Annotated in this window: 49 protein-coding genes (2 of these 49 cut by a window edge); 26 read left to right on the top strand and 23 right to left on the bottom strand. The window is 36.6% G+C overall.

Translation table 11 applies throughout. The annotated features are described in order from the left end of the window. Both WFH39_RS12510 and WFH39_RS12505 read left to right on the top strand, forming a co-directional pair. On the top strand, positions 1 to 468 hold the 3' portion of the coding sequence (locus WFH39_RS12510; RefSeq protein ID WP_336690156.1) for a hypothetical protein. The gene continues 33 nt to the left of window position 1, outside the view; 468 of the gene's 501 nt are visible here — the last part of the coding sequence; its start codon lies off the left edge, out of view; the stop codon is at positions 466 to 468. Positions 469 to 1,120: 652 nt separating this feature from the next. Further along, on the top strand, positions 1,121 to 1,573 hold the full coding sequence (locus WFH39_RS12505; protein ID WP_214588801.1) for a hypothetical protein: 453 nt from the start codon (positions 1,121 to 1,123) through the stop codon (positions 1,571 to 1,573). Positions 1,574 to 2,162: 589 nt separating this feature from the next. Here the strand turns inward: WFH39_RS12505 and WFH39_RS12500 are convergent. The 5 genes from WFH39_RS12500 to WFH39_RS12480 form a co-directional block, all read right to left on the bottom strand. Next, positions 2,163 to 2,630: an OsmC family protein gene (locus tag WFH39_RS12500; RefSeq protein ID WP_336690155.1), complete on the bottom strand. Its 468-nt coding sequence runs from the start codon at positions 2,628 to 2,630 to the stop codon at positions 2,163 to 2,165. Continuing rightward, entirely contained in the window at positions 2,627 to 3,511 is an 885-nt protein-coding gene (locus WFH39_RS12495; RefSeq protein ID WP_336690154.1) for a tetratricopeptide repeat protein, read from the bottom strand. The genes WFH39_RS12500 and WFH39_RS12495 overlap by 4 nt, the downstream gene beginning before the upstream one ends. A gap of 102 nt (positions 3,512 to 3,613) precedes the next feature. Next, positions 3,614 to 5,173: a ribonuclease E/G gene (locus WFH39_RS12490; protein WP_336690153.1), complete on the bottom strand. Its 1,560-nt coding sequence runs from the start codon at positions 5,171 to 5,173 to the stop codon at positions 3,614 to 3,616. A gap of 365 nt (positions 5,174 to 5,538) precedes the next feature. After that, positions 5,539 to 5,829, bottom strand: a complete 291-nt coding sequence (locus WFH39_RS12485) for an HU family DNA-binding protein (protein WP_027388329.1) — start codon at positions 5,827 to 5,829, stop codon at positions 5,539 to 5,541. Between the two features lie 140 nt (positions 5,830 to 5,969). Then, a complete protein-coding gene (locus WFH39_RS12480) occupies positions 5,970 to 6,641 on the bottom strand; it encodes a LuxR C-terminal-related transcriptional regulator (protein WP_214588805.1) in 672 nt (223 codons plus the stop codon). A gap of 179 nt (positions 6,642 to 6,820) precedes the next feature. On the opposite strand from WFH39_RS12480, the gene tssO reads away from it, so the two are divergent. The 21 genes from tssO (at position 6,821) to WFH39_RS12375 (ending at position 33,225) form a co-directional block, all read left to right on the top strand. Then, positions 6,821 to 7,357, top strand: coding sequence for a type VI secretion system TssO (gene tssO, locus WFH39_RS12475; RefSeq protein ID WP_336690152.1), 537 nt, complete (start codon positions 6,821 to 6,823; stop codon positions 7,355 to 7,357). An 11-nt stretch (positions 7,358 to 7,368) separates the two neighbouring features. Beyond that, positions 7,369 to 7,896: a type VI secretion system transmembrane protein TssO gene (locus WFH39_RS12470; protein WP_235131534.1), complete on the top strand. Its 528-nt coding sequence runs from the start codon at positions 7,369 to 7,371 to the stop codon at positions 7,894 to 7,896. 59 nt (positions 7,897 to 7,955) lie between these two features. Beyond that, positions 7,956 to 8,864 (top strand): PKD domain-containing protein, encoded by a 909-nt coding sequence (locus tag WFH39_RS12465; RefSeq protein ID WP_076392027.1) that lies wholly within the window; start codon positions 7,956 to 7,958, stop codon positions 8,862 to 8,864. A 55-nt stretch (positions 8,865 to 8,919) separates the two neighbouring features. After that, the gene (gene tssR, locus WFH39_RS12460) at positions 8,920 to 11,319 is read left to right on the top strand and encodes a type VI secretion system protein TssR domain-containing protein (protein WP_336690151.1); all 2,400 of its coding nucleotides are present in this window, start codon (positions 8,920 to 8,922) and stop codon (positions 11,317 to 11,319) included. A 92-nt stretch (positions 11,320 to 11,411) separates the two neighbouring features. Beyond that, positions 11,412 to 11,915 (top strand): DUF4280 domain-containing protein, encoded by a 504-nt coding sequence (locus WFH39_RS12455; protein WP_336690150.1) that lies wholly within the window; start codon positions 11,412 to 11,414, stop codon positions 11,913 to 11,915. A 20-nt stretch (positions 11,916 to 11,935) separates the two neighbouring features. After that, positions 11,936 to 14,230: a hypothetical protein gene (locus WFH39_RS12450; RefSeq protein ID WP_336690149.1), complete on the top strand. Its 2,295-nt coding sequence runs from the start codon at positions 11,936 to 11,938 to the stop codon at positions 14,228 to 14,230. Continuing rightward, positions 14,227 to 14,889 (top strand): hypothetical protein, encoded by a 663-nt coding sequence (locus WFH39_RS12445; RefSeq protein WP_336690148.1) that lies wholly within the window; start codon positions 14,227 to 14,229, stop codon positions 14,887 to 14,889. The genes WFH39_RS12450 and WFH39_RS12445 overlap by 4 nt, the downstream gene beginning before the upstream one ends. A 7-nt stretch (positions 14,890 to 14,896) precedes the next feature. Further along, positions 14,897 to 15,292 carry a hypothetical protein gene (locus WFH39_RS12440; protein WP_336690147.1) on the top strand — a complete coding sequence of 132 codons (396 nt, stop codon included), beginning with the start codon at positions 14,897 to 14,899 and terminating at the stop codon, positions 15,290 to 15,292. A gap of 313 nt (positions 15,293 to 15,605) precedes the next feature. Then, positions 15,606 to 16,133, top strand: a complete 528-nt coding sequence (locus WFH39_RS12435; protein WP_336690146.1) for a hypothetical protein — start codon at positions 15,606 to 15,608, stop codon at positions 16,131 to 16,133. 251 nt (positions 16,134 to 16,384) lie between these two features. Beyond that, positions 16,385 to 17,344: a hypothetical protein gene (locus tag WFH39_RS12430; protein ID WP_336690145.1), complete on the top strand. Its 960-nt coding sequence runs from the start codon at positions 16,385 to 16,387 to the stop codon at positions 17,342 to 17,344. A gap of 189 nt (positions 17,345 to 17,533) precedes the next feature. After that, the gene (tssD, locus tag WFH39_RS12425) at positions 17,534 to 17,938 is read left to right on the top strand and encodes a type VI secretion system tube protein TssD (protein WP_076392041.1); all 405 of its coding nucleotides are present in this window, start codon (positions 17,534 to 17,536) and stop codon (positions 17,936 to 17,938) included. Positions 17,939 to 18,193: 255 nt separating this feature from the next. Beyond that, on the top strand, positions 18,194 to 20,689 hold the full coding sequence (locus WFH39_RS12420) for an ATP-dependent Clp protease ATP-binding subunit (RefSeq protein WP_336690144.1): 2,496 nt from the start codon (positions 18,194 to 18,196) through the stop codon (positions 20,687 to 20,689). 48 nt (positions 20,690 to 20,737) lie between these two features. Continuing rightward, positions 20,738 to 21,610 (top strand): lytic transglycosylase domain-containing protein, encoded by an 873-nt coding sequence (locus WFH39_RS12415; RefSeq protein WP_336690143.1) that lies wholly within the window; start codon positions 20,738 to 20,740, stop codon positions 21,608 to 21,610. 42 nt (positions 21,611 to 21,652) lie between these two features. Beyond that, positions 21,653 to 23,590: a type VI secretion system Vgr family protein gene (locus WFH39_RS12410; RefSeq protein ID WP_336690142.1), complete on the top strand. Its 1,938-nt coding sequence runs from the start codon at positions 21,653 to 21,655 to the stop codon at positions 23,588 to 23,590. 3 nt (positions 23,591 to 23,593) lie between these two features. Then, positions 23,594 to 25,273, top strand: a complete 1,680-nt coding sequence (locus WFH39_RS12405; protein WP_336690141.1) for a T6SS phospholipase effector Tle1-like catalytic domain-containing protein — start codon at positions 23,594 to 23,596, stop codon at positions 25,271 to 25,273. A 58-nt stretch (positions 25,274 to 25,331) separates the two neighbouring features. Continuing rightward, complete coding sequence (locus WFH39_RS12400) at positions 25,332 to 26,324, top strand: DUF2931 family protein (protein WP_336690140.1); 993 nt, start codon at positions 25,332 to 25,334, stop codon at positions 26,322 to 26,324. Between the two features lie 368 nt (positions 26,325 to 26,692). After that, the gene (gene tssD, locus WFH39_RS12395) at positions 26,693 to 27,100 is read left to right on the top strand and encodes a type VI secretion system tube protein TssD (RefSeq protein WP_084196398.1); all 408 of its coding nucleotides are present in this window, start codon (positions 26,693 to 26,695) and stop codon (positions 27,098 to 27,100) included. 272 nt (positions 27,101 to 27,372) lie between these two features. After that, positions 27,373 to 27,723, top strand: coding sequence for an immunity 51 family protein (locus WFH39_RS12390; protein WP_336690139.1), 351 nt, complete (start codon positions 27,373 to 27,375; stop codon positions 27,721 to 27,723). Between the two features lie 642 nt (positions 27,724 to 28,365). Continuing rightward, entirely contained in the window at positions 28,366 to 31,203 is a 2,838-nt protein-coding gene (gene polA / locus WFH39_RS12385; protein ID WP_336690138.1) for a DNA polymerase I, read from the top strand. A gap of 162 nt (positions 31,204 to 31,365) precedes the next feature. Then, positions 31,366 to 32,343, top strand: coding sequence for a hypothetical protein (locus WFH39_RS12380; protein WP_336690137.1), 978 nt, complete (start codon positions 31,366 to 31,368; stop codon positions 32,341 to 32,343). Positions 32,344 to 32,529: 186 nt separating this feature from the next. Continuing rightward, on the top strand, positions 32,530 to 33,225 hold the full coding sequence (locus WFH39_RS12375; RefSeq protein ID WP_336690136.1) for a hypothetical protein: 696 nt from the start codon (positions 32,530 to 32,532) through the stop codon (positions 33,223 to 33,225). 6 nt (positions 33,226 to 33,231) lie between these two features. Here the strand turns inward: WFH39_RS12375 and WFH39_RS12370 are convergent, their stop codons facing one another. From WFH39_RS12370 to WFH39_RS12295, 16 genes are all read right to left on the bottom strand, one after another. Further along, positions 33,232 to 34,476, bottom strand: coding sequence for a hypothetical protein (locus WFH39_RS12370; protein ID WP_336690135.1), 1,245 nt, complete (start codon positions 34,474 to 34,476; stop codon positions 33,232 to 33,234). A 219-nt stretch (positions 34,477 to 34,695) separates the two neighbouring features. Continuing rightward, the gene (locus WFH39_RS12365; protein WP_336690134.1) at positions 34,696 to 35,346 is read right to left on the bottom strand and encodes an FEKKY domain-containing protein; all 651 of its coding nucleotides are present in this window, start codon (positions 35,344 to 35,346) and stop codon (positions 34,696 to 34,698) included. 9 nt (positions 35,347 to 35,355) lie between these two features. Further along, the gene (locus WFH39_RS12360) at positions 35,356 to 36,012 is read right to left on the bottom strand and encodes a hypothetical protein (protein WP_336690133.1); all 657 of its coding nucleotides are present in this window, start codon (positions 36,010 to 36,012) and stop codon (positions 35,356 to 35,358) included. A gap of 5 nt (positions 36,013 to 36,017) precedes the next feature. After that, positions 36,018 to 36,752, bottom strand: coding sequence for a protein phosphatase 2C domain-containing protein (locus WFH39_RS12355; RefSeq protein ID WP_336690132.1), 735 nt, complete (start codon positions 36,750 to 36,752; stop codon positions 36,018 to 36,020). 36 nt (positions 36,753 to 36,788) lie between these two features. Continuing rightward, positions 36,789 to 37,184 (bottom strand): immunity 22 family protein, encoded by a 396-nt coding sequence (locus WFH39_RS12350; RefSeq protein WP_336690131.1) that lies wholly within the window; start codon positions 37,182 to 37,184, stop codon positions 36,789 to 36,791. A 58-nt stretch (positions 37,185 to 37,242) separates the two neighbouring features. Continuing rightward, positions 37,243 to 37,434, bottom strand: coding sequence for a hypothetical protein (locus WFH39_RS12345; RefSeq protein ID WP_336690130.1), 192 nt, complete (start codon positions 37,432 to 37,434; stop codon positions 37,243 to 37,245). A 432-nt stretch (positions 37,435 to 37,866) separates the two neighbouring features. Further along, a complete protein-coding gene (locus WFH39_RS12340; protein WP_336690129.1) occupies positions 37,867 to 38,535 on the bottom strand; it encodes a hypothetical protein in 669 nt (222 codons plus the stop codon). Position 38,536: 1 nt separating this feature from the next. After that, positions 38,537 to 39,010, bottom strand: coding sequence for a hypothetical protein (locus WFH39_RS12335; protein WP_336690128.1), 474 nt, complete (start codon positions 39,008 to 39,010; stop codon positions 38,537 to 38,539). A 15-nt stretch (positions 39,011 to 39,025) separates the two neighbouring features. Beyond that, on the bottom strand, positions 39,026 to 39,664 hold the full coding sequence (locus WFH39_RS12330; RefSeq protein ID WP_336690127.1) for a zeta toxin family protein: 639 nt from the start codon (positions 39,662 to 39,664) through the stop codon (positions 39,026 to 39,028). Between the two features lie 264 nt (positions 39,665 to 39,928). Further along, complete coding sequence (locus WFH39_RS12325; protein ID WP_336690126.1) at positions 39,929 to 41,644, bottom strand: HAMP domain-containing sensor histidine kinase; 1,716 nt, start codon at positions 41,642 to 41,644, stop codon at positions 39,929 to 39,931. 6 nt (positions 41,645 to 41,650) lie between these two features. Beyond that, positions 41,651 to 42,763 carry a sensor protein KdpD gene (locus tag WFH39_RS12320; protein ID WP_336690125.1) on the bottom strand — a complete coding sequence of 371 codons (1,113 nt, stop codon included), beginning with the start codon at positions 42,761 to 42,763 and terminating at the stop codon, positions 41,651 to 41,653. 115 nt (positions 42,764 to 42,878) lie between these two features. Then, the gene (locus tag WFH39_RS12315) at positions 42,879 to 43,964 is read right to left on the bottom strand and encodes a porin (protein WP_336690124.1); all 1,086 of its coding nucleotides are present in this window, start codon (positions 43,962 to 43,964) and stop codon (positions 42,879 to 42,881) included. A 12-nt stretch (positions 43,965 to 43,976) separates the two neighbouring features. After that, a complete protein-coding gene (gene kdpC / locus WFH39_RS12310) occupies positions 43,977 to 44,525 on the bottom strand; it encodes a K(+)-transporting ATPase subunit C (RefSeq protein ID WP_336690123.1) in 549 nt (182 codons plus the stop codon). Positions 44,526 to 44,617: 92 nt separating this feature from the next. Beyond that, entirely contained in the window at positions 44,618 to 46,657 is a 2,040-nt protein-coding gene (gene kdpB / locus WFH39_RS12305; protein ID WP_336690122.1) for a potassium-transporting ATPase subunit KdpB, read from the bottom strand. 304 nt (positions 46,658 to 46,961) lie between these two features. Beyond that, positions 46,962 to 48,656, bottom strand: coding sequence for a potassium-transporting ATPase subunit KdpA (gene kdpA / locus WFH39_RS12300; RefSeq protein WP_336690121.1), 1,695 nt, complete (start codon positions 48,654 to 48,656; stop codon positions 46,962 to 46,964). Between the two features lie 685 nt (positions 48,657 to 49,341). Then, positions 49,342 to 50,667, bottom strand: coding sequence for a sigma-54-dependent transcriptional regulator (locus WFH39_RS12295; protein WP_290266102.1), 1,326 nt, complete (start codon positions 50,665 to 50,667; stop codon positions 49,342 to 49,344). Between the two features lie 136 nt (positions 50,668 to 50,803). On the opposite strand from WFH39_RS12295, the gene WFH39_RS12290 reads away from it, so the two are divergent. Next, entirely contained in the window at positions 50,804 to 53,680 is a 2,877-nt protein-coding gene (locus WFH39_RS12290) for a M16 family metallopeptidase (protein WP_442891712.1), read from the top strand. Between the two features lie 36 nt (positions 53,681 to 53,716). On the opposite strand, the gene WFH39_RS12285 is transcribed toward WFH39_RS12290, so the two are convergent. After that, positions 53,717 to 55,855: a S46 family peptidase gene (locus WFH39_RS12285; protein WP_336690119.1), complete on the bottom strand. Its 2,139-nt coding sequence runs from the start codon at positions 55,853 to 55,855 to the stop codon at positions 53,717 to 53,719. A gap of 306 nt (positions 55,856 to 56,161) precedes the next feature. On the opposite strand from WFH39_RS12285, the gene WFH39_RS12280 reads away from it, so the two are divergent. Continuing rightward, a complete protein-coding gene (locus WFH39_RS12280; protein WP_336690118.1) occupies positions 56,162 to 56,644 on the top strand; it encodes a copper resistance protein NlpE in 483 nt (160 codons plus the stop codon). A gap of 56 nt (positions 56,645 to 56,700) precedes the next feature. Here WFH39_RS12280 and WFH39_RS12275 read toward each other — a convergent pair whose 3' ends face one another. Next, entirely contained in the window at positions 56,701 to 57,348 is a 648-nt protein-coding gene (locus WFH39_RS12275) for an MgtC/SapB family protein (protein WP_336690117.1), read from the bottom strand. 85 nt (positions 57,349 to 57,433) lie between these two features. Between WFH39_RS12275 and WFH39_RS12270 the strand changes: the two genes are divergently transcribed. Beyond that, positions 57,434 to 57,671, top strand: the 5' end (the start) of a protein-coding gene (locus tag WFH39_RS12270) for a hypothetical protein (RefSeq protein WP_336690116.1). 464 nt of this gene lie beyond the right edge of the window; only the first 238 of its 702 coding nucleotides appear in the window; it begins with the start codon at positions 57,434 to 57,436; the stop codon falls past the right edge of the window.

The following is a 57,671-nucleotide window of genomic DNA, read 5'->3' as shown; positions in this document are numbered from 1 at the left end:
TTATTAATACCTTCTCTCATATTGATATTGTATTATCTAACAAGTATCATAATTTTCAAAGGAGATTTTATTGTTGGACACTATTATTCATTTGATTCGAAAGAGAAATGTAAAAACAACGGCATATTTATTTCAGATGAGCTTGATTTAAAAATAGAAGGAGATTCTTTAAAAGAGATTCCAAATTTAAACAGCAAGTTTTATTCAAATAAATCAACATATCAGAAATTTTATGGCTTTTTAATCTCTACCAATAATGAAGATAAAAATTACAGAAGAATTGCTTGGGAAGAACCTCTTGAATTGTCAAAAAACAGAAATTGGATAGTTACTAATAATGGAGAATATATGGGAGAAGCTTTTTATGTGGGGCATTCCGATGCAAAGATCGGGGATACTCTTACATTGATAGTTAAAAATCCTAAAACAGATTTTATAATAGGATCTATAAAAATTAAAATAAAGTGATTGGTCATGTTCCAAGTCTAGTGGCGATTAATCCCCCCCCGCTAGCGCGAGCGTCTCGCTCGTGCCAATAAATAAAACAAAACGCTAACTTTCGGGTTAGCGTTTTTTGTAAACAGAGAATCCGCCTCACTTGTGGTTGTGAGACGGATTCATTTGTTCTAATAGTGTTACTACATTTTATTCTAAGAGAATACTCCGAGGCTCTGCCTCGGGGTCAGAGAGGAAAAGTTTGAAAAACGGATGGTTTTTCATAAAACTAAAAATAAACTCTCTACCTTTGAATACCTCGAGGCTCTGCCTCGGGGATTATTTATTAAAGATATCTTTAAACTTTTAACAATGGTTTTATTTTTTATGTTAATAAATTTTGCGGAAAGAATTAATATATTTACCAGTACAAGGTCAACTGCTTTAAAATATGATGCAGCCACACCAGATCAAATTGTTGAAATATATTTAATAAATAGAATTTGACAGATTGTGGAATGAAGGTGTTTTTCGTCTAATTAATAATATATCAAATTGCAATATAGATGATTATAAGGATGAGCCTATTTACATCTGAAGAAAAATTGCAGAAAGCTGCCTCAAAAGTTGGAGTTTCATTTCCGGATCTTGGCTTTGGAAGAGGATATATAAAAAATCATCAAAAATGGATAATTATATTTGTTATGTAAAATATGATAAAGAAGATGCTGAGGTTATTGAAATGCTCAGTAATGTTTTTAATTATAAAAAAGAACAAATAGGAAATTTATTTGATCAGAAAGACTTTGAAATAACCTTTGAAAATAGAATTTTAGATGAAATTTCAGAGTTTTGTACTGAATTAAATGTTTATATTCCTAACAATGAAATAACTGCAATATATCCAAATAACTTTTTATTTGGATATCAAGTATCAAAATATTTAAATCAGCAGGTTTTAGTAAGCGTTAGTTTTGAAAATAATGATCCTTATCAATACATATTAATAGAAAATGATTTATTTTTTATTGTTGATGAAGTGATTGATGACAATTCAGATGATAAATATGGTATTACTGTACAAAAGAATACTAAAATTAAAATTTCTTATAATGACGCAATAAATTTTAGTTCTTAGAGTGCAATCATTATGCTTGTGATCCGTATGTACAAAAAGCTCAATAATAAAGAATCCGGCTCTTCTGAGGCGGATTCTTGTTTTGGTAATGAAATAGAGCTGTTGTTACTTTGCGATTGCATACTATTTTACAGCTTACTGCCGAATTTCATTTAGATAAAGAATTTTTTTTCTGTGTGTTTCTACCGTGCTTTATTACTTATAAAAAATTTCAGAGAGGTCTTTACTTCTAAATCCGTTGCTGATTGATTGTGAATTATCATTTTCCGGATCTCAAGTATCAGTTGTCGCAAAATCTTAATTTGTTCTGAAGAAGTAAAAATACTTCGGATTACAACATAGGTTGTGGAAGATTATTAATTGTTATTTTATTATGGCTTTTTTGTTGAAATTAATTAAACTTGATTTTTTATTAAATATAGTTAAAAATATATTGATATTCCAAATAAATATTCAAAATAATTTAATTTTTTATGATAATTTGATAAATAACTCTCTGTAATTGGAATTTTCAGTTCTATCTTTAGAGTTATTGCGAATAAATGTCCGTATTTATAGGGATTTTCGAACGCTGATTTAGATTAAGAAATTATTTAACTAACACTTTGGGGATATGTTTTACCGGAAAATTTACAGAATTGGCAATGAAGCAGAATTTGTTTGCTTTTTGATGAAGTTCTTTGGCTTTTTCTATCATCGATTCGTCTGAAACCGTGATTTCAGGATGGAGAATGACTTCCGTGAAATGTCCGCTCCCGTTTTCCAGTTCCGTCATGATGCCTGTAGCAAAATCTGTATACTCCGTCACAATAATCACTTCTTCTGAACAAAAATGAAGATACCAGAGCATATGGCATGATGAAATTGAGGAAAGAAACATCTCTTCCGGATTATATTTTGTTTTGTCTCCGCGAAAGGACGGATCGGATGAAGCTTGGATTATCGCCTTATTCTCTGCAGAGATTTCATGGCTTCTTTCGTATTCTCTGTAAGAACTGGTTCCTTTTCCTTTGTTTCCCGTCCAGCAAACTGTGATTTTATAATGGTGATTTTTCATTTTGATAATAGTGTGTAAAACTTTGAAAAATGTAAAATTTTATTCAGTCTTTTCTTTGTATCTCTTTTGGATAAATTTTTAAAATTTAGATCGTATAAAATGACATCTCTATCCATAAACTTTACGTAATAAATGGTGTTTTCTATAGTATTTATCACGCCTTGTTTGGAGTAAAGTGTTTTAAAGGATTCTTTAAAGAGTTTTTTAAGTTCCTTTTTTGTATATTTTTTGGAAAGAGTTTCATACAGCATTGTAACGGTAGGGGAGTTTTCGTGAACCATCGGAATAGCGGCTATCGGAATCAGAACGTCACATATTTTTTCGTCCTCATGAAGATTGGAATAGCATTCAGAATATAGGTGTGCAATATATGCTATTTCTGAAAATAGTCCGTTTCCGCAGGATATTCTTACCGGATTACTTTGGGCTAAATTAAGATATTCTATAGCTTCCCTGTAATTTTTTTGAATCATCTCAAGATAAGCCAGTTTTTTGTAGAGTTCATATAAAAATTGATTGTCTTCAGAATATGGTATTCTTACAAAGGGATCTTTTAAGTTTTTGTTTTGTTTAAAATAATTTAAAAGTTGCAGATAAGATTTTTTTGCCTGATCGTAATTTTTCAGTGTATACTGAGCAGAAGCTTTACCTCCCAAAATACTGAATGTGTAGTCTGATACCGGAAATTTTAATAGAAACGTATCATATTGCTCAAATAAATGTTTAAATTTTACATTAGCTGAATCCTGCTTCCCATTCTCTATATTTTCTATAAAGTCATCTTCAGCTTGCATTATTTTTTCATATGCCACAGAATCTTCCTTCTGCCCAAAGGCAAAAAATGCACACAGTAATAAGAGTAAGGAGAAAATACTTTTCATTTTCAGGTATCAGTTTGTATAATAAGAGCTGTGAAATACAGATTGCTTGTAAAAATAAAAAATCTCCATAAAATAATATGGAGATTTTAAGTTTTTCCTGTATTAATTAGAATATCCTATCAATTCTTCTTTATTGGAATTGTAAATTCTGTATTCTAAATATTTAAAAGAATCCCTTGGAATAACGGTTACCCACTTTTTGTATTTCATAAACCATTTCATCTGGATGCTTTTAATCCCTTTCGTAAGGTAAGCTTCCACAAACGGATGTACGTGAAGGTAAAGTTTTCCTTTTTCCTTCTGCATAATGGTTCTCAGGGTTTCTCCCATTCTTTCCACAATAACGATCGGAGCTGCAATTTCTCCGTCTTTATTCGGGTTTTCTTCTTTGGTGTCGATCTGTTTTTCCGGACGGTTTCTTTGTCTGGTAATCTGTATCAGTCCGAATTTACTCGGCGGAAGAATCTTATGGCGGGCTTTATCGCGTTTCATTTCTTCTTTCAGATGTTCATACAGATCTCTTCTGTGGTCTGCGTTGGGCATGTCGATAAAATCGATCACAATAATTCCACCCATATCACGGAGACGCAGTTGTCTTGCAATCTCGGTTGCTGCCATTTTGTTCACCTTTAAGGCGTGTTCTTTGTTTACGGCAGTTCCGGTTGTGATATTATTTCCGGAGTTTACGTCCACTACGTGAAGTGCTTCTGTGTGTTCTATTACCAGATAAGCACCTTTTGAGCTTGGGATATTGACGTGTTTTCCAAAGCTTTGTTTGAGCTGTTTTTCAACATTATAATATTCCAGAAGAGGAATATGAGAATTGTAAAAATGGACAATATTTTTCCTTTCGGGAGCGATTACTTCCAAGTAGTTTTTCATTTCTTCCACCATCTGTTCATCGTCGCAGGTAATGCTCACGAAATCCTGGTTGAAGTTGTCTCTTAAAATAGCTGAAGCTTTATCGTCTTCGCTTAAAACTCGTGACGGAACTTTATTTTTCTGTATATTTTTGAAAGTTGTTTCCCATTTCTGAATCAGCTGATTCATGTCATTGTGCAGGTCTGCAACTTTTTTACCTTCGGCTACGGTTCTTATAATAACCCCGAAACCTTCAGGCTTGATGCTTTCGATTAACGTTCTCAGTCTCTCTTTTTCTTCGGAACTTTTTACTTTCTTGGAAATTGAAACCTTGTTATCGAAAGGGATGAGTACCAGAAATCTCCCTGTTAAAGAAACCTGAGTGGAAATTCTCGGTCCCTTGGTAGAGATCGGTTCTTTGGTAATCTGCAGCAGTACAAGATCGTCTTTCGCGATTACCTTGTCTACCGTTCCGTTTTTGTCTATTTCGGATTGTATCTCGAAATTTTTTAAGCTTGAAGTATTTTGTTTCTTGGAAATCGTATCCCGTAAAAATTTTCTGTACGTGAGATATTGCGGTCCCAGATCCTGATAATGCAAAAAGGCATCCTTTTCGTATCCTATGTTTACGAAAGCTGCATTCAGGTTAGGAGCCAGCTTTTTTACTTTCCCAACAAACAAATCTCCAACTATAAAATCGCTTTTGTCCTCTTGCTCATGAAGTTCACATAGTCTTCCGTCTTCCAGCAGTGCAATCTTTGTAAGATCATCCTCATGCGAAACTATTAGTTCTTTCTTCATTTTGTTGTAAGATAAAATTGTTAAGATTGTAGGAAAAGAGTGTTTTTTTCATCAGATGAATTTTAACCTTAAGTTACGCATAACAATTGAATGAATGCTAATTTTTCTGATAAAATATAAAACGTTCTTTTCCTTAAACATCTTATAGTTGCAAAACAAAATATAGTCGGTGAGGCTTTAAAATTTAAAATCACCAACTATATCTTTATATTGTAAATCTCGAGAAAAAGAGATTATTTCTTCTTATGTCTGTTCGCTCTTCTTCTTTTCTTTCTCTTATGAGTTGCAACCTTGTGTCTTTTTCTTTTCTTTCCGCTTGGCATAATTATAATTTTTTAGTAACTAGTTAATATTCAGTTAATTTCTTATTTTACTGTAACTTTCGTTTTTACTTTCTCCACAAAAGATTTTGATGGCTTGAAAGCAGGAATGTTATGAGCAGGGATTTCAATGGCAGTGTTCTTAGAGATGTTTCTTCCTGTTTTTGCTGCTCTTGTTTTAATGATAAAAGATCCAAAACCTCTTAGATAAACATTATCTCCATTATACATAGAAGTCCTGATTTCTTGCATAAATGCCTCTACAACTTTCTGTGTTTCATTCTTTTCGGTTCCCAACTTGTTTGAGATGGTGTTTACCAATTCTGCCTTTGTCATTTCCTTATTTTAATTTTAAATTTTAGGTGTGCAAATTTAGTTAAAAAAATTGAATATTAGCAAATTAGTGGTAAAATATTTTTTGATAAGAGGTTGAAAACTTAGTATTTATTCTGTAAAGATGTTCTTTTAAGTCACGATTACATACTGGAATTGTAGTAGCCGTTCTCTACACAGAAGCGGATCAGGTGAAGTTTTGTCTTTAATCCGAGCTTTTCCGTAAGACGGTTAATGTACGTATCGATTGTTCTCGTACTGAGGTTCAGTTTTTCTCCTATCTCCTTGTTACTGAAGCCTTCATAGCAGAATTTCATCAGTTGAATTTCTGTAGGAGAAAGTTCTTCCTGACTTTTTTTCTGCCGGTTCATATAATCCATTACCGCTAAAGGCTGCTGCTCCCAATGTTTCGTGTAGGCTTCATAATCGAAACTGTCTGAGGTAATTTTACCTTTGATAATTTCTTTAATGATGGTACTTTTTTTCTCACAGTAAAAAGTGTTGGGAATTTTAGAAAGAATTTCCGCCATATCTTCCTGATAGGTTCCGGAATACGTAATAACAGGGGTTTCAGAATCGCTTTTCCGGATGTATTTAATGGCTTCCAGCCCGCTGAGAACAGGCATAAAAAGCTCTACAATAAATACGTCTTCCTGTCTTCTGTAATTCCGGCTGATAAGTTCATGCCCGTTGTTGCAGTCGTTCAACAGCATGTAGAACGGATTTTCCGTCAGCGTTTTGATCATGATTTTCTTAAAATAAAAATCACTGTCGGCAATAGAAAATCGCACAGTATTGGTTAATATTTTGCTCACTTTATTATCGATTTGGTGGATGATAATTGAAATTCAGATCACTAAATTAGGAAAATATGCTGAAAGTGAAAATTAATCTTAATTTAATTCAGAAAATAGAATTATTTAAAGTGAAAACTTAAATTTTGTGCATAAATTATTTTTTTATAATTTCACATAACCAAACCAAATCACAAAATATGTCTTCGAACAGGGAGAGAAAATTAAACCATGCCGACGTTAGGGCGGGCATCTGGAAATTTGTTCTGTCATTCATTGTCCTATCAGGTGTATCCTTCATCTGTGTCTTTTTCTTTTTTAAAAGCTATGAGATCCAAAGGGAAGGGATCAAAAAACAGGCGGACGACTACCGCGAACTGCTTACAAGAAGCGATCTTCTCAGAATCCATGTGGACAGTATCCTGTACCGGATGGATCAGCTCGATATCAGCAAGGTGGATAACGATATTTTCCTCCGCAACTACATTATGGATAACGTAAGGGATGCCAAAAACATCATGGGGAAAGACAGCGCGGATAATTTTAAGCATTATTCCATTCTCATGAAACAGATCGAGCCGATGCTTGCACTGAAAAATCAGATTGTAAATGTTTCCTACAAAGAGCAGAATGCATTAAGAGACCTCAGCGAATGCCGCGGTAAAGTGGGCATTGTAAACCATGAACTAAGGGTAGATCCTACAAGAAAATTCTCGGGAAGCAAACGAAGAAGATAAAAACTAAAATTATGCAGGGACAAATTACACTATCTAAAAAAGAAAAGCATTATCAGTTTTTATATTTAATTGTAATGCTTTTTGCAGCGCTTATTTTTCTTGGAATCATCTTTTTAAAAGGTTTTGAATCTCCGTTTTCAGACGAAGACATGATCTCGGTACAGAATCTTGAAGAAAAAGCAAAGTTCGACCAAAAGCAGAAGTTTTCCTATAAAACCTTAGACAGCACATTTTCGATGATCAACCGTTTAACGGACGAATCGCCGCAGCCTTTTGTGGAAAGCAATATCATGTACGGAATTAACGATGTCGCCAATTATTTCCAGAACGGGGATAATATTTCAGACATAAGAAAAGATGCGTATCCGCAGATTGCGAAATTCTACAAAATGTATTTCAACGACAAAAAAGTAATTTCCAGCAAAACGGAAAATATCAAAAGCTTCGAAAAACAATTTGAAGAATGCTCCATAGGTTTCAAAGAGAAGAAAAGCCAGCTTTTTCAGCGGGAAACAGCTTTAAAAGCGCGGACTCAGTAAATTTTCATATCCTTTCATAAGACACACCAAATAAAACACACATCACACAATCATTAACTATGAATTATTTTCAAAAAAACAAAAAGAACATTATCATCGGTGTTATTGCGACGCTGCTTATCGCGGCACTGGTTGCATTGTGGCTGCAGAAGAAGGTGATCCACTCCGCAGATGATATTGTAGGGGTAGTTTATCCCTCTTCCCTGAAAGTAGGAGACACCCTTTTGTTTGAAGACAAAACCCAGTTTGCAAAAACCAAAAAATGGATCTTCGGAGACGGAACTTCAAGCGATAAAAACAGCGGCTTCCACTTTTACAACAGGCCGGGATATTATCAGGTAACGCTGATTATTGATAACAAATACTCCAAATCTTTTCCCGTAATGGTTTCCGCAAGATCAATTCCGAAGCCTGTAGATTCTGCAAAAACAAGAACCTTAATCGATGCGCAGACTCAGGCAATGCAGTTTGAAAACGTACAGTTCCGAGCGATTTCCGATGCCAAACAGTTTACATGGAAGTTCGGTGAAACCGGAAACATCGATTCTAAAGATAAAATGGCAATCTATTCCTACAAAAAACCGGGAGATTATGTCGTAACACTTTACACCGACGAAAGCGCAGAGCCGATTCTTCATCAGATTAAAATTCTTCCCGCCTATGATGCGCTCGAAGAAGAGGTAAGTGTAGAAGATGCTTATGCTAAAATTGATAATGATTTTAAATATCATCTTCAGCAGATTGCCAACGGAAACAGCTTCAATATGCATTACAATTATTTACTGAGAACCTATCTGTGCAACAATGAAAATACCGTGGTAAAAGTTAGTGACAGCAAAGTCAATAATTTTTATATGTACTGTGCAGGACTTCAGTTTGATAAAAACATGGTGATCCAGACCGTGAAAGTGAACTTCGATGATGCACAGAACTGCGTAACCAAAGTTGATATTAACCAAAGTAAATAATTTTCCGTTCAGAAATTTTCTTGAACCACACACACCAATCATTAAATAAATCAGGATGAAAAATAAACTTCCTTTAGCAGCATATTATATCGGAGTTTCAGTAGTACTCGTAAGCTGTCAGGTAAAACTGCCGTCGAAAAGAACTCCGGAACCCACCCATTACGGACAGGTTGATAATTCTCCGGTCGTGAACGGTTTTCCTAAAAAATCAGTTCCGTGGATTGCCATATCCGACAGATCCAGAAATACCGCATATCTCGATAAAAGCGATGAAAAATCCTATAAGGAAGTTAAATTTTTAGAGCCTTTAATGGTGTTAAAAAACCGCGACGGAATGGTAAAAGTCGCAGAATACATTCCGGATGCACTCATGAAAAAAGTATCTTCCAAACAGATCAAAACCTACGGCTGGATTCCGGAATCTGATCTGCTTTTATGGAGCAATTCTTTAAAAAGCGAAAAAACAGGATTTCCGGTAAGAGTAGCCATCGTACCGAGCAACAGTGAGGTCATCAAAAACTCAGAAAGATATTACAAGAACGATTCCATCATGGTTTTTAATTCGCCGAGTCTTATTGAACAGGCAGATGTGAAAATCCCGAACGGACAGATCGTATACGTCTACAAACAGGCAGAAAACAACAAACGATTTCTGGTGGGTAAAAAACCAAACATCGATATGGACAGCATCAGTACAAGTCTGTACGGATGGGTAAGTTCTAACGTAGTTTCCGCATGGGGAGAACGTTCTGCCGTTAAAATGAAAAATACCACAGGAATTACAGAAACCACGCTGGGAATTCATGAAGGCTCTCCGGGAGGAAACGAAACCGAAAACAGAACCGCAGTTTTATTAACGGATGTGAATAAAAGAACACCGCTTGAAAATATTTTTCCGGTAACCTTACCCTTAAATGAATCACCCACTCCGGATTCCAAAACAAAGTATTTTACCAATATTTTAGATTACAGTAAAAATTATGTTTTCAATGTATTAGGAGAGCCGATTTATTTCGACCGTTACCGCGAAATTACGGAGAAAAACAAAAAAATAAATATCGTATTTGCCTTGGACATCAGTGCTCCGAATGCACCTTATGCTCCGATTGTGAAATCTTTATTACAGGATTTGCAGTTGAGATTTGAGAAGCCATCTTACTTTAATCAGGTAAAATACGGAGTCGTTTTGTACAAAAATAATTCCTGTGGAGACAATGTGGCGGTTTCAAATTTAAGCACAGATTACAGCAAAATCACCACCTTTATCGATCAGAAGAGCAATGAGATGAACTGTGTAAGCAACAGCGGTTATCAGCCTGTAAATGAAGGTTTGATGGCAGCCGGAAATCTCTTATCCAACGTTCCGGATGAAACCAATATCGTAATCACGGTGGGAACATCGTCCAGTCAGGGGGGAAATATGTACGGAGTCATCAATTCTTTAACGCAGGCTCAGGCGAGACTGATCATGTTCCAGACCAGTGCGAGATCATCCGATACCTACAACGATTTTGTTTTGATGGCAGAAAATGTGGTAACCAATACCGCAAAAAATATTGCTGAACTGAAGAAACAGAAAATTATTAATCAGAATGATGTTTTAACGAAAAATAATTTCAGCCTTATCGAAGGAGACGAAGGCTTTTTCTCACTCGATTATCCGAAGCAGAGTATGGCACAGGGATTTGTAATTTTTCCTAAAAAAGGAGATATCGCGAAGCCGGGTTATCTTAAAAAATCTGTCGACAGCCTGATTGCGCAGGTTACTCTTGATAATACGACTTTGGATAAATCTTTAAACGACTATTTCCATTCATCAGTAGGAGCAGGAAGAACCGATGTAGATGTAAAATACAAATATCTTTATCCGGGACTTACCAATCCTGTTCCGGCAGGAATTGCAGCACAGCTCATCAATTACGGAAATCCGTTTCTGGTGAAAGGTTACATTCCGAAAGAGCTGAAAGATTACAAACCGGGATTAGAGAAAGGAATTTTAATTTCTGAAAAAGAATTTGACAATTTAAAACTTTTCTACACCGAAGTTTATCAGAACACCGGAGCAGAGCGATCAGATTTCAGCCAGTCCAGAGCGATTAACGAGTACGTGAAACTGCTGAAAAAATATAACCCCACTCTGAAATTTTTAGACAAAAGCGATCTTTACAAGCAGCCGATGTCTTACTCCGTGGGAATCAGTACAGGTTTTGATAATTCTGATGAAGAACTGATGTCGAAATATATGCTGAAAGGCTGGAAAAAATCTAAAATTGTAACCAATGAAACGGTAAAAACCTATTTTAAACATTACAAAGATTTAGCCGACAGAATGTTGTCTCACAGAAATGATCCTGCGGTAAAAATCGAACAGAACGGACAGACTTTCTACTGGCTGAATGAATATTTCATGCCGACCATGATGCCTGTTGAAGAACCGGAATATACTCAACATTAATTCTTTATAAACAGAAAAGCGGAAAATATTTTTCTGCTTTTTTTATTTTTTAATGTAAATTTTTTATCTTTGGTTACCCAAATCACGTAAATATGTCACAGCAATCATCACCTCATGACGGCAAATATTTTGTTGTCCGGAAAGGTAAAGCCCAGTGTAATCAGGGTGATCAGTTTCCCCAGTACAAAGTTACTTCCCATCAGAAACATTTTTGGAACGATTCCGATGGTAATGCAGATTTTCTTGGCGTTACCGAAGACGATCTTCAGTTTAATCCATCCGGTCCCAGTTTTGGAAAATGCAGACTTAAACCTACTTCGGGAGGTTATCTGCCATGCTCTTACGCGCCTGCCGGAAAATGGCAGAAAACTTATGATAAAGTAACCATTATGGGGAAAAAGATCGTCACCGAACTTTCTGAACTGCAATGTGTAATCGGAGGCAAGATTACCATTAAAGATCACGGACAGCGTGGAGAAATGAGTAAACAGAATGTGAAAAGTGCGGATAATAAAACCGTTCAGCACATCAATCCATTGGTGAAAATACAGGATTTTAAAGAAACCGTTCTTGAAAATGAAATTGATGCCTATTAATTAATTCCAAAAAACATTCTATGTCTAAAAAAGGAGTTTCAAAAATCTCGGGAAACCCAAGTCCGGTTGTTGGTGAAAAAACCACTTACATGGTTACAGACTGGTATCCCGCCACGCCCGCAGAAGAGAGAAATCCTGCTGGGGTTACCTGGGAGCTTTTTAAAAAACGTCCCGACGGAAGTTATACGACAACCAACATCAAAAAAGTGGGGGACGGAAGTTTTACATTTGGAGAAGTTGCGGCTAAAAATACCTACCGTCTGGAAGCGTATCTTCATCAGCCGGAAGGGAAAGGAAGTACCACCATTGATATTACTCCGCAACAGGGAGAAGTTCCCAAGATCAATAAAGTGGAATTACGCTATGCCGACGATTCTCCGGGAACCGTTTTCAGCTATCAGGAAAAGCTTGTAGCCAGTGCGCAGTGCGTAAATCTAGCAGGTAAAAAATTATTGTTTACGCTTTGGGAAGATGATACCGCCGGAGAAGGGTATAGCTCTAAAAATAAATTTGTAGACAGCAAAAAAGCCATTGTAAACAGAACAGGAACGGCAACCGCAGAATTTATGCTCACGAAAGCTTTGATGCAGAAAGCTTCGCAGGGTGAAAGAGATCCCAAAGAACTGGAATTCTATGTAACGGTAGAATATTACAAAGACCGAAAGCACGCAAGTGAAAACAGGGTGATAAAAAATCCAGAATACAAACCGCCTGTTCAGTCCTCTCAGGCTCCGAAATCCACGCCAAAAGCCACCGGTTCACCCGCCGCTTCAAAACCAGATTCTAAAAAAGAAACCAGCGGAGTATTTGATTCCTTTACAGAAACCGTAAGAAATACATGGAATGAACTTTGGGACTGGGCAGAATCCAAAGGAACCGTTAAACCGGATAAAAAACCTAAGGCTTCCAAACCGGAAGGTAAAACAACGAGTGTAGTAGAAGGAAAAGCGCAGGCACCCAAAGGCTGCATCTGTAAAGAATTGTATAAAGATCTCATCTGGGGAAGCAAAGTAAGCTGCGAATTCAGAAAAAAAGTTATAAAGATTTCTCAGAATTTGGGATTGCCACAGCAGAATTTTGAAGGCGCAAACTGGTTGATGGCGGTTATGGCACTGGAAACCGGAAGAAGTTTTGATCCTACGGTGGGAACGTTTAAATCCAATCAGGACGACAGCCGGAAAGGAGGATATGTCGGGCTTATCCAGTTCGGACAGGTGGCTTCCATAGATTTGGGAATTAAGCGGAGCGAACTCATTAAGATGACTGCGGAGAAACAGCTCGATTATGTGGAAAAACACTTTTTACAGAAAAGGTTTCAGGGAAAACTTAAGACAAAGACGGATCTCTATCTTGCGGTTAATTATCCCAAAGCATGCGGCCACGGAACAGAAAAAGACTATGTGGTTTACGACAGTACCAAAGCTGCATATGATGATAATCCCATGTTTAAAAGGGAATCTCATGAATTCTGGATTGATAAAAAAGGAAAAAAACGATATTACGAAGGAAAAGAAGGGAAGTCGTACGTATGGGAATTCGAAGAAGCCATTAATGATTTTTACAACGAAGGAAAAGCATTAAAAACTACTGATTTCACCTGTCAGGACGTTAAAGCGACAACGTCGTCTTCCACCAGTCTTATCACCTATCATATCTACAGTGACGGAAGAATTGAAAAAAGAATTCCGAAAACAGTAAAAGAAGAAAACAAAAAAAAGTACAGGTATATTTACCATGATAAAGAAGGAACCCTGCATGAGCTGGGAACCTACGACATCATCCCGACCCAGATGGTAAACGGTAAAAAAGGAGTGATGGTCAATCTTATTAATTTTGATAAGGTAACCAAAACCTACAGTAAGGGAAGCTATCAGTACACTTTTAACGTAGACTCTCCGAGAAAATATGTGAATGAAAAAACACTGGCAAGTCTTTTTGGTGCAATGCTTGAAGTAAGCTATAATGACATCAGCTGTAATGGTTTCAGCCATTCCGACGGTTCCTCACGACCGAGTGTAAGCCATATCAATGGAAATAACGGAGATTTTAAATATTTAAGAAAAGATAAAAAACTGATGTTTGGCGACGGAACCAGTCTTGATATCAGCGCAAATCCGGATATGCTGGACGATGCAAGACAGAATAAATGGAATGATGCGCTGTACAGATTCGGGTGGAAAAGTATGTTGGGATGGAGTTATAAAAGAAACGGCAAAATAAACTATCTTCATCATTTGCCAAAGAATACCAAGAACCATCATCATCACCTGCATCTGCAGGGGTACAGCCCAAATTTTAAAGAAATTAGAGAATGAAAATTTTAAAACTGACCACCATTCATCTTTTTGTTTTGCTGTGTTTTTCCTGCAAAAAGAACGTAAGCGAAAACGGAATTTCGCAAAGCAACAGATCATCAACAGACAGTACATCTACAGAAATGACAAATAATTTACCCTACACTTCAGACCGTGTGCAGCCCTACTATAAACCCGATACAGATTCTGTAAGCTATATTGTAAATACCTCTTATAAAGGTTTGCAGTCGGATACATTTAACGAGAAAGACTCGTCAGTTCCCATCAAAGAAAATGATTTTGAGATTGCACCCGATCCGAAAACGAAATATTATACACTGGAGACATTTAAATTTTCTGATCAGAATACAGCAAAGCTCATTATTTACAATACTTTTGGGGAAAATGACACCAAAATTCTGAATGTTCAGCTAAACAGCTATTTCAATAATATTTTAACGGATAAACTATTACTCGACTGCCGTTTTACTTTTGAGACAGAATATTTCAGAACATTTTCCATCGGTAAAGATAAATCCATTACCATAGTAAAACACTCTGTAGATAAGCTGGAATATAATGAGGCAGGAGATATTGTGGGAGAAAAAAAACAGGGTGATTCTGCAAAAGTAAGTGTAGAATACAGCATAGACGCAACAGGGAAATTCATTAAAAAATAAAAAGGACATGAAATCACTATTCTGCTTTTTCATATTGTTCATCAATATGGTTTGTCTGCCTTCCGAATCCGGCAAATTGTCCGGCGAAAAAGACTGGATCGGAACTTACCACTTTTCTGCAAGAAACCGCGACGGCATGAAAACAAGTTTTGATATACAGATCATCAGGCTCGATAATATTACGGTAAAATATATGAGCGATGAAGACCGACCGGAAATTTATAAAAATATCAGGAGTAAATTTGTTACCAAAGACAAGATCAGCATCCCCTTCAGCCCGAAAGATAAAGAAATGGGAATCATTTACGTAGAAAAGCTTGATAACGAATTTTATATCTCGGGAAGCCCAATCTACTTTATCAATCCCGGAAGTGATGATCTTCCGTTGAAGAAAGTAAAATAATAAACTTTACGGTACCATTAGGAGATTGTGTTTTTCACCATCTCTTTTTTTTGCAAATCTTTTAAACTCATCTCGCTTTTGCCGTTCAATATTTTGAACATTTTCTGCTGTTATTTGCTGAATGAAATGCAATTTCGAACGTATAAAATTATTAATCAGAATAAATTGGCGAACGTAGCGTTAAAATAATTACAGAATTCTTCATCTTAAATCATCGTCTGAATCCTTTTTCAGTCAATTTTAAAACAAAAAATATGGTCGGATTAAAATTTATGGTATTTTTGATCTAATAAATACGTCAAAAGTATACCTTATGATTACAAAAAAAATCATTGGAATTTGTTTACTGGCAGGGATTTTTACCATTTCCTGCTCCAAAAATGAAACAAAGAACAAAGCAGTAAAAGCAGACTCAATGTCCGTTTCTCAGCCTGTTGAAAAAACAGCAGTTCCTGTTGAGAAAAAAGATTCAGCACAGTCTGATGAAGAAACGGAAAGTCCGGAAGAAAAAGATACAAAAAAAGCCGTTTCCAAAACTTCTGTTGAAGGAAAATTTATCGCAACAACCTGTGAAGGCGGAAGATTTTCAATAGAATTTAAGAATACCGACGGAAATTCAACGTTTAAAATTTTAGATAAAACAAAAGTAATTGCTGCCGGAAATGTTTCTGCGGAAAGCGATGAAAAAACAGGAGAGATCAAAAATATTACCATGGGCGAAATTGGCGGTCTGTACGAAGGAGATAAAATTGTGATCCAGAATTACGGAAATGCCATGAACGAATTCGAACACTTCACACAATGCGGCGATAAATATCTGGAATTCACCAGACAGAAATAATCAAAAATTAATGATTGAAATAGAAACAGCATCCATTTTCGGACGCTGTTTTTTTGTGGTTAAATTTGAAATGGTTTTAAAAAAGTTTGCATTTTTGGCTGAGTAGAAAACCTTTGTGAACTTAAAAAAGTGATTCACATTAAAAAAACTTGTGAACTTTACATTAAATTAACAGGATAATCAAAACGGCAAAACTATTTTGCGGACTAAAAATTTTCCTCTAACTTAGTTTGAGCCAAAAAACAAAATATATGACCGTTCATTTTATCCTTTCCGGAGAAACGCTGGAAAGTATAGCTGAAGAAATTAATCTTGAAAATCCAGAATACCTTAAAGAATTTCACAATACGCATTGTGCGAGAGAAGATTTTATATACGATAACCTTGTTCCGCGGAAAAAACTTCTTATTCCTGATATTCACAAAATAAAAGAATACAACAGCAGGAATGACGCACCTTTCAAAGATCTGAAATTAAACCCTGAAATTCCTTTCCATCCCGAAAACCTGGCTAGAATTTACACTGTTGAAAGCCGGGAAACCGAAGAAAATGCGCTTGAAGAAAAAGAAAATGCACTTTCTTACACCGTTTCAGTAAAATGGATCCGAAAAGAAGGAAATAATCACATTTTTCACCTTTTCAAAAACAATTTTTTCGAAAAATCCGGAACAATGATGGCAGATCTCGCTTCAGAATCCATCCGTTCGCTGAATCCTTTTGAGGTTAAAACCGACGATAAAGGCAGAGTTGTATTTATTTCTTTAACAAAGGAAACCACAGATCATTTCAATACGATTAAAGAACGTCTTACAGATCTTTTTCCCGATAAATACGCTAAACTATATCTTGATGAATTCGAACGCGTCGTTCTCAACCCTTCACTTTTCTACAGCAGAATGAAAGAAGACATCTTCATCAAAAACTATTTTGCCGATCTAAGAAACAGCTTTACAAACGGAAAATCTTATCTTACACAGTCAATCGGGGAAGAGAATACAGAAATTCAGCTTCAGCAGAAAGTGGAAGATTCCGAAGATCATGAAATCATTCTCCGCCAGAATATAAATTCACACGAAAATGGGCTTGATTTTGCCGGAAAATATATCTTGGATAAAGACTCCGGACTGGTAAAAGAAATTGAAATCAGCTACAGTATTTCTCAGTATGGTGTAAAAAATAAAAGTTTTTTTACACTCAAAGAATTGTCGTAAACATTTTACAGCAAAGGATTGTTAAGATAGTATTAAATCCAATGTCGTAGAATTACGACATCAAATCGTAGAAATACGACAAAATTTCAAATTGATATTTAAAAACTTTCAGAAGAGAAATTGCCGCATTATCTTTGTTACACAATCACCGAATCACAAAATAGTAATAACGATTAAAATTTACCTGTCATGGCAGCAAATTCAAGAGGAATCTTAAAATTCAACGGCGGAGAAGGGCAAAAATTACTAAAACTGAACTACAGCGTTTCCAGATCTACGGATGTTTCCGGTAGAGTAGCTTCAGATCCTTCCAATGCACTCATTAAAGTAACCGTAGAAGCGACAGAAAAATCAGACATTCTGGAAAGCTTACTGAACGGAAAATACAAACCGACAACCGGAGAAATCACCTTCAATAAATCTCACGAAGAAGGTACATTAATCACCCTTTCATGGAACAACGGATACGTTATTCAGCACGAAGTTGAGTTCGACGCGGTAGACGAAAACAGCATGCTCATCAGTTTCGTGGTAAGTGCAGAAACCATCGACTACGGAAATTCCAAATACGAAGGTCTTTGGCCATCAAGCTAAACAATTCATTTCATTGATATTCATACAAAAGGCTGTCACTCAAGACGGTCTTTTTACCATTTTAAATTAATTTTTGTTAAAATATTTATTCTAAATCACATTATTAATACATATTTTTCCGTTTTTAAGAAAAAACAGTTAACTTAGTAAATAATAAAAATTCAGACGGTTATAGATTCATTCCATAAAAAGCAAGGAAAATCCAAACCGGAGAAACACCAAATCACCGCACAAAATATTAATCTGAATAGTACAATGGGAGTATTAGTTACCAATGAGACTGTAAAGCAGCTATTTCATATAGCACAATCCATCGCGAAGGAAAATTACAATGCCACCTACGGAGCGCCGCACATTTTGCAGGCACTCATGCACAAAGATATCGGGCTGAACGAATTCCTTAAAAGCATCGACAAAGATCCCGGATATTTTTACGAATGGGCAGATGTTCGCATTGAAGATTATCCCAAAACCAGTCATCTTCCCGCCGAAGCAGGAGAAGATGAAACAGTAGATCATATTGTAGAAGAAGCTGATGATATCCGCCTGAAATTAGGTCTGGACGAAATTACCCCGATCTGTATTTTAACAGCCATTGTAAAACCACAGGTCGCTTTTACTTTACAGCAGCTCAAATCTCTTCCTCTCAGAGAACATGAAATTTTTAACTTATACAGAAAAGATACACCTTATGAGAGTTTTGAAAACGGAGAATTTTCTTCGATATTTTCAAAAGGTTCAGATTATTCAGACCAGTCTTTTCCTTCCATAAAAAGCTATTGCACAGACAGAACCGCACAGGCAAGAAAAGGAGAGCTTGAAAATATCATAGGAAGAGACAAAGAACTCAGAATGCTGGTTGAAATTCTCTGCCGGAGAAGCAAACCCAACGTCATTATTATCGGAGAGCCCGGAGTCGGGAAAACCGCTTTGGTAGAAGGTTTTTCCATTGAAATCATTAAAGGAAATGTTCCTGAAATGCTTAAAAACGGAACCTTACTGGAATTGGACACCGGAGCATTACTGGCAGGAACCTCTTACAAAGGCGAGATCGAAGACCGTCTGAAAAAAGTCATCAACGAATGCAAAAAGATAGAAAAAGCCATTCTCTTTATTGATGAAATTCACACCCTTTTAGATCCCAAAGGAAGCATCGGAAACGTTGCCAACCTGCTGAAACCTGAACTCGCAAGAGGTGAAATTACCGTCATCGGAGCCACCACTCAGGAAGAATACAGAAAAATTATTGAGCCGGAACAGGCTTTCAACCGACGATTTGAGGTGTTAACCGTAAATGAACCGGACGAAAAAACCTGCGTTAAAATGATCGACGTTTTACTCGAAGGTTACAAAAAACACCACGGAATTGAAGTCGAGAAAACCGCTCTTCCGGAATGTGTACGTCTTGCAAAAAGATATGCAAAAGGGAAAAAACTTCCCGATGCAGCCATCGATCTTTTAGACAGAACCATGGCGGCGATTAAAATGCTCGACGAACTTTCAGAAAAAGAACTGGAAAGCTGGAAATTAACCTACGAAAAGCTTCAGAGCGAAGATTATTTTGACGAAAAAGACAAAGCAGACGAACTGATCTGGAATTACAATTTGCTGAGAGACAAAATAAGCCCGATTTTATGGGGTTCTTTAAGTGAACAGCCACAAATCGACAATTCCATGCCGGTGGAACAGATTCAGAAAATTATTGAAGACAGCAATGCCGAACTTTTGCAGCACGCCTCAAAGAAAAGAGAAAAAGTAGACCGTCTGGAACTCGCGGCGGTAATGGCGGCAAAAACAAACATTCCGATCGGGAAAATTCAGGCGCAGGAAAAAGAAAAGCTTCTGAATATGGAATCTCTTTTAATGAACCGCGTCGTCGGACAGGATCATGCTTTAAAAATCCTTTCCGATGCAATTGTTGAAAACCGAAGCGGACTCAATAAACCGGGACAGCCCATTGGATCATTCTTTCTTTTGGGACCCACAGGAACCGGAAAGACCGAGTTGGCAAAATCGATGGCAGAACTCCTTTTCAATGATGAAAAGGCAATGGTTCGTTTCGATATGTCTGAATTTAAAGAAGAACATTCAGCCGCACTTTTATACGGTGCGCCTCCCGGATACGTCGGTTACGAAGAAGGAGGAATGCTCGTAAACAAAATAAGACAGCAGCCTTACACTGTGGTATTATTTGATGAAATTGAAAAAGCCCATCATTCAGTTTTTGATGTCTTTTTACAGATCATGGACGAAGGAAAAGTTCATGATAAGCTGGGAAAAGAAGGTGATTTCAGCAATGCCCTGATCTTATTTACCTCAAATATCGGAAGCGAAGAAATCGTAAAACAGTTTGAAGAAGGAAAAATCCCGGAATCAAAATCTCTAATGCAGATCATGTCGAATTCAGGACGTTTCAGACCTGAGTTTTTAGCAAGAATTACAGAAATTATTCCTTTTGCGCCAATTACAGAATCCATCGCCGAAAGAATTTTTAATATTCAGTTAAAATCACTGCACAACTCTTTAGCGCGACTGGGAATGAGTCTGAAAATCTCCGGTGAAGCCGTGAAGAATCTTGCATTGGGCGGATTCAGCAGCAAATACGGAGCAAGACAGATCTCAGGAGTGATACGTTCTCAACTGGCAAGACCGATCTCGAAAATGATTGTAAGAGAAGAAGTAAAAGCCGGACAGACCATTCATGCCGACTGGAATTCAGAAGAAGAAAAACTGAGCTGGAAAGTAGAGTGAGAAAATAGTGAATCAGTTTAAAAAACTTTTCACAAAAGCATAAAAACAATGAACCCAAATCTCAAAAATATCTTTCTTACCGCAATAGTATTGTTGTGTTCTCATTTTACGAACGCACAGTTTCTTGCTGCTTCCGATACTTCGGAAAGCAGTGTGAAGAGATATAAAAGTATTATTAATGCCAACAGGGAAATTGTAGATTTTATCGAATATTCTCTGGTTCAGAAAGGTTTGCCGAGACATTTGAGAAATCTAGCCTTAATAGAATCCCATTTCAACAGAAATATAGCTTCCGGAGCCGGAGCAGTGGGAGTCTGGCAGTTTATGACCGCTCACGCGAATCAATACGGATTAACCGAACAGAACAGAACGGATCTTTACAAAAGCACAAAAACAGCAACAGTTTCCTTAGCCAATCTATACAAAAAATACAACAACTGGATTACTGTAGTGGCTGCTTACAACTGTGGAGAAGGAAATATTGCCAAAGCCATGACCGCTGCAAACTCTACTCAATACCATGTTTTTTATAAGTTTTTGCCGGAAGAAACCATTAATCATGTTAAAAAATATCTGAATGCGTGTTATGCCACCGGAGAACTCCAAAATGTTTTGGCAAACTATAATTCTTCAAGGATGAACACCGTTTTCTTTGTAAAAGGAGGAAGCGGAAAAAACAATGCACAACTGGCAGAAACTGAGATCAATGCCGGATTCAATCTCAACATCATTGCCGATGAACTGGATGTGGAAGTAGACAAACTCCTCTCCTGGAATCCCGGAATCAACGATGAACTTCAGAAAAAGGGAGAAAGCACATTGTATCTTCCGACCGATCTTATGCCTGATTTTTTATTGAGAAAGACAAAAATTCTTTCAAGATCCGTAAAAGAAGGAAACGCTCGAAACACCACACAATAGAACACTAAGCGATCATGTTTAACCTACCAAATCACAGGAAATATGAAAACAGAATCACAAAATATACTACAGAATCCTTCCTTCCGCCCATCGCAGAATGCAGACGGAATTTCTCAGAATCATCATGCGGGAATCAACCGTCTGGTAAAACTTTCTCTCGTGATCGAAGGAAAAGTGATTAAATATTACAAGCATTTTCAACTTACCCAAAGTACAAAACGCCACCACCAATTCAGCGTGATATTGGCTCATGATGCTTTAGGTGACCGACAGACTCATACCCTCGAAGAAGCCAATAAATTTCTCGGAAAACGTTTAACAGCCGTTATTTCCTACAAAGATATTGAAAGCAGCCCCGAAAGAACTTTTGTCGGAGTCATTACAGGAGTAGGTTTCAGTCAGGAAAAAATGAGCCTTGGAAATATTGTTTTAACAGGCTACAGTCCCACCATTTTACTCGACGGAGCGCCGCATATTCAGAGTTTTGGCGGGAGTTCTCCCGTTAATATGGGAATCATTGCCAACGAAGTCATCAAACAGGGGATCGATTCCAGCCGTTTTGATGTGAGAGTGGATACCAACGATTATTCGCAGATTATTTACAGCAGCCAGTACGATGAAACGCACTACAATTATCTGGCGAGGATGGCTGAAGCCTATGGCGAACAGTTTTACTATGACGGCGAAGTATTGCATTTCGGAAAACTTCCGCCTCAGAACAAACCGATCAAATTAACCTACGGAAGCAGCGCCAATGATATTAAGGTTGAATTAAAAGCAGTACACACAAAACCCCAGTTTTACGGTTACAACAGCAGTAAACATGAAAAACTGACTTCGGGTGAAACGCCGGTTCAGCATGTGGGAGATTTGGCAAAAACAGCTTATTCCCACAACGAAAAAATATATAAAACCCCTGCATTACAGGTTGCCCCCATCAAAGCTTCCACCCATCTTGACGTAGAATATTCTCAGAAAAGTGCAGCAGGAAGTGAAGCAGTGAGCGTATTTTCATTTTCAGGAAATACAACTGTTCCTTTTTTGCATCCGGGTTGTGTGGTGGATGTTCAGATGAGAAAATTAGACAGCAACGAATCTGATTATTTTACGAGAATCATGGTAACGGAAGTTACTCATGAAATTGATACGATCGGACATTATAAAGGAAGTTTTGAAGGAATTGCTTCAGACACCGGATTTTTACCAAAACCTGAATTTAAAATTCCTAAAGCCGAACCGCAGATCGCTACCGTCATTTCCAATACAGATCCGGAAGGACAGGGAAGAGTTCAGGTACGATTCGACTGGCAAACTAATGATACAACGCATTTTATCAGAATGATGAGTCCCGATGCGGGAGGAACCGATCAGGTGAACCAAAACAGAGGTTACGTTGCGATTCCCGAAGTGGGAGATCAGGTGATGGTGAATTTCGTTCACAGTCATCCCGACCGACCTTTTGTGATGGGCGGAATGTTCCATGGCGGAATCGGTCTCGGCGGCGGAGTTGATAACAGAGTAAAATCTATCCAGACGAGAAGCGGCCACAGAATTATTTTTACAGAGGATGAAAGCATCGTCATTACCGATAAATCGGGAAATAAAATTCATTTAGACACCACAGGAAGCAACATCACCATTACAGCTCCCGAAACCATGACGTTCAATTGCCGGAACATGAACATCAACGTCGGCGAAAATATGAGCACCAATGTCGGAATGAATAAATCCGACACCATTATGGCAAATCATACCGAAAGCGTAGGTTCTATGAAATATCTTTCTACAGGAGCTGACTTCATGACGAATGTTGTCGGAAAAATGAGTCATTATGTAAAAGGCGATATGGAAGTCTATGGCGAAAAAGAGCATAAATTAACCAGCCTTAAAGGTGTTGAGGTTAACAGTCAGGGAAAAGTGGAACATCACGCAGAAAAAGAAGTTCAGAACAATAGTGGCGAGAAATCTAAAAATCACTAAAAAATGAGCATTGAATATTTTGTAGAAGGGAAAGCGGTCACTCGTTTTGATGGAGATTCCAGAACTTTTGCCAAAGAAGGCATCAGTCATAACAGTGCGGCAACCGTAGAACAGAAAGGAAACGGAACAGGAGTAAGTTATAACAAAGCAGAAACCATTAATCCTGATGATAAACCCGTTAATACTATCGATATAAGCCTGAATCTTTTTTTTGACGGCACCCAGAATAACAAAACCAATACCCGGCTTGGCGGAAATTTCAAAGAAGCAAGCAGCGATAAAGATGACAGCTACAACAACGAGTTTACGAATGTTGCACGCGGTTACGACACCATTGATCCGAATGCGCAGAATCAGGTTTCATGGTATATTGAGGGAATCGGAACAGAGGACAGAAAAAGTGACAGCATTTTAAAAGGCGTTGCACAGGGAACCGGAGATACAGGAGTCGTGGCAAAAGTGGCAAAAGGTTGTAAAAAAGGAGCCGAAGCCATCGTAAATAAACTTAAAAATAACACAAAACCGATCGGGGTTCTTACCGTAAATGTGTATGGATTCAGTAGAGGAGCTGCGGCGGCGAGACATTTTATCCATGTGGCAAATTCTCCGGGAATAATTTCTTATGCTTTAGGAAAAGAGACGTTACAGGTTTTTCCTCCGGAATTCATAAATAATGAAACGGTTACAATAAAGGATAAAGATGGCTCCAAGTCGCAGTTCATCATGCGGCACGGATATTTCGGAGCCTGCCTTCTCGCGCAGGATCTTGAAGTGAAAGAGATAAAATTCCGTTTCGCAGGATTGTATGATACGGTTGCTTCTTACGGACTCAACCACAGAGGAGGTTTCGGGATTGATGATGATACCAAACAGCTTGGTTTAGACACTATTGGAGGCGGAAAAGTAAATTTTGTTCTTCAGCTTGCTTCGGATGACGAATACAGAGATAATTTTGATTTAACGAATATCGACAGCACAGGTTTATATGGACTCGAATTTACCCTTCCCGGAGTTCATTCCGATATTGGCGGATCTTACGGAGAAGGAGATGAAATTTCTGTTTTATACTGCGATTCTTATGATCCGTATAATAATGTGAATACTCACAAAGAATGCGAAGCGTTTAAAAAAATTGTGGTGGACGAAGGATGGTATCATGATGAGCAGCTGGAAATTAAATATTTCAGGCAGAAAGATGTGAATTATGACCGGTGGTGGAATAAAATCTCTATGTATTACGGTTTGGTAGGAACACGTAAATTATCCAACAAATACGATCAGATTCCGCTGAACCAGATGTTTCATTATTCTAAACAGCATAAAGTAATATATCTTGAAGATCTCATCAATGAAAATCATAAAATAACAGATTCTTTTCTAACCGGAATTTACAGCCAGCTTTCATCCTATATGAATGCGTGTAACGAGCTCAGAAATAAATATGTGGAAGATTTTAACGCAGGGAAAAAACCTTCAGCTGTCAAATACAAGCAGGATATCAAGGCGATTTCCTATTTGGGACACATCAAAGAAGAAGATCTTAAAGTTTTAAGAAACAAATACCTTCACTGGTCGGTAAAAGCCAACCAGATTGGCTTAGATGCGAGACCTAATGATAATGCTCCGAAAAGAAGAGGCGCATTGGCTGCACAATACCGCAAAAGAAACATACAGAATGGATAGAACGATAAAAATAATATTTTTTTTAACCCTCCTTTTTCAGAATATAAGTTGCCAGAAAATGAAAGAAGAACAATTGCCGGAATTTAATGTAGAAATAAGCAGTCCGAATAACAATATGATTGTAACGCCTGTAGAAGATAAAATTATCACTCTGGAAGGCGTTCCTGCAAGTCTGCCTTATGGAAGCTCTTCGGGAACGTGGGGAAATTCCGGGAAAGGCTGGACAGAACAGCATGGAACACCCGTCGGAATAGATGTTACTTATTTTTCCAGATATGAAGATACTTTTTATCATCTGAAGGCAGACTTTTCGGTGGAAAAAATCAAAGATTACATGCAGCGTGCGTATGCGCAGCGCGAAGCTTCTTTTTACGATAACCCTTTGGAAGAATATAAAAATCTGGGAAGGAACGAAAAATACAGCAGTGCAGAAAATCCGTACAACAGTTTTACAACGCTTGTTTTTGGTTTTGCTCCAAAAGGAATGGTCGTAGTATGGCTGAGATTCCGGGCTGTTCAGATTGAGCTGGGGAAATTTCAGGCTGAAGTCGTAAAAGATGATCAACAATTAGAGCAAAAGTTTTTTTCCAAACTTTCGGTAACACGTGAAGAAATGAAAAAGAACAGATTTGTAGAGATTACACCGAAAGAATGGGAAGACTACCGCAAAAAGTACAGCTGGAAACCACAAATTACTTCAGAAAATCCGGCTTTTAAATTATTCGAATCCAATATCAGTTATTACAACGCGGAAGAAGAAGTTATTCTCCGTTCGTGGATTGATAAAATTCCCTCAAGAGAAAGAACGGTTCCACAAGAACTGAATTTCATCTGGGAAACCGCAAAAGGCGAACAGTTTATCGGAAGAGCGTACTTCAATTGGGAAAGGCTCAACAGTGAGTTTGAAAAAGCAGGAAAAGACTTTCAGTTAGATTTTAAAGTAGCAAAAGACAACAGCAGTTTTGATATTTCCATCAATAACCAGCCTGTAAAAGCAGACAGCATAAGAATATTTAAGACAGACAGGGAATTCCACGATTCCTACCAATAAAGAAATTATCAGTTCTCAGTTCAGTTTATACGAATTCCGGTGAAAATCTTTTCATCGGAATTTTTATTCAGCTATGAGATTCAATCCGTTAACAAAAGCTAAAATGATCTTAATTAAATCTTAATATTTCTCTTTTTAGTGTGTAAATTTTATATTATTTTAAATTAATTTTTTATTTAAATAATTGATTGACAGTAATTTGGATTTAGTAATATTTCTTTAATCGTAGAATTACTACATGAAGTCGTAGAATTACTACAAAAATTCAGATTCATATTCGATTCCTTTCGGGTTCAGAAAAGGTGTTCTATCTTTGGAATACCAAATCAACCAAATCACAAAATATTAACGATTAAAATTTACGAATCATGGCAGCAAATTCAAGAGGAATTTTAAAATTCAACGGCGGCGAAGGACAAAAATTATTAAAGCTGAACTACAGCGTTTCAAGATCTACAGACGTTTCCGGAAGAGTAGCATCAGATCCTTCCAATGCACTGATTAAAGTTACTGTGGAAGCTACAGAAAAATCTGACATCCTTGAAAGCTTACTTAACGGAAAATACAAACCGACAACCGGCGAAATCACATTCAACAAATCTCACGAAGAAGGTACTTTAATTACACTGGGGTGGGAAAACGGATACGTTATCCAGCATGAAGTGGATTTCGATGCAGTGGATGAAAACAGTATGCTGATCAGCTTTGTTATCAGCGCAGAAACCATCGACTACGGAAATTCCAAGTATGAAGGTTTATGGCCGGGAGCTAAATAATACAAAACGCAACAATCATCTTAGTAAAAATAAAATTGGTTACAGAATAGCATGGCTTAAAAGAGCAGCTATTCTGTTTTTTTGTCAACTATTTCATCTTTTTGGAGACCGGAAAACTAAATTTTTAACAGGAGGTATTTTCCGGAAATGTGAGAACCGATGTGTTTTTTAAGCTTAAAAATAACGGACAAACGTTAATAAATGTTATAAAAAATGGATGAGCTCATAAATTTATTATCTTTAATATTCTATTAATTTTAATAAAAAACATTATGGAAGCCTACAATTTTGAGACTGCTATTAAGCCCTTTTTTTGGGTATCCTCAGAAAAAACGTATTCAGTATGTTTAAACGCAGGAACTTACAAAACCGAAATTTTCGAATGGAGAAAAGACGAAGGTTTCGAAGGAAACGGTTACGACTGGACTTCGCTGGCAAAAGTTTTTGTGGAAGAGAAAAAACCGAATCTTTCAGAAGATATTAAGTTTGATCCAGAAGCCGATATGTTCTGTGCTTATTCCAACAATCCGGAAAGCCTGAAAGAATTTATTTCCGAATTTAAAAAAGCCTGTGAAGACGAAATGCTGATTCAGGATCTCTTTTCAAAAGCCGAAATTGACTAAACTATTCCAAAATATTCAAAAAGATTTCAAATTTGAGGTCTTTTTTATTTGAAATAATATTTTCAGGAGCTATTTCTCGCTTTCCGCACTCGCTATTTACAAATTTTCGGCTGCGGCGGCAAAGCCGCCGCAGCCGAAAATTTGTAAATGAGCTCAGACAAATGCTGCAATCGAGGCTAGGAACTAGAGACCGTTGAAATTTTCAGGAAGATGAATACTCATTTGTCATTCTGATTGGAATTTTGCGAAGCATTATGGAATGAAGAATCTTTAACTTAGATTCTTCCTTCGCCAGAATGACAGCTCATATTGTTTAAAAATCGACTTTGGAAGATGAAGCGTTAATAAAATCAATCATATGAACGTTTAAAAAATTCTACTGTTTGAGCGCGACAGAATTTCGAATCGAAGAACCAATTTATCATTCGCGCGAGTTTTAGAATTTTTAGAGAATAGGATTCATTTTTAGCATTCAGCTTCCCGGTCTTGAATTTTTGTTTCTTTTGTTTCAGGACAAAAGAAAAATATTTAAAATCGAATTCAACATTTAGATTCTTTTGGAATGATAATTCGCACTGTTATTTTAATTCAACACAAAAGAAAAAGAAAAGTAATTTCTTATCTTTGTTCCTTATGGAAAATATGGACGCAACACAAGATAAAAGGTTATTTCTCATCGATGCTTATGCGATGATTTTCAGGGGATATTACGCATTGATCAGAAATCCGAGGCTTACAAGCAAAGGTCTGGACACTTCTGCCATCTTCGGATTTACCAATTCTTTAATTGAACTCATCAGAAGAGAAAGACCAACCCATTTGGCAGTAGTTTTTGATGTGGGAGAAGCAAGTGTAAGAACCGAAGACTTCTCAGATTATAAAGCGAACCGAAGCGAAACGCCTGAAGCCATTAAAAATGCGATTCCATATATTCACAGGATTTTGGAGGCGATGCACATTCCTATTTTGGGAGTTCCGGGATATGAAGCAGATGATGTAATCGGAACCATTGCCTGCAAAGCAGAAAAAGAAGGCTACACCACATTTATGGTAACGCCGGATAAAGATTTTGCACAGCTCGTAACCGATAAAATCAAAATTTATAAACCGGGACTTAAAGGCGGCGATATTGAAATTTTAGGCGTTGAAGAAGTCAAAGCCAAATACGAAATTGAAGATCCGAAGCAGGTAATCGATTTCCTGGCGATGATGGGAGATGCAGTCGACAATATTCCCGGACTGGAAGGCGTTGGTGAAAAAACAGCCATGAAATTCCTGAAAGAATTCGGAAGCATAGAAAATCTTTTAGCCAATACAAATCAGCTTAAAGGAAAGCTGAAAGAAAAAGTGGAAGCTTCAGCCGAAAGAGGAATTTTATCCAAAAAATTAGCGACCATTATCTGCGATGCGCCTGTAGAATTTCATCAGGAACAGTACGATCTGGAAACCCCTGATTTTGAGAAAGTAAAAGAAGTCTTTGAAGAAATAGAATTCAGGAGATTGTATGAAAATCTTTACCGTGCTTTTGCTCCTGCTGCATCCGCAACCGTGGTTACAGAAGTGGAAGTAACGGTTACGGAAACGACACCACAGCAAAAAGCTGCACAGGCAGCCGGACAGTTGGATCTTTTCGCCACTTATGAAGATCTCGATCAGGCAACCTCCACAAAATCAACGATTGAGCAGAATGATCACCTTTATCAGTTTGTAGATAATCCGAAAGCGCAGAAAATTTTAGTCAATAATTTATTAAAACAAAAAGTAGTCTGCTTCGATACCGAAACCACCTCTCTTAATGAACTGGAAGCCGAATTGGTCGGAATGAGTTTTTCCTACAAAAAAGGTTTGGCGTATTATGTTCCGTTATCCGAAGATCAGGGAGAAGTTTTACAAACGCTGGAAATTTTCAGACCGTTTTTCGAAAAAGAAGATTTGGTAAAAGTAGCGCACAACTTAAAATTCGATTATAAAATCCTGAAAAGATACAATATCACGGTAAAAGGAGCCATGTTTGATACCATGATTGCGCATTACCTTTTAAATCCGGACGGAAGACACGGAATGGATTATCTTTCGGAAGTTTACTTAAATTACAAACCTGTTTCCATCGAAACCATCATCGGTAAAAAAGGAAAAAAACAGGGCAATTTCCGTGATGCTGATCTCAGAACTCAGACTGATTACGCTGCAGAAGATGCAGATGTAACTTTTCAGTTGTACGAATTGTTTGCGCCACAGCTTAAAAAAGAAAATTTAGAAGACTTATTCTTCAGTATAGAAATGCCTTTGATGGAAGTTTTGGCAAAAATGGAACTGGAAGGAATTTCTCTTGACGAAAAATGGCTGGCTCAGGAAAGTGTTGATCTTGAGAATGATCTAAGACAACTCGAATCCAAAATATTTGAGATTTCAGGGGAAGAATTTAACATGAATTCTCCAAAACAGCTGGGTGAAATTTTATTTGAAAAAATGCAGCTCGACCCGAAAGCGAAAAAGACAAAAACCGGACAGTACGCAACTTCGGAAGATGTGCTTCAAAAATTGTCTTCAAAACACGAAATCATCAAACATATTCTGGAATACAGAACCTATCAGAAATTAAAATCGACTTACGTAGATGCATTGCCGTCACAGATTGAAAAATCCGATAACCGCGTTCATACCAATTTCTCACAGACTACGGCTGCAACAGGTCGTCTGGCGAGTGTAAACCCTAATTTGCAGAATATTCCGATCCGAACTCTTAGAGGTCAGCAAATTCGTGGTGCATTTGTTTCAGCAGAAGGAAAGAAAATTATTTCTGCCGATTATTCCCAGATCGAATTACGTCTGATTGCCGAAATTTCAGGGGAAGATAATATGATTAAAGCGTTCCAGAACGGGGAAGATATTCACGCTTCTACGGCGGCAAAACTATTCAATATTCCATTGGAAGAAGTTTCCAAAACACAGAGAAGTCAGGCAAAAACCGTAAACTTCGGGATCATTTACGGACAGGGCGCTTTTGCATTGGCAGAGCAAACCGGACTTTCGAGAACGGAAGCCAAACAAATGATCGAAGCCTATTTTGAAACGTATCCGAAACTGAAGGAATACATGGCGGAACAGGTAAGAAAAGCCCGTGAAGTCGGTTATGTGGAAACACTTTTAGGCAGAAAACGTCATTTAAAAGACATCAATTCCAATAATTTTGTGGTTCGTGGTCATGCAGAACGAAATGCGGTGAATGCTCCTGTTCAGGGAAGCGCAGCAGATGTCGTAAAAATGGCAATGATTAAAATTCAGAAAGAACTGGAAAAGGAAAAACTGCAGACAAAAATGCTGCTTCAGGTGCATGACGAATTAATTTTTGAAGCCCCGATTAATGAGGTGGAAGTTGCCAAAAACATCATTAAAATGGAAATGGAAAACGCCGTTGAAACGCAGGTTCCGCTATTGGTTGAAGTTGGAGTAGGGAATAACTGGCTGGAAGCGCATTAAAAAATAAAAAAGTATAAGATGCTTCGGCAAGCTCAGCATGACGTCGCTACTAATGAGCCGCTAAAATAAGGCTTTTAGTATTAGAGATGTTGTGCTAAGTTTGTTGAAGCATTTTTTATCAAACAATTACTTTCAAATGTAAAGCTTAGTAAAACTTAAACCGTGAAAAAAACAAAACTATATATTCTTATTGCATCTTTTATTATTGTAATTTCTGCTGTTTTCTTTTTTAACTTACGTGAAAAAGAACATAAAGAAAATGGTTCCGAAGTGAAAAAAAATACTAAGGAAACAAAAGAAAATGTAAAAGAAGATTCTCTTATTGTTTTTACAAATTTTGTTAAAGATTTTAATTCTCATAAAGCTGAAAATATCGATAAATACATTGATGCTGATTTAGGGATGATGCTTTTTTATCATGACGGTCCATATCCTATTCTGAGAATAAATTCTACTTTAGAAGATGAAATTGACTGGTTTAATCAGGATGTTTTTGAAAATGTAGATTTTACAGATTCTCCCATGTATTTAGGCGATTTTGAATTTTCTAAAACAGGATTTTTCGTTAAACAAAATAAAGGTGATTTTTCCTTAAGAGATTTTGATAATACATATACATCACATTCAGAATCATTTTTTAAAGAAAACAGAAAACTTGAAGCATCCTGTAATTTTTCTGCGATAGGAATTTCAAAAAATCAGGGTGGGACTTATCATTTTTATTTTAGACTTGAAGGAAAAAAACTTACGCTTCTAGGATTAAGTACAGAATCGGTTAGTGATTATTTGTTTGCAAATCCTAAGGCAGCATTTATTCCGTTTAATAATAAAAGTGATATCGAAAATTATTTTAAAACCCAAAAATTATTCAGAGATAAAGATCAGAATGCTTATATCGACTTTGATAAAAAGGAAATTACTTATTATGATTTTCCGGATGATCCTTTTGTATTTGAGTATTTCGAGATTGGTGAAATTCAAAATGATTCTGATAAAATAAAATCTGTAGAATTAATTTTTTATCCTGATAAATCAAACAAAGAAAACGGGTTTTTTACTTATTTTTCGAATAAAGGATCTTTTGTGGTTCCGCCAATGGGAGTGCGACCGCCTTATTTTTATGAACCGGTCAGGAAATAGATGAAATGAAGCTTATTATTTTTATTGCTGTCAATTTTTAGTGATGTCATTTGAGCTAGTTGAAGTATCTGAAAAAATAGACATTAAAAAGATAAACTTTCATATTTGTGAAAGTTTTTTTATTGATCGGTTTGAAAAGATCATTTCTAAGAAAAATTATTAATAATTTTAAGTGAACAAATTTATATGATGAAGTTTTTATTTTTGCTTTTCCCTATCATTATCTTTTCCCAAGCGAAAAAGGATTCTATTTATGAAAATTATATATATTCAAAAGCGAAATGCATTGAAGAAAATAAAAAAGATAAGATTCTGTATGATAAGCTAAAGCATGAAGCTTCCGAAATGGATTTCAATTCTTTAACCAGAACCTTAATAGATGATTTGGATGAGCGACAATTTACCAGAAGATACATTAATTTTAGATACAGTGTTTTTAGATTAGAATGTGGAAATTTCGATCCTGGCGAATATGAATGTGAAAAATACAATCTCAAAGATCCGTTTTATAATCTTCGAAATTGGACTACTGATGATTTGATTTATTTAGGGAAAAAATTTAAAGATAAATTTATCATTCCAAGTTCGGTTGGCAGTGGTTTTGGATATTATGAAGGATATTATTACGTGGATAAAGAAGATGCAGAAAAATTCAAGAAATTTAGTGTAGGAAAAGTGAAGGAGTCCGGAGCAGAATTTTACTACTATTCCAAAAATAGTAAAGATTCTTTGGAAATCTCAAGAAATACAGGGATGGATTACATTCAATTTAGTTTTTATAATCTGCCGGATTATCAGGTAAAAGTTTATCAGTATATCAACAGTAAAAAAACAGTAAAAGCCTACGAATACAAATATGATAAGTGGGAAATTATTGAGTAATTTAATTTATATCAAACCTTTCCCTTTCATCTCCTGATAAACCAGTCCCAGACAGCTTTGCCCTTCCGTATTTTCGTCCCAGTACATATCATGAACTTTGATGCTGTAGAGCATGATAAAATCAATAATGTTGAATTTTCCGATAGGATAAACCTCGTAATTGATATTAAACGGCTTATTGGAAGCTCCTTTAAAAGAGATTTCAGAGTCTCCGGCAATTCCGTCTTTTCTGAAGTTGGAACCTAAAGCGTCAGCAGCGGAATACACATTCAACCATTGAAGCTGATCTCCGGGTTGGGTTTGGCGGTTGTTATAAAATTCAGGATAATAAGAATTTACAAATTCATAAGGTGTTCCGATGGTAACGATGGCTTCACAGTATTGTAAAGCATTTTTAGAGGCTTTTATGCCATAGGGAAAAACATAGTCTAATGCGAGAACACTTCCGAAACTGTAGGCATGAAAATGAATTTTACAGTCTTTTTCGTTTTCCGTAATATAATCTACAAGATGTTCTAAATTTCCCTGAATCAGTTGTTTTTTTGAGCCGTGCTGCAAATAATCGTTGGCGCAGACAAAATTGGTGGCGAGATCTGTGATAATGGTATTTGCGTTCGGAACAAGCAATACCAATAGTGCTGTGAATAATACAATCATTCTTGAAAGCCAATGAAAGTCGATATTAAAAGAACAGCCATTGGGAAAATCAATAAAAATTCCTTTCATCGAAATATATTTCAAATCTCCGATGGGAATCAGTTTTCTGAGTTCAGTCATTTTTCCGCTTTCCTTTGAGAAAAACTGACCTGTAGCTTCGAGAACGGCAGGAAACATCAGAACCAAAGAAAGCGATAAAATCAAAAATATGGAAAATACATACATTAACTGTCCCGGCTTCGAATAGTTTTGGGGGATAAAAATCCGTTTGATGATTAATGGAAATTTCCTGATAACCAATGCGAAAAGCCAGAGACTTTTGTAAATCAGCGTTCTGCCTTTGAAATCCTCGGTGAGAATTTCGTTGTGCTTAAAATCGTAAAATTTGTAAACAGGATTTTCGGGAGATTCTTTTTCGAAAATGCTTACAACAGTGCTTTCCCTGTTTTTGCTGTAATGGATTTTTTCGATTTTGGTCTCGTACTGGTAACCATTTGTATTGAAATTGATTTCATTTTTTAACCGTTCTGCATAATTTTCAACCGAGTTACTTTTTGAAATTCCCAATCCGGATATATAGATTCCTATTTTCATGGCTGAGCGTTTTTTAAAGAAGTAAAAATTAGATGAAAGGATGAATTAAAAATCCATCCTGAATGACGATAAAAAAAGAAGTAATTTATCCTGAATTTTCAGATAACTGATGTTGAGATAATTTCATGTTTATAGTTTTTAAGGTTATTAAAATCAATTTAAATAACTGATTTTTAGTTTGTTTTAAATTTAGCGATTTTTTTCTTAGAAACTAAATTATTAATGAAAATTATTTTTGAGGATGCAATTCTGTTTTTTTTTTAATTTCTCAATTTCATCAAGCATCTTTTTGTTCCAGCCTTTTCCATTCCTTTTTTCTAAATACGGCTTTACTGTTTCGATATATTTTTCCTGAGCTTTAGTATCAATTTCGTCTATGGTACAACCTGTATTTTCACTTTTAATTCCATACTTTTTTTGAATGCGGTCAATTTTTACATCCATTTTACGGTCATTGTTTGTTAATTCAAATCCTCCAGCAAATCTAAAAGTAACCTGATCATTTTTAATATCTTCCTTCGCCTGTTGAATGTATTTATTTTCACTTTTCGTAATCGCCTTTCGGGTATTAAAGAAAGTGTTTAAATTAAAATAACTTATCCATAAAAGCATTATTCCGCACAAAATGGTAAAAGCCAGAAGAAATCTGTTTTTAGGACTTAAATTCTTAATTCTGACATGGCTTATTAACCACGAAATAAGAACAAAAAATGCCAGAATAAAAAGAAGATAATGAGGCTGACTTTCCGAAATAACCGTCCAGAAATCAAACTTTATCGGATAAAGAATAAGATACTTTCCTAAAGTATGAACAACGATAAGCAGGAATAAAACAGCTATAGCAATGCGAAGTAACTTTTTAGAAATCATCTTATTAAGTTATGATAAAGCAAACGTAAGAAAAGCGGTAAACATAATTCCGCTGATCAGCAAGATAAAAATAGCTAATTTTTTTATATCGTCCAGTGTTCTGCCTTCTTTTAAAATCAGTTTTCGGAAATCTCCTGAAATTAAGGTAAGTAAAGCTGTGGTAAAAAGTAATCCCAATGCTGTACAGACTCCCGTACCAAAAGGGGTTTTTTCATTGTTTCCAAAAAAGAACGGAATAAAATCATATAAAAAAAGAGCATTCCAAACTACTGTAAAAACGATTTTCACAAAAGGCTTTAACGGAAATCCGCCCTGTTTTTGCTGCTGAACGATCGTTAAATCTTTTTCGATTGAAGGAAAATTAGTCTTCTCCAAAAATCCGGTCTTTTTAATTTCGCTGATTACAAATTCAGGATCTGTCATTGTCCAGAACACAACGTGCTGATTGTAGTTTTCAACTCTGTGCAGAATTTTGATACCTTTTCCGATGATAGGAACTGAAGAATAGGGTTTTATCGAAATAATATCCTGTGGCTGAAAGATAAGATTTCCTACCAGTGAAGCATTTATTTTCAGGGTATTTTCGTCTACGTATAAATTTGCGAAAGGGTAGGTTGCATTGGCTCTGCCGATTCTCGCGCCGCCTGTGAGGGTGAATGTTTTCATTTGTGTTATTTTATAATTCTTATGATGGCGAGATCATCACTCGGTTTCATTCCGTAATGATGTTCAAGTTTTTTTAATTTCAGGGAAAGCATTTCTTCAGAATCAAAATTGCTTTTATCATGCAGAAGATAGTCTGCCGGATTGATTTTTTCGCCGTGATCTGTCTTTTTGATGGTGATGAAAGATGAAATTCCATCTGTAGCAATAGAAACATCTTTAAGCTTAGTGAATCGTATTTTCTGAGTCTGATTGTCGTACCATTCTTCGAAATCTTCTTTCAAATGATAGGTCAGATAATCCGGTTTGTTGTCTCTTTCAAATTCTGTTGTTTTTCCATTGATACAAACTAAACCGTCTCCGATACATATGATAATTCCTTCGTCTTTTTTGGTGTTGTAAAGAAGAATATTCAATGTCGTAAGAAGTTCTTTTTCATCAAGCAGTAAATGATTTTTCGCGGTTGTAATTTCTTTAAAAAGCTCTTTTAAAACAGTTTTTAAATCTTCTTCAGGATCAGAATTTTTCTCTGTTTCGTATAATTCTTTATAACCTTTTTCAATGCATATTTTACGCAGGATCTTCCCAAATAGTGCGGAAGCAAACTGACTTTCCATCGCAGTTGAACATCCATCCATTACAGCACACAGAATCTTATCGCTCCCTATTTTCTTTGTGATGAGAAAATCTTCGCAATGATTAATGTGGTAATCGCCAATCTGAAGAACAGAATAAATGTTCATTAATAATTTGAAAAAGGTTATAAGTTTTTAAATATTTTACGCAGAATATTCAATTCCTCCGATGTAAACCAAAGAGAAAAAATCTGTTTCTACGGAAGTCGGTTTCGGAATCTGCTTATTCAGGAAAATAATGGAATTGATATCAAAATCAAGATTCAGTTCGTTGAGCCTGTTGATTAAAATCGGGAGCCACTGTTCGGCAAAAGAATAGTCTGCAAATTTTTCGTAAATGGTTCCGTTTCCGTTTTCATAGCCGTATTCTACAAAATCGTGATCCAGCCAGATGGTGTCCTGAGATTCTGCAAATTTTGAAATATATTTTTCATCAGATTCTTCTTCCAGATAAAAATTTTCATCTTCTTCCACAAATTCATAAAAATCTTCCTCGCTTTTGAAATTTCCTACCCAAAAGTCTAATGTGTCTGTAGTCATTTGCTTTTCTAATTTTAAACGTAATAAAGATCAAAGGTAAAATAATATTTGGAGATTTTTAAAACAGATATTTAAGTATTTCGTTGGCAATGGCAGAATCTTTTTTGGGAATTTGGGTACAACGTGTCTGAAATTCATCACGTGAAATTTTTTTTTCTGAGTATAAATAGTTTTTAAACCACGCTTTTCCTTTCGATTTCACAAACTTTTTATCGAGAGCCGGAGCAATTATGTAAAGGCGAGTCGTCATGGGTTCTTTATCTGAAAGTAAATTTAAACAATATCTAAAGTTAAAATCATCATTATCAACGTCATTAAAAAGTAATATAACATTGTTGAACTCAGAAATAAAATACAAAATATAACATTGAAAGTAAAATAGCCTCGAATAACCGGAATGTTTTCCAAGAGGCTGTTGATTCCGAAAAGCATTAAGAAATATCCGGGAACAGCAAAGTTAATCATCACCAAAAACAAGGAGTTTTCCAGGTCTTTATATTCAAAAAATCGGGAGTAATAATAATGATGTATAAACTTGCCAGAATGGTAATCATGAAAAGAATCGTTGAATATATTTTCAGCTTCAGCTGCTTATTTTCCCTCCTGAAAAAGAGGAAATAATGGAAATTTGAAATTCCCAGTAAAGCGGTGAAAAAGATTAAAGTTTCCGGCATAATATATTTTAATCATCAATTCCGTAAATGAATATTTTATCAATTTCAGGAATGTTCAAATTTTCTTTTTTATTAATTCTGATGAGCTGCTCAGCAAAATCTTGAAGTTCTTTTTTTGCATTTTCAACTGCTGTTTTTAATGATTCTTTATCTACTTCAATCTGATCTTCCGAAACAGGATAAGCATAACTTTCCGGAGGCATCGAATGTAAAAAATCGAAAATGACCGTATTTTCCTGTATTTCGACTTTCGGAGAGGGATGTCCTGTATAAAAACAAGAATTTCCTTCGTCGGAAACAAGATCTTCCCATTCAGTAATGTGTTTAAGCCTTCCGCAACATTGTGGAAAATAGGTGTCAACATCATTAATCTTTAAAATGCAACCGCCGTCCATAGAACATGCTAAATCATCAATTCCGCGATTTTCTTCAGTCTGCTGAATTTCAATTTCTCTGTGAATGATTTTCAACAGATCTGCATCAGAAATTTCAGTTATTCTGTAAAAAAAGGAACTTTTAAAATAAGCTCTAAAACTTTCGGAAAAACCCGCCTTTAGATTTGCGAAAATATTATAATTTTCCCACTCATCCGGGAATTCTAAATACGAACCGGAAGGCATTTCCAGATCCTCATCGTAATTTGAAACTTCTATAACAGGAATAAGTTCTATTTTCATATTAATACATTCTGCGGCTTTTGCCTTCTAATGTTTTTTCTAAAATGGAAAGCTGTTCAGGATTAAGATTTTCGAAGGTAATTTTCTTAAGTCTAGGAACGTAACCGGGATAATAGACTAAAATAACCTTTCCATCATCAATTTTGTATTCTCTTAAAAGAATATAATGTCGCGTATTTTTTCTGTTTTTGTTTGAAAATAAGAGATTGATAATCTGTAAAGGCATGAAGCTCAAACTTAGTGTGAAAAGAAAGATAGAATTTTCATTAATCAAAAGATTAAAATTACATAATTCTAATCTTTTGTTATTTCCGCCATCTGTAAATATTGTACCGGTTATATTTTTTATTTCGATAGAATCTGGATTTTTACAGGTTGTAAGAACTTTCTTTTTTTCAATGAAATAGTAAATGGTTTTTCCGATAGCAAATAAGCAGAGTCCGATTATAAAAATCAGAAAAAAAGTATTATTCATTTAAAAGAAATTAAATCACTCAAAACTTTTATTTTCGATTAATAGCGAAATATTTGGAAGATATTTTACAAACCAATCTGGTAATTGTGATAATCTTATACAAGATGAAATATTTCCGTTTTCAATGCCCGCCAGATGGATGTGTTCGATTCCGGAGGTATCGTAAATTTCAACAGAATCGAAAATTTTAAAGTAAATATCAAGTTTCTCTAAATTACCATAAAAATTGGTAGCCAATGTAAAAGGATCGACATGATGTCCTCCTTCTTTTGTTCTGTAAAGTACCCTCAGTTCAGATAAATCGGTGTTGGTGAGTCCAAAAAAAATTAAATGGATTTTATAGCCTGCATTTTTAAACTTTTGCGGGATCGACCAAGTTTCATGATTTGTAAAATGCCCCTCATAAGCAAAATCTAAACGATTGGCTAAAGATGTTTCTACAAGCTTATCGAAAGTATCTTCAACAATTTCCGCAGCTAATTTTGTACATTCTTTTGATGATCGGATTCCTTTTTTCCAAAATTCACTTTTCTTCACCATTAATAATTTGTCACCGTCAAAAATAGAATCACTTAAAGAGGCAGGAACATAATGAGGACCAAGTGATGATTTACCTGCTCCGTTAGAACCGGTTATAATATACAATTCAGGCATTAAAAATCAGAAAAATTTAATCTTTTTCGTAAATGAAAAGCCTCGGATGTAGTTAATTCCCTAATAACAAAAAAATCTTTTTTATTCTCCTGAATAACAACCAGCTTTATACTTCCATCGGGATATTCCAGATAGCATTCATTTGGATTAACCTCTTTTGTATTAATCATAAAAGGCTGTCCGTTATGCAATTTTTGATTGCGAAGTTGTCGCACAATATTAGGAGATATCTTTGTTGATTTCATAATCAAATATACAAAAAATTTAAACCATCGGCAACACAAAATAAAAAGTACTTCCCTGATTTAAAGAACTTTTAACGCCGATTTCTCCATTTTGTTTCTCAATGAAATTTTTAGAAATTGCGAGTCCTAAACCTGTTCCGTTCTGATGCTCTCCCGGAACCTGAAAATAGCGGTCGAAAATCTGTCGCTGGTACTTTTCGTCAATTCCTTTTCCGGTATCGGTAATGCTGAATTTAATTCCTGAATGTTCTTTTTCAACCAAAATCAGGATATTTTCATCCTGAAAAGAATGTTTAATCGCATTGCTCAGGAAATTATTCATTACCCAGACAGTTTTATCAAAATCAGCCATAACAAAGTCCTTCTCATCCGTCAGAAACTGCGTCTGTATCGAAATGTTTTTCTGTTCTGCCAGTTTTTCCACATTTTTTACAGCAGTCTGTACCATATCTTTTGGAGCGCAGCTTTCGATATTCAGTCGGATATTTCCGGTTTCCACTTGAGATAAATTCAGCAGTTCTCCCGTAATATCAAGCAGTCTTTGTCCGTCTTCATTAATGCTTTTTAATAACTCTTTCTGCTGATCATTCAGTTCCCCGAATTTTTGATTTTCCAAAAGCTGAACGCCCATTTTTATAGCAGAAATAGGAGTTTTTAATTCATGGGAAATGGTGGCGATAAAGTTGGTTTTTGCAAAATCCAGTTCTTTGAAAGGAGTTATGTTTCTCAGCAGAATAACCTTTCCGATGTATTTTTTTTCCTTTTCTCCCGTCTTTGTAATATTGATCGGGATTACATCCTGCTCAAAATAATTTTCTTTATTATCGGTTACAATTTTAATAGGATCTTTCTGCGGATGATTGATGTTTTTCAGAAGTTCCCTTATCAGATCATTGTTTACAGCCACTTCATGAACCGTTTTCCCGATAATTTCATCTTTATTGAGATTGGTGATTTTAAGAGCCTCATCATTAATCATATAAATAAAATGATTTTCGTCCAGACCAATCACGGCATCGTGCATATTATTCACAAGGGTTTCAATCCGCTTTTTATCCATAAGCTGTTCAGACAAAGTGCTGCTTTCATATTCCTGAAGCTTTTCCGCCATGATGTTGAAAGAATTCGCAAGATCATTAAACTCTTCACTTCCCCTGAAATGAACTCTTTCGTTATAATTTTTATTGGCAATCTGTCGGATGCTGAACGTAAGCTGACTGATGGGTTCCGCAATCGTTTGAGGAAGATTGAAAACAAGCGTGATCGCAATTAAAAAACAGATGGTTCCAAGACAGGCGATCCAGAACGTTGCATTTTCTGCCGTAATAATGGCAATATCACTTTTTCGCTCAATTCCTTTCATATTGAGTGACATGATTTTAACCAGATCTTCACGGATCATCTTTTCCTTTTCCGGTGAAGGATCATTGATGTAGCTGTTGAAATGAAGATTAAGATTCTGGGTAGCTTCCTTCTCTCCGAATTCCGTTAAATTTCTTTCCTGAAGAAGATTATTTTTCTTAAAATCTTTAATGGCAACGGCGCTGTCGGTTTTCATTTTATCCAGAGCCAGAAGCATATTCTGGGAAAATTCCAGACTGTTGTAATTGGCGATAAGAATTTTTTCCGTATCAGATTTCAGTTTATTGATGTAAAAAGATCCGATAACCGATAGCAAAACAATCAGCACAAATAAAAGACCTACTCCGAGGGTGAGTTTCGTTTTTAGTTTCATTGCATTCTAAGATAAAATAATAATGTCGATCTGTCTTTCATTCAGTCGGTTCATTAACGTGTAGATCCAGCTATAGCCGAAAATTCTCTGCAGAAGATGAGCGTGTGGTTTTCCGATGCATACGGTTGTAATGTTATGCGCAATTACATAGTCCAGAATCCCTTTATGAATACTGCTTTCCTTCTGCCGGATCACTTTGGCTCCCAATTCCTGAGCTAAATTAAAATTATTAATCAGAAATCGCTGCTTATTCAACGCAATTTTTTCAGGATTCTCTGAAGGTTTTTGAATGTACAAAACGGTCCACGGACTGTTGTAATAACTTGCCAGTCTTGCCGTTTTCCGGATGATGTTTTTGGCTATTTTCTCGTTGCTGCTGATGCACGCCAGAAATTTTATGGGTTTAAAATTTTCGGTTTTGATCTCCGTTTCTACCTTTCTTTCAACATGGGTTGCCACTTCTTTTAAAGCCAGTTCCCGAAGCTGCAAAATGTGTCCGCTCTGAAAAAAATTGCTTAAAGCCGTCTGGATTTTCTCTTTTTTGTAAATTTTTCCTTCTTTCAGGCGAGTTAGAAGTTCGTCAGCGGTTAAATCGATATTCACGACCTCATCCGCCAGAGCCAGAATTTTATCGGGGACACGTTCCGAGACTTCTATTCCGGTGATCTTTTTTACTTCTTCATTCAGACTTTCAATATGCTGAATATTCATTGCACTGATGACATTGATTCCGTTATCCAGAATTTCCAGAACATCCTGCCATCTTTTTTTATTTTTTGAACCTTCAATGTTTGTGTGAGCCAGTTCGTCCACCAAAACAACTTCCGGATGGGTATTAATAATGGTCTGAAGATCCATTTCTTCCAGATTTTTACCTTTATAAAAAGAAGATCTTCTCGGTATTTCGGGAATTCCTTCTGTTAAAGCGACGGTTTCTTCTCTTCCGTGCGTTTCGATATAGCCGATTTTTACATCAATTCCGTTTCGCAAAAGAGCATGAGCTTCCTGAAGCATACGGAAGGTTTTTCCTACTCCTGCGCTCATTCCGATGTAGATTTTAAATTTCCCTTTTCTGGATTTCTGGATGAGTTCTAAAAAATCTTTTGCTGAAGAAGACATGGCTTTTATTGTTTTAATTTTATTTTAAAGGATTATCATCGTTATCAAAGTCATTACAAACCTCACAGGTTTTTAAAACCTGTGAGGTTTCCTGCCTTAGACTTAATAATTTCTCTTAAAACCAGGCAGCTAAACTGGTGGTGATGAAAAAATTTCCCTGTCTGAAATTGTCATTTTTTGCGAAAATGGCATCTTTAGAAGAAAATCCTCTCGCTTCCGTACGGAAAACCACATTTTTCAGAATCTGATAATCTACATTTAAAGAATATCCGAAAGTCTGAAATCCATTAGGCGTTTCTGTAGCGATAATCACTCCGTTTTTGTCGCTGAAATATTCCATACGTCCTGCAAGACTCCACTGATTGTCAAACTGATATTTCATCAGTACATTGGGAGAATACCAAAGATTGTAGCTTTCACTTCCTTTTTCTTTCTGTTCAGCTCCGACATCAAAACCTAACGTCGTGGAAAAATGATCCGTCAACTGAAAATTTCCGTACAGATCATGGAAGTAACGCATTCTTTTATCATCCTGCGGTTTATCATTTCCTATAAACGAACTGCTGTTCAGTGTAATCTTATCATTGGGTTTAAAAGTTATCTGATGCCCGAAAGAAAGACTTTTATTTCCTTCAGCTTTTGCAATTCTCTGCCATCCGTTTAAAACAAGACCGCTCAGAAACCATTTTCCGTTATCCGAAGTGTAAGAAATTTTGGCTCCGGTTTCGAAATAGGGAGAATTTTCTGCGGCGAGACTTCTGGTAAGATTAACGTTATCTTTCCCAATTGCGCTTTCCCAGCCAATGTGCGACGGCATAATTCCTGCATCGATCCACAGATTTTTTGTTTTGGAAATTTTTATCCCGATATTCGCTTCATTTACATATTTCAGAGCGTCCTGTTCCGCAGCCAGATTATCCTGTGCATAAGTTCCCGCCATCAGAGCGAGATTGGCGCGCATTCTGTCGTTTTCATAGTTTGCTTTGATGAATCCTAAATTAAGGTTAACTTCATTGTGCCTGTTGTAGCTGTACAAAAAGTTCTGGCGGTTTCTTCCGGAAGGTTCATTGAAATCATACGTATAAAAAACTTCAGCGTAAGCAGAGATTTTCAGTTTGGCATCGGTTTTTGCAGAGTCTGTGGTTTGTGCCTTTGGTAAGAAAAATCCTGCCAATAAGAATGCCGCAATATATTTTTTCATAAAATTTGTATTTTATTTAAGCTGATCCAGAGCAATGTTTAATTTCAATACATTTACTTTTGACGGACCGAAAATAGATGTTCCTGTTTGATTTTTGATAAGTTGTTCCAGTTTTTCTGAACTGATATTTCTATTTTTTGCCACTCTTTTAACCTGATAAAGCGCTCCTTCCGGAGAAATGTCCGGATCTAGTCCGCTTCCGCTTGCTGTTACGAGTTCTACAGGTACTTTTGCGTTCTGCATTTCGGGATTCATCATTTTTAAAGTGTCAATTCTTTTCTCTACGGTCTGAAGATATTCCTCATTACTCGGTCCTTTATTGCTTCCCGCACTTCCTGCCGCATTGTAATCTACCGCAGAAGGACGACCGTGAAAATATTTCGGATACGTAAAATTCTGTCCGATATTGGCATAAAATTTCTGTCCTTTAAAATTAATGATTTCTGCATTTCCCTGAGTCGGTAAAACTTTAGAACCTGCGTAAACAATTCCTAAATATATTCCGACAATGACAAGCATTACCAATGTAAGTCTGGATGCTGATAAAATATGATTTTTCATTTGAATTAAATTTTTGAGTTGTAGAAGGAAGATAGAAGAAGGAAGTTAAAATATTACTTTCTATTTCCAGCTTCTAGCTTCAGACTTCCAGTCTAATAAAAAAGACTTATAACTAAATCGATGAACTTTATTCCGAAAAATGGGGCAATAATTCCACCCAGTCCGTAGATCAAGAGATTTCTTCTCAATAATGCGCTGGCTCCGATCGGTTTGTAAGCGACTCCTTTCAAAGCTAAAGGAATCAGGATCGGAATAATGATTGCGTTAAAAATAATCGCAGATAAAATGGCAGATTCAGGGCTGTGAAGATTCATAATATTCAGCTTCTGAAGCGCCGGAATAAACGTGATGAACAATGCCGGAATAATCGCAAAATACTTAGCAACATCATTCGCAATACTGAAAGTCGTTAACGTTCCGCGTGTCATCAGTAACTGTTTCCCGATTTCCACAATTTCAATAAGTTTCGTCGGATCATTATCTAGATCCACCATGTTTCCTGCTTCTTTGGCTGCCTGTGTTCCGCTGTTCATTGCTACGCCCACATCGGCCTGTGCAAGTGCGGGAGCATCGTTGGTTCCGTCTCCCATCATAGCGACCAGTTTTCCTTCCTGCTGTTCTTTTTTAATGTAATTCATCTTATCTTCCGGTTTTGCTTCGGCGATAAAATCGTCTACTCCGGCTTTTTCAGCGATAAATTTTGCCGTTAAAGGGTTGTCTCCGGTTACCATTACCGTTTTCACGCCCATTTTTCTTAACCTCTGAAAACGCTCCTGAATTCCGGTCTTGATGATGTCCTGAAGCTCGATAACGCCCCATACTTTTTCATTAACAGAAACCACCAAAGGAGTTCCTCCGTTTTCGGAAATTCTGGTAACGGCTTCCTGTGTTTCAGAAGGGAAAATATTTCCGGCTTTTTCTGTCAGTTTTTTAATCGTGTCATAGGCTCCCTTTCGGATTCTTGTGTTTTCAAAATCGATTCCTGAAGTTCGGGTTTCAGCCGTAAAATCAATGTAAACCGGATTGGGAACAAGCAGTTCTTCAGATTTTAACTGGCTTAATTCGATGATCGATTTTCCTTCAGGTGTTTCATCCGCAACGGAACTCAGTGCCGAAGCTTTAATGAATTCATCAAGCTGAATTCTATTTGAAGGATGAAATTGGGTTGCTTTACGGTTTCCGATGGTAATGGTTCCTGTTTTATCTAAAAGCAGTACATCAATATCTCCCGCAGTTTCAACGGCTTTACCGCTTTTGGTGATCACGTTGGCTCTCAAGGCTCTGTCCATTCCCGCGATTCCGATTGCAGAAAGCAGACCGCCAATTGTTGTGGGAATCAAACAAACGAAAAGTGAGATAAATGCCGCAATGGTAATCGGCGTCTGCGCGTAGTCTGCAAAAGGTTTCAGGGTAACGGTTACAATAATAAAAGTAAGCGTAAAGCCTGCTAAAAGTATGGTTAATGCGATTTCGTTGGGTGTTTTCTGTCGGGAGGCACCTTCCACAAGAGCAATCATTTTATCTAAGAAAGATTCTCCCGGTTTGGTGGTTACTTTTACTTTTATTCTGTCGGAAAGGACTTTTGTGCCGCCTGTCACGGAACTTTTGTCGCCTCCTGCTTCACGGATAACGGGTGCGCTTTCTCCTGTGATGGCAGATTCGTCGATGGTTGCAAGACCTTCGATAATTTCTCCGTCCATCGGGATCTGGTCTCCGGCTTCGCAAAGAAAAATATCGCCCAGTTTCATTTCGGCAGATTTTTTCATCACGGTTTCTACCTGAAATCCCTGTTTGTTGCTTACGACAACTTTTGCAGGAGTTTCCTCACGGGTTTTTCGTAAAGTATCCGCTTGCGCTTTTCCTCTCGCTTCAGCAATGGCTTCGGCAAAATTGGCGAATAAAACCGTGAAAAATAAGATAACGAATACTAAAAAATTATAGCTGAAACTGCCTTGAGACTTGTCTCCGGTAAGGCTGAACAGGCTTACAATAAGCATGACAACCGTTCCGATCTCTACGAGAAACATGACAGGATTTTTAAACATGATTTTCGGATTCAGTTTTACGAAAGACTGTTTGATGGCTTCGTTTACCAAATCTTTTTGAAACAATGTCTGAGATTGATTTTTCATTTTGTTTTGAAAGTGTTATATCATTGGAAACCAAAATCAACCATTAAAGCAAATTAATATTAAAGAATGAAAATGGATAATATTAGTTGGGTATGGATGAAAATTGAGACTAGTTTTCTTTATATAATCTGCTTAATGGTTTGAATTGATTTTGAATTAAATTTTTCTTTTTTGAAGTATTAAGATTTATTTAAGAAGCGAAGTTTAATCAAAAAATATTCAAAGAGTATTTTAAACTTAATAATTTGACAAGCTTAATTTTCTTAACGTCTTAAGTAAGTCTTAATGGTTCAATTATTTAATCTTATTTAGAAAAATACTGAAGCTGTTCTGCAATCGGTCCCAAAGTAAGGGCAGGGAAGAAGGACAGCGCAGCGATCAGAAGAATAACGGCTAACGTCATAAATCCGAAAGTGGCAGTATCTGTTTTCAGCGTTCCCGAGCTTTCAGGAATATATTTTTTCTGCGCCAGTAATCCTGCGATTGCTACCGGACCGATAATCGGAATAAATCTCGATAATAAAAGCACAATTCCTGTGGAAATGTTCCACCACGGAGTGTTGTCTCCCAAACCTTCAAAACCGGAACCGTTGTTTGCGGATGATGAGGTAAATTCATACAGCATTTCACTGAAGCCGTGGAAACCGGGATTATTCAGCGTTTTTGCTCCGAATTCAGGGAGATAAGCCGTTAAAGCTGTTCCTACCAAGATCAGAAAAGGATGGAATAAAGCCACAATCATGGCGATCTTCATTTCTTTAGCTTCAATTTTTTTGCCTAAAAATTCAGGGGTTCTTCCCACCATTAATCCGCTGATGAATACGGCTAGAATGATGAAAATGAAATAATTGAGAATTCCGACTCCGCATCCTCCGTAGAAACAGTTGATCATCATGGCAAGAAGTTCATTCATCCCCGAAAGCGGCATCGTACTGTCATGCATCGCGTTTACAGATCCTGTTGAAATAACGGTTGTAGCAATGCTCCAGTAGGCTGAAGCAGCACTTCCGAAACGGATTTCTTTGCCTTCCATCGCTCCAAGATGAGAATCTGTTCCCATTTGGGTAATCAGAGGGTTCCCGTTGGTTTCGTTAATAACGTTCGGAATGGTTAAAGCCAGAAAACCAATCGTCATGACGGCAAAAATCGTCCAGGAAAGTTTTCTTTTCTTCAGATAAAATCCTAAAGCAAAAACCAGTGCAAAAGGAATAATCATCTGCACAATCATTTCCGTCATATTGGTCGTGTAGTTCGGGTTTTCTAACGGATGCGCCGAGTTAGCTCCGAAAAATCCTCCTCCGTTTGTTCCCAGATGTTTGATGGCAACAAAAGCCGCAACCGGACCTCGCGAAACATCCATTTTGGCTCCTTCCAGAGTGGTGATATGGTCTTTTCCTTCGAAAGTCATCGGACTTCCATTGGAGGAAAGAATGAAAGCAACCACAATGCTTAAAGGCAATAAAATACGGATCACAGATTTGGTGAAGAAATCGTAAAAATTCCCCAGTTCTGTTGTCGTTTTATCTCTGAAAGCTTTGAATAGAACTGCCATTGCAGCCATTCCTGTCGCAGCAGAGACAAACTGTAAGAATATTAAATACAACTGACTGAAATAACTAACTCCCGTTTCTCCGGAATAGTGCTGCAAATTACAGTTAACTAAAAAAGAGATGGCGGTATTGAAGGCTAAATCCGGCGACATATCCGGATTTCCGTCCGGATTCAAAGGAAGCCAGGATTGATTCAGCAGAATAAAAAAGGCAAGAATAAACCATACAAAATTGATGGTTAACATCGCAGACATATTCTGTTTCCAGGTCATTTGACGGTTCGGATTGATGCCTGAGATTTTATAGATCAGATTTTCAGCGGGCTGAAAAATTTTATCTAAAAAGGTTTTTTTGTAGCCGTATACATTAGCAATATATTTTCCGAGAAAAATACCAATCACTAAGGTAATCGTGAACATGGCAATAATGCCTAAAATTTCTGTGTTCATTATTTTTGGTTAAAATTTTTCAGGTTTTATTAATACATAGCAGATGTACACAAAGGCGATAACGGATAGGAAAAATAAACTCCACATAATTTTTATATTTTATCAAAAAATTCAACGGATTTGTAAGAGATCCAGAATAATAAGGCGCTGAGAAGAATTAAAACTATCAACATCATACGGCAACAATTAAGGTTAATAAAGTAAATACTACGTAAGATACCATCAGCAGACCCAGTTTTGAGCGCTCCCGTTCTCTGAACGTTTTTCTTGAAATTGTCATTTTATAAATATTTTATTCAGACTGACAATGCCAAAAGAAGTTCCATTGTTGTTTAGATTAATTTAATTAATTGAAAATGAGTGTTTTGGTTATATTTCATCATGTGCCAAAATACAGAAAAGCCTATCAAAATGATAGGCTCGTTATTAAAATGATAGGTTTTATTTTTTTAACCAATTAAGTTCTTTCTTAAAAAAAACAGACTAAAACTATGTTCCTTTATATTTTTGAAGGCATTTTTTAGCTTAAAGCGAAGCTTCTCTTATATAATCTTAACTTCTAAACTGAAAACTTAATGGTTTAATTCTCAATGTATTTAAAATTAGTTATAATTAAATGATAATCAATTGTTTATTGTTTTAAATAAAATACTCCAGTATCTACAGCGTAGATTTTAATTAACATTTATCTCAAATGATATTCTTCCAGTTTGCGGTATAAGGTAGCAATCCCGATTTCCAGTAATCTTGCTGCTTCTGCCTTGTTTCCTTTGGTGTATTGAAGCACTTTCTGAATGTGCTCCTTTTCCAGAGATTTCATGCTGAAAGAATCGTTTTCAGAAGAAACTTTTTCAGAATAACGCGGAAGACTTTCTGCATCAAGGATATGATTGTTCATTAGGATTAAACTCCTTTCGACGGTATTTCGCAGTTCTCGTATGTTTCCTTTCCAGTCGTTTTTTTCCAATGTTTTATAATATTCCGGAGAGATTTCAATATTGGAGATATGAAGTTTTTGAGAAAAAACATTCACAAAATTTTTAGCCAGAGCTTTCAGATCCTCTTTTCTCTCGCGAAGCGACGGAAGCCTGATTTCAAAGATATTCAGCCGGAAATAAAGATCCTCACGGAAGTTTCCCTGCTTTATTTCTTCCTCCAGATCACGGTTTGTAGCGGCAATCAGTCGAAAATCCGATCTGGAAACCTTCGTTTCTCCCATTTTGATAAACTCTTTGGTTTCCAGTACGCGAAGCAGTTTTGCCTGAAGCTCAATCGGCATTTCTCCGATTTCATCCAGAAATAGGGTTCCGCCATTGGCTTCTTCCACCAGTCCTTTTTTATCTTTTACTGCTCCTGTAAAAGCTCCGGCTTTATGCCCGAAAAGTTCGCTTTCCAGAATTTCTTTGCTGAAAGCGGAACAGTTGATGGCTACAAAATTATTTTTCTTTCTGTCGCTGCCTTCATGAATGGCATTTGCAAAAACTTCCTTTCCTGTTCCGGTTTCGCCCGTCAGAAGAACGGTTGCATCGGTTAACGCTACTTTTTCTGCCAGTTTCTTTGCCTGAATAATGGAAGGCGAATTTCCGATAATTGTTTCAAAACCTTTTGAAGAAGAACTCTTCTGGATGATTTTCGATTTGTTATCTTTCGCTTTTTCTAAAGATTTATAAACCAGCGGAATAATTTTATCATTATCATCACCTTTCACCAGATAATCGTAGGCGCCGTTTTTCATTGCCTGAACTGCGTCCGTAATATTTCCGAAAGCCGTCATCAGAATAATTTCCAGATGAGGATATTTTGTTTTGATGGATTTTACTAAATCTACTCCGAAAGCATCGGGAAGCCGAACATCGCTTAGCACGACATCAAATTCATACTGTTCGAGCATCGTCATCGCAGAACGTGCGGTGGAAGCTTCTTTTACGTTAAAATTTTCTTGGGAAAGGATCATTCCTAATAATTTCAGGAGCTTGATCTCGTCATCGATGATGAGGATGTTTCCTTGCATGGTGTTGTAATTTGGAAAACTGATGCAAACTTAAATATAAAATGCGAATCTTAATCATAGATTTTAATATTTATAAAATGGAAGGATTCTTTTTTGATTGCTTACATTTGTATTCATTCTATTTTAAGGGTGAAAAATGAAGTTTATGATTGATAAAAAATTCAGGGAAGAAATTCATACAGATAAAAATAACTACGAATATATCACGGTTTCCAATGACGAAAATGGAGTAAGAATTTACACTTTAAAAAATGGTTTAAAGGTTTTTCTTGCCCAAAATTCCGATGCTCCGAGAATCCAGACTTATATTCCTGTGAGAACCGGAAGCAATAACGATCCTTCTGATAATACAGGTTTGGCACATTATCTTGAACATATGATGTTTAAAGGAACCTCTAAATTAGGAACTCAGAACTGGGAAAAGGAAAGTGAATTATTAGATCAGATTTCAGATTTATACGAACAGCATAAAGCGGAGAATGATCCTGAAAAAAAGAAAGAAATTTACCGCAAAATAGATGAAGTTTCTCAGGAAGCGAGTCAGTATGCCATTGCGAATGAATATGATAAGGCAATCTCTTCTTTAGGCGCAAGCGGAACCAACGCACATACATGGTTCGATGAAACGGTTTACAAAAATAATGTTCCGAACAATGAGCTTGAAAAATGGCTGAAAATCGAGAAAGAACGTTTTTCTGAACTGGCTTTAAGGCTTTTTCATACCGAGCTGGAATCTGTTTATGAGGAATTCAACAGAGCACAGGACAACGATTCGCGTCTGGTAAATTATGAACTGATGGACGCACTTTTTCCTACGCATCCCAACGGACAGCAAACCACGTTAGGAAAGGCAGAACATTTGAAAAATCCCTCCATGAAGGCGATTCATAAATATTTTGATGAATATTATGTTCCGAACAATTATGCCATGGTTTTGGTGGGAGATCTTGATTTTGAAGATACGATTCAGCTTGTTGACCAATATTTCGGGACCATTCCCTACAGAGAGCTTCCGAAAAAAACGCCCATCATCGAAAAATCGATTACGGAAATTATAAAACGAACGGTAAAAAGTCCCACAACGCCGAGAGTACAATTGGCGTGGAGAACGGAAAGTTACGGCACAAAAGAAGCGATGTTGGCGGATGTGGTGGTAAATATTCTTAGCAACAGGGGAGAAGCAGGATTGCTGGATCTGAATATTAATCAGACTCAAAAATTATTGTGGGGACAGGCGTATTCAGTAGGTCTGAAACAGTACGGATATTTTTCCATCGTTGCCGTTCCGAAGGAATCGCAGACTTTGGATGAAGCCAGAGATTTGGTTCTGGAGCAGATCGAACTGGTTAAAAAAGGAGAATTTCCGGACTGGATGCTTCCTGCCATCATCAATGATTTTAAAATTCAGAGGATGAAGGCGCTGGAAACCGCAGACGGATTGGCAACAAACCTTTATGATACGTACATCAAAGGCAGAACCTGGGAACAGGAACTGAATGAAATGGATCAGTATGAAAAACTGACGAAAGAAGAGGTTATCGCCTTTGCCAATGAGTTTTTCAGAGATAATTATGTTATCGTTTATAAAGAAAAAGGAGTAAACGAAAAATTGATCCGCGTAGAAAATCCGGGAATTACTCCTGTGAAAATAAACCGTGAAGCCCAGTCTGAATTTTTACAGCAGATTCTGGAAGAAAAAACAGAAGATATTCAGCCGGAATTTGTGGATTATGAAAAGGAAATTCAGAAAGATGTTGTGAAAGGCAAGACCATAAGTTTCGTTAAAAATAAATACAACGATATTGCGCAGGTTCATTTTATTTTTCCGTTCGGAAGCGATCATGACCGCGATCTTGCGATTTCGACACAGGTTCTTCAGTATCTGGGAACTGAAAAATTCTCTCCGGAAGATCTGAAAAAAGAATTCTTCAAAATCGGCGTTACCAATGATTTTAAAACCACCAACGATCAGCTGATTATTTCGCTGAACGGCTTGGAAGAAAATATTGAAAAAGGAATAGATCTTCTGCAGCATTGGCTGTATGAAGTAAAGCCGGATCAGGAAATTTACAGACAGTTTACAGAAACTATTCTGGAAAACCGTGCTGCGATGAAGAAAGATAAGGGTAGAATTATGACGGCTCTTACCAATTATACCAAATTGGGACCTTTTTCGCGGTTCACGGATGTTATTTCTAAAGAAGAGCTGGAAAGCAGCAATGTGGAAGTTTTTACAGACCGGATGAAGAAGTTATTTAAATATCCGTATCAGATATTTTTCTATGGAAGAAATTTTGAAAATTTTACTTCATACATCGGAAAATATACTGAAAATGAAAGTTTTGTCATTCCGGAGCCTAAAAATTATCCGGAACCTGAAACCGATGGGAATGTATACTTCACAGATTACGACATGGTTCAGATGGAAATGAGCAAAGTAGGAAGAGGTCGCAATGTCAATACGGAAAATTTTGGTAAAATCAATGTTTTTAATGAATATTTCGGACGCGGTTTATCATCCATTGTTTTTCAGGAAATCCGTGAAAGCAAAAGTTTAGCCTATTCTGCGTATGTTTCTTACGCTGCCAATTCAGAGCTGGATCATCCGGATTACATTACCACCTACATCGGAACGCAGCCGGACAAATTGCAGATTGCGGTGGATACGATGACTGAACTGATGACCGAGCTTCCTGAAGTGAAAGTACAGTTTGAAAATGCAAAAAACTCTGCTTTGAAACAGATTGCTTCGCAACGGGTAACGAGGACGAATATTTTCTTCAATACGTTAAGATTAAGAAAATTAAATATTCATCATGATTTCAGGAAAGATATCTATCGCCAGATTGAAAGCCTGAAATTTGAAGATCTGAAAGATTTTTACGACCATTATATAAAATCCGTTCACTTCAACACCGCCATTATCGGGAAAAAAGAAAACCTGAACAGGGAAGCGGTTGATAAGATGGGAACCTTCAGGGAAGTGAGTTTAAAAGATATTTTCGGACATTAAAAAAGAGGCTTGAAAAAAGCCTCTTTTTAATATCATTTATTTTACAATTTTCATCTCATCAATCAGCCATTTGGAATCTGCAAATTTATCGATGATGAAAAGGATATACTTCGTATCCACCATGATATTTCTGCTGAAACGAGGATCATAATTAATGTCACTCATTGTTCCTTCCCATTGTCTGTCGAAATTCAGTCCTACCAGATTTCCGTTGGCATCAAGAGCCGGACTTCCGGAGTTTCCTCCCGTTGTGTGGTTGGTTGCTGTAAATCCTACAGGAACATCGCCGGTTTTATCTTTGTACACTCCGAAATCTTTTTTGCTGTAAAGATCAATCAGCTTTTTCGGAACATCAAATTCGTAATCTCCCGGAACATATTTTTCCATCACTCCCGCCAAATGCGTCTGGTAATTGTAAGAAACGGCATCTCTCGGAGAAGAACCTTTCACTTTTCCGTACGTTACACGAAGGGTAGAGTTCGCATCCGGGAAGAATTTTCTGTCTTTGTCCGTTGCCATTTGCTGAGCCATGTAAGTCTTCTGTAAAGCATCAATTTTTGTCTGCATCGACACGAACTGGGGATCAGCTTTGGTGATGTAGGTGTCTCTCATGGATAAATAAGTCTGATAAACAGGATCCTTTTTCAATGTTTTAATCAGTTTATCCTGATTGGAGAATGCTTTTTCGATATCTTTACTAAGAAAAGCTCCGTTTACTTCAGTTCTTCCTGTAATGATGGAGTTTTTAGAATCCTCTTCAATAGTCTGAAGATTTTGCGCTTCATTTTTATATTTTTCAAATCCTGCAGGTAAAAATTCCGGAGCCGTTTTATTGGCATAAAGAGCCAGTAATTTTGCCGTAACTTTTGCATCAAGCTCTGCATTGTAATCTTTGTAGAAAGAAGTCAGCTTGTTTTTAAAGGAAGTTGTCCCTTTTTCGTCCATTCTTCCGGCTTCTACCGCAGTGACGTAGTTGTAGAAAAGATTGGCAAGCGTTAACGTTTCTGCATTTCTGATGGTTTCAGAATAATATGCGTTATTTAATGCATAAGGAGCCTGATCGTTGTACAGTTTGTTCAGTTGATCTAAAGTCGTTTTTATATCTTTATTTTTAGCGATCAGGGAATTTTCATACTGTACTTTTTTCTCTACTGCATTAGATTTTTTCAGACCTTCTACTTCGCCGATCCATTTTTTCCAGTAATTCGCTACTGAAGCGTATTTTGAAGCATACTGAATTCGTGTGGCATCATCGGTACGCATTTTTTCGTCCAGCGTTTTTAATGCAATATCTCTCACTGCAATTCTCGCAGGATCGGTGTCTTTCATGATTTTTTCAACTGCAATCGCAGGAAGATATTCTGTGGTTCTTCCCGGGAATCCGAATACAAAAGTGAAATCATTCTCGTTTTTATCTTTAATGGAAACCGGAAGATAATGTTTCGGAACGTAAGGAACATTGTCTTTAGAATATTCCGCTGGTTTGTTGTTTTTATCAGCATAAATTCTGAACATGGAGAAATCTCCCGTATGTCTTGGCCAAACCCAGTTGTCTGTATCTGAACCGAATTTTCCGATGCTTTGAGGCGGAGCTCCTACCAAACGGATATCCTTGAATGTTTCAATAGTGAAAGCATAGAATTTATTCCCATAATACATGGATCTTACAGAAATCGACTGATAAGGTTCTGTTTTCTGAGAATTTTTGTAAATCTCAATATTTTTGGCAATCTGTTTAGAAAGTTCGGGTTCCTGAAGTTTATCGGTTCCTTCTAAAATCTGGGAGGTCACTTCTTTGATGTCAACAATAAAGTCTACCGTTACTCCCGGATTCGGAAGTTCTCCCTGAGGATTTTTTGCCCAGAATCCATTCGATAAAAGATCGTTCTGCACGGTTGAGTGAGACTGAATCTGTCCGTAACCACAGTGATGGTTGGTAAGCAATAACCCTTTTGGCGAGATAATTTCTGCGGTACAGCCTCCGTTGAACTGTACTACCGCATCTTTTATGCTTGCTTTTTGCGGATTGAAAATATCTTTTGCAGAGATTTTCATTCCCAAATCTTTCATTTCCTTTTCATTAAGCTCCGTTGGAATCCACATTCCGCCGTATTGCTGTGCAAACGTCATTACAGCCGGCAAAAGAAATACAGATAGAAGTATCTTTTTTGTCATAATCAAAATTTTGCCGAATTTACGAAGAAAATAGTATACTTAGATTAAAATTGGCTGATAGTTGATTGTTTTTTAGAGGTTGTTCAAATTTAATATTTTATGATTCTGTTATTTTCAAATGTAAAATTATAATTCAGCATACGATTATTCTAGAAAAGTAAAAACAAGTAAAATTTTTGTATCAAGATTGATGATACGGTTTGATCTTTAATCAGTTTGATCCATCAACTATCAACCAGAAACCATCAACCAATCAGGCGGCTTAATTTTTGCTGCTGAAAAAGCATTCACGCTAAATCATTTATTATGAAAAAAACAATTCAGATTTTGGGAATTGCTCTTGCGTCGCTTGTGGTTTCCTGTACGCAAAAAGACAAAAATCCTGAAGTGGAGATGAATCCTAAAACAGATCCGATGGCGATTCAGGCTCCGGTGGACAGTACCAAAACAAATTCAGTTGCGGCTTCTGATAATTCAGAAAATTCTTTGGACTGGGACGGAACGTATGAAGCCACAGTTCCATGCGCAGATTGCCCCGGAATTAAAACCATCCTTGTCTTAAGTAAGGATAAATCTTTTAAAATCACAGAAGAATATCTGGAAAGAAATTCTAAAAATGAAGATACAGGAATGTTTACATGGGATTCTACAGGAAGCATCATTACCTTAAACGGAAAAACATCAAAATACAAATATAAAGTTGGGGAAAATACACTTACACAGCTTGATATGGAAGGAAAACCGATTGACGGCCCGAACAAAGCCCTGTATATTTTTAAAAAGAAATAATCGTGTAACCTCCAAAATCCCTCATCTGAAGGGATTTTTTATTGACATCGATGATATTAAAACTGATAGGCAATTATTTTATCATCTTCCATCAGGCTTTTCATTAAAATTTCATGATTGGTATTATTGCCTGTAACCACCCATGTTGTCGAGAGATTTCCCTGTGTATACTGTTGTTTTGCCAAGGTAAATTTCAGATGGTTTCTCTTAAAAAGCTCTTCACAATGTTGAATATCATGGTAATTGACTACCGCAATTTTATATTCCCGGATTTTATGATGTCTGTCTATAAATTTTTCAAAATAGGTTAAATAATTTAAAACCACTAAAATAAGAAGCGTTCCGAGGAGAGAAAGATAAACATACCCTGATCCGACTGCCATTCCGATGGAAGCAGTGGCAAAAATAGTTGTGGCAGTGGTAATTCCGTCGATTTTGCTGTCTCCTTTAAAAATAACGCCTGCTCCCAGAAAGCCAATTCCGGTAATGATGTTGGCTGCAAGACGATCCGGATTGGCAACTCCGATTTTAATAGAAAGTATCGTAAACAGGCAGGATCCGAAACAGACCAGAATAAAAGTGCGCAACCCTGCCGATTTATTCCGGTACTCGCGTTCTGTCCCGATGAAAATGCCAAGAAGAACGGAGATGAAAATCAGCAGTAGCTCATTCTGGATAACGTAATGATCTTTTAAAAATTCCATTTTGAAGATTTTACTAAATAAAATTACAATAATTCTTTTGATAAAAATCCAAATGAGGTATATTGTATCGTAAAATGCTACAACCTTGAATGAAAGTCTGAAAAAGTCGATTGAAAACCTGTATTCTGTTTTTTCAAAATATGAAATCCGGTCTTTTATAGAGGGATGCCCCTGTTGCGTTTCAGATCGTGACAAAGAGAAAATTCATAGTAAGGAACTCAGAGAGCTCGAAGAAGAGGATCTTTCCCGATATGCTTTCAAAGCAATGACAACGTGGGGAAATGTGGATGATTTTAAACATTTCCTGCCGAGAATACTGGAAC

Source organism: Chryseobacterium sp. MMO-72, from assembly GCF_037146035.1.
GTDB lineage: Bacteria > Bacteroidota > Bacteroidia > Flavobacteriales > Weeksellaceae > Chryseobacterium > Chryseobacterium indicum.
Note: the sequence above shows the minus strand (reverse complement) of the source record. Positions and strands in the feature narration are given on the sequence as shown.

Excerpts from the sequence above, each read along its gene's own strand:
- WFH39_RS12350 (WP_336690131.1), bottom strand. The coding sequence starts at position 37,184 with ATGACTACAGACACATTAGACTTTTGGGTAGGAAATTTCAAAAGCGAG.
- WFH39_RS12470 (WP_235131534.1), top strand. The coding sequence starts at position 7,369 with ATGCAGGGACAAATTACACTATCTAAAAAAGAAAAGCATTATCAGTTT.
- tssD (WP_084196398.1), top strand. The coding sequence starts at position 26,693 with ATGGCAGCAAATTCAAGAGGAATTTTAAAATTCAACGGCGGCGAAGGA.
- WFH39_RS12345 (WP_336690130.1), bottom strand. The coding sequence starts at position 37,434 with ATGACGACTCGCCTTTACATAATTGCTCCGGCTCTCGATAAAAAGTTT.
- WFH39_RS12375 (WP_336690136.1), top strand. The coding sequence starts at position 32,530 with ATGATGAAGTTTTTATTTTTGCTTTTCCCTATCATTATCTTTTCCCAA.
- kdpC (WP_336690123.1), bottom strand. The coding sequence starts at position 44,525 with ATGAAAAATCATATTTTATCAGCATCCAGACTTACATTGGTAATGCTT.
- WFH39_RS12360 (WP_336690133.1), bottom strand. The coding sequence starts at position 36,012 with ATGAAAACATTCACCCTCACAGGCGGCGCGAGAATCGGCAGAGCCAAT.
- WFH39_RS12505 (WP_214588801.1), top strand. The coding sequence starts at position 1,121 with ATGGATAATTATATTTGTTATGTAAAATATGATAAAGAAGATGCTGAG.
- WFH39_RS12285 (WP_336690119.1), bottom strand. The coding sequence starts at position 55,855 with ATGACAAAAAAGATACTTCTATCTGTATTTCTTTTGCCGGCTGTAATG.
- kdpA (WP_336690121.1), bottom strand. The coding sequence starts at position 48,656 with ATGAACACAGAAATTTTAGGCATTATTGCCATGTTCACGATTACCTTA.
- WFH39_RS12420 (WP_336690144.1), top strand. The coding sequence starts at position 18,194 with ATGGGAGTATTAGTTACCAATGAGACTGTAAAGCAGCTATTTCATATA.
- WFH39_RS12290 (WP_442891712.1), top strand. The coding sequence starts at position 50,804 with ATGAAGTTTATGATTGATAAAAAATTCAGGGAAGAAATTCATACAGAT.
- WFH39_RS12370 (WP_336690135.1), bottom strand. The coding sequence starts at position 34,476 with ATGAAAATAGGAATCTATATATCCGGATTGGGAATTTCAAAAAGTAAC.
- WFH39_RS12400 (WP_336690140.1), top strand. The coding sequence starts at position 25,332 with ATGAAAGAAGAACAATTGCCGGAATTTAATGTAGAAATAAGCAGTCCG.
- WFH39_RS12430 (WP_336690145.1), top strand. The coding sequence starts at position 16,385 with ATGACCGTTCATTTTATCCTTTCCGGAGAAACGCTGGAAAGTATAGCT.
- WFH39_RS12325 (WP_336690126.1), bottom strand. The coding sequence starts at position 41,644 with ATGAAACTAAAAACGAAACTCACCCTCGGAGTAGGTCTTTTATTTGTG.
- WFH39_RS12405 (WP_336690141.1), top strand. The coding sequence starts at position 23,594 with ATGAGCATTGAATATTTTGTAGAAGGGAAAGCGGTCACTCGTTTTGAT.
- WFH39_RS12450 (WP_336690149.1), top strand. The coding sequence starts at position 11,936 with ATGTCTAAAAAAGGAGTTTCAAAAATCTCGGGAAACCCAAGTCCGGTT.
- WFH39_RS12495 (WP_336690154.1), bottom strand. The coding sequence starts at position 3,511 with ATGAAAAGTATTTTCTCCTTACTCTTATTACTGTGTGCATTTTTTGCC.
- polA (WP_336690138.1), top strand. The coding sequence starts at position 28,366 with ATGGACGCAACACAAGATAAAAGGTTATTTCTCATCGATGCTTATGCG.
- WFH39_RS12440 (WP_336690147.1), top strand. The coding sequence starts at position 14,897 with ATGAAATCACTATTCTGCTTTTTCATATTGTTCATCAATATGGTTTGT.
- WFH39_RS12280 (WP_336690118.1), top strand. The coding sequence starts at position 56,162 with ATGAAAAAAACAATTCAGATTTTGGGAATTGCTCTTGCGTCGCTTGTG.
- WFH39_RS12340 (WP_336690129.1), bottom strand. The coding sequence starts at position 38,535 with ATGAAAATAGAACTTATTCCTGTTATAGAAGTTTCAAATTACGATGAG.
- WFH39_RS12415 (WP_336690143.1), top strand. The coding sequence starts at position 20,738 with ATGAACCCAAATCTCAAAAATATCTTTCTTACCGCAATAGTATTGTTG.
- WFH39_RS12315 (WP_336690124.1), bottom strand. The coding sequence starts at position 43,964 with ATGAAAAAATATATTGCGGCATTCTTATTGGCAGGATTTTTCTTACCA.
- WFH39_RS12455 (WP_336690150.1), top strand. The coding sequence starts at position 11,412 with ATGTCACAGCAATCATCACCTCATGACGGCAAATATTTTGTTGTCCGG.
- WFH39_RS12320 (WP_336690125.1), bottom strand. The coding sequence starts at position 42,763 with ATGTCTTCTTCAGCAAAAGATTTTTTAGAACTCATCCAGAAATCCAGA.
- tssR (WP_336690151.1), top strand. The coding sequence starts at position 8,920 with ATGAAAAATAAACTTCCTTTAGCAGCATATTATATCGGAGTTTCAGTA.
- WFH39_RS12330 (WP_336690127.1), bottom strand. The coding sequence starts at position 39,664 with ATGCCTGAATTGTATATTATAACCGGTTCTAACGGAGCAGGTAAATCA.
- WFH39_RS12500 (WP_336690155.1), bottom strand. The coding sequence starts at position 2,630 with ATGAAAAATCACCATTATAAAATCACAGTTTGCTGGACGGGAAACAAA.
- WFH39_RS12355 (WP_336690132.1), bottom strand. The coding sequence starts at position 36,752 with ATGAACATTTATTCTGTTCTTCAGATTGGCGATTACCACATTAATCAT.
- WFH39_RS12335 (WP_336690128.1), bottom strand. The coding sequence starts at position 39,010 with ATGAATAATACTTTTTTTCTGATTTTTATAATCGGACTCTGCTTATTT.
- WFH39_RS12435 (WP_336690146.1), top strand. The coding sequence starts at position 15,606 with ATGATTACAAAAAAAATCATTGGAATTTGTTTACTGGCAGGGATTTTT.
- WFH39_RS12365 (WP_336690134.1), bottom strand. The coding sequence starts at position 35,346 with ATGATTTCTAAAAAGTTACTTCGCATTGCTATAGCTGTTTTATTCCTG.
- kdpB (WP_336690122.1), bottom strand. The coding sequence starts at position 46,657 with ATGAAAAATCAATCTCAGACATTGTTTCAAAAAGATTTGGTAAACGAA.
- WFH39_RS12295 (WP_290266102.1), bottom strand. The coding sequence starts at position 50,667 with ATGCAAGGAAACATCCTCATCATCGATGACGAGATCAAGCTCCTGAAA.
- WFH39_RS12410 (WP_336690142.1), top strand. The coding sequence starts at position 21,653 with ATGAAAACAGAATCACAAAATATACTACAGAATCCTTCCTTCCGCCCA.
- WFH39_RS12485 (WP_027388329.1), bottom strand. The coding sequence starts at position 5,829 with ATGACAAAGGCAGAATTGGTAAACACCATCTCAAACAAGTTGGGAACC.
- WFH39_RS12445 (WP_336690148.1), top strand. The coding sequence starts at position 14,227 with ATGAAAATTTTAAAACTGACCACCATTCATCTTTTTGTTTTGCTGTGT.
- tssO (WP_336690152.1), top strand. The coding sequence starts at position 6,821 with ATGTCTTCGAACAGGGAGAGAAAATTAAACCATGCCGACGTTAGGGCG.
- tssD (WP_076392041.1), top strand. The coding sequence starts at position 17,534 with ATGGCAGCAAATTCAAGAGGAATCTTAAAATTCAACGGCGGAGAAGGG.
- WFH39_RS12490 (WP_336690153.1), bottom strand. The coding sequence starts at position 5,173 with ATGAAGAAAGAACTAATAGTTTCGCATGAGGATGATCTTACAAAGATT.
- WFH39_RS12390 (WP_336690139.1), top strand. The coding sequence starts at position 27,373 with ATGGAAGCCTACAATTTTGAGACTGCTATTAAGCCCTTTTTTTGGGTA.
- WFH39_RS12465 (WP_076392027.1), top strand. The coding sequence starts at position 7,956 with ATGAATTATTTTCAAAAAAACAAAAAGAACATTATCATCGGTGTTATT.
- WFH39_RS12275 (WP_336690117.1), bottom strand. The coding sequence starts at position 57,348 with ATGGAATTTTTAAAAGATCATTACGTTATCCAGAATGAGCTACTGCTG.